Here is a 57,671-nt window from a genome sequence, read left to right on the forward strand (position 1 = left end):
CTGCTCCGGGACGCCTTCCGCGCAGTTTCTGGCTGGTCTGCTTCAGGCTCCCCGCCCAACGGCGGCCCGTATTTCTGGCGTTCGAATTCGGCGGTCAACGCGGCCGCTGCCTGGTGGGCGGCCTCGTCCATTCCGCCCGGTTCGCCCAGCAGTTGGGAGCCGCGCAGCCTGGCCGAGTACGCCCGGGGAGTCTCGCTCGGCTGGGGCGGCAGGCCGTAGTCGGTCCCCAGGTCCACCATTTCGCTCCACGCCAACGGCACGGCAGCGGCGGGATCGGCTGTCCTGAGCCGCCGTGCCCGGATGCCTGCCCGGATCAGCCGGGGGCTTGCGGCAAGCAGCGCAGCCCCCAACAGCGCTCCGATACCTGTCAGCCACGGAAGGAGTTGGCTTCCGGTGTTCGTGATGACACCCGACTCCGGGCCGGGCAGCGGAGCGGCGCTCGGCGCTGGTGCCGGAGCAGGTGTGGCTCCCGGGACTAAATCGTCACCATTGTCCAACGCGTTGGGGGCCGAAGAGGCGGAGGTCTCGGTGGCGTAGTCCGGCACCACGCCGCGGGACGGTGTGGGCTCGAACGGGACCCAGCCCAGCCCCTGGAAGTAGAGCTCCGGCCACGCGTGGGCATCCCTGGCGTCCACCTCGTATTCAGGCAGTGCACCCTGGCCGGCCACGGATACGGTGGCGCCCGTCAGCCTGCCCGGCGCGTAGCCCACTGCGATCCGGCTGGGGATTCCCTCGAGCCTGGCCATCACCGCCATGGCGGACGCGTAGTGGATGCAGTAGCCGCTCTTCTGGTTCAGGAAGTCCGCAAGGACCGAGAGCCCGTTTCCGTCATAGCCGCCCTGCACGGGGGACTGCAGCGAGTAGGTGAACTCCGCGGACCGCAGGTACTTCTGGATGGCCATCGCTTTGTCATAAGGCGTGGAACCGGAACCGGCGACCGTGTCCGCCGTGCTACGGACGATGTCCGGAATGTTTCCCGGAATCCGGGTGAAGTCATCCGCTATGCCCTGCACAGGTGCCGAAGACCTGGCCAGCAGCCCCGCTGTCACCTTCGGAACGGTGGACGTGACCAGGTACTCCTGCCGGCGTGAGGTGGTGTCGGTCCCCCTGATGCTCAAGGTGGCAGGATCCCAGGTCCACCGTCCTTCCAGGCCCCGCACGGATTCCGGTGCGTAGGGGACGGGCAGATAGGGGCTGGTGAATGTCCCGGCATCGATGGCCGTGACCAGCTGCTGCATGTCGGGCACCGCATACCCGGGGTCGATCTGGTTGCCCAGCGGGCGGCGGGAAGCGTTGCGGTCATCGGGGCCCCAGGAGTCGCCGTCGAAATTGTCCACGGTGACAGAGCGCAGGTACAGCGGGGCAGGGGAGTTGGTGGCATAGGTGATGCGGCCGCTCCCGGCAGGTGTCCGCAGGCTGTTGCCCAGCGTGATCATAGGATTCAGGCCGGTGGACTGCCCCCATGGATTAATCCGCGAGCCTTGGGGGAAGGTGCCCTGGTCGAATCCCGGAATGGCCAGCGGCAGAACCAGGGTGGCGGCCACCGCCACCGCCCCGGTCAGGACTGCCCGCCGGACCTGGCCGGGACTGCGCGCGGAATCGGCCGGTGTCCGCGCGTCCGGGACGTACCACTGGCTGCAGGCCAGGATCATCAGATACCCGGCCACAACGGCTGCAAATGCCCAGAAGCCAACGCTTTGGGGCTTGATCATTGCCGGCACCACCAGGATGGCCAGCAGCCCCACTCCGGTGGCGGCGGGCATGCCGAGTGGTACGGCCAGCGCGTCCACCAGGATGACGGCCAGGCCCAGGACCACGCAGATGACCATCACGATGCCCACGTTGGGTGCCACGGGGGCCGTTTCGGAGAGAACGGTTTCGCTGGCGCGGCGGATCAGCCGGTCAAGCTCGGACAGGCTGGCTCCGGTGGGAAGGATGCCGGCGAAACTGGAGCTGCGGAAGAACGTCAGCGTCAGGATGGCGGCCAGGGAAAGGAATCCGCCGGCGGTCACCAGCAGCGGTTGCGCCCTGAGCGAACGCAAGACCGCGAGCGTGAGGCTGACCACCAGCACGGTGGTGAGAACCGGCCAGTACCAGGCCCAGCCCCGCAGCACTCCGTTCAGCGACACAGCCGCGCCTGCCACCGCGAACGCAATGGACCCCGCCATCACCCACGGATAAGCGCCTACCCGGGGGCGTCCCGGCGTTCCTGCCGGCGCCGGTTCTTGCCGGTCAGTCCCGGGCTTCCTTGCAGGTGCAATGGTCATCGGGCCACCCCCGCTCCACGCCGGACCTCCGCCGCCGGTGGTTCCGGCACGGCAGGATCCTGGTCGAACTGGTTCCAGGCCGCCGCCACGGATACGCTGGGCGCCACGGCCGCCGCCCGCCAGCCTCCCTGCCGGAGCTTTTCAAGGGCATCCTCGAACTCCGCCGGCCGCTCCGCCACCAGGATGGCAAAGGCGTTGGTGCCGTAGCCTGCGGCGGGCGCAAGGGACAGCGCCTCCAGTGCCGAGATCCTGCCCAGGACGGCAATCACCGGGCCCCGCATGCGGTGGGCGGAGAGCTTGTCCATGAGGTTGTCATCAAAAGGCGGGGGGCCTGCCTCCTGGCCGTGGGATTCCCTGGCGCCAAAGAAGTCCCCGCGGCCAGCCCCGCCGTGCAGGTGGTGGGGTCCGGTGAGCTGGATTGCGGCGAGGCTCTCGGCGATGGACTGGAGCCCGGAGGCTCCGGTGTACTCCTCCAGCTCGGGTTCCGGAGCGGAGGGCGAACGCAGGAAAGCCGGTTCCCCGCGCGCATCCAGAAGCCGCAGTGCGTAATTGCGTTCGGAAAGGTGGGCACTGATGGACATCGCGGCTACCACCGCCCACTCGAAGGTATCGCTGCTGATCATGGTGTGGCCGTCCTGGGCCGCGTTTCCTGCCGGGGCGGCGCCGGAGCTGCCGGAGAACGCCCCGAACCGGTGATCCAGGATGATGGTGGCCTCAGGCGTGGTGACGGATTCCTCCTGCCGCACCATCAGCTCGCCGTGGCGCGCGGTGGCAGCCCAGTGGACACGGCGCATCGGATCCCCGTGCCGGTATTCGCGGGTCATCACGTCGTCATCGCTGGGGTTGGCCCGGATCCTCGTGGCAGTAACGCCGTCGTTGCCCCGTGCCCCGGCCAACCCGGTCAACGGAAGGACGACGGCGGCAGGCGTCACGGTGAGGGTGTCGCCGTCGTCAATGGCCTGCCTGTGCAGCGACAAGCCGAACGGATCGGTGAACTCCGCTGTGACTGGCCCGATCAGGAACTGGCCGCGCTGGGCGGAGCGCAGGTGGTACTCATACCTGCTGGTGCCGCCGGTGGCGGAACGCGAAGGGAAGCGGAAGGCCGGTGACTCGCCGAACCTGGCCGGCAGCCGTTCCTCCATGGTGGCGCGGCCGCTGGCCGACCCCGTCCGGGCCACCGCCAGCCTGACCGTGGTGGGTGAAGACGTCTCTACGGGCGAGGGGTTGAACTCGCGGTACACCTGGAACCGTGGTTTCACGAGCCGGATCCCGGCGAGGGAAACCAGCGGGAGGACAAAGAGGAGTACAGCAAGGCTTAACAGGTCCCTGCGGCCCATGACCTGGGCCGCGGCAAGCGCTGCTGCCCCCGCAGCCAGCATTCCCCAGCCGCGTTGCGTGAAGAGGTGTCGGGGCAGTCGGTCCAGCAGCGCCATGGAAATCCGCCTAGTGGTTCCTGCTTAAACCTGCCACCGGAGCGTTCCGGCCGGCGGGCGCGGAAGCCCTTGCCCCGGTATCCGCCGGCTTCTGCGCCACCGGCAGCCGGGACAGGATGCCGCGCAGGACGCTGTGCGCGGTTTCCCCGGCACCCGCCGCTTTCCGGTCCAGGATGATCCGGTGTGCCAGGACAGCCTCGGCGACGTCCACAACGTCATCCGGCAGGACAAAGTCGCGGCCGTCCAGAGCCGCAGTGGCCTTCGCCGCGCGCAGCAGCTGCAACATGGACCGGGGGCTGGCCCCGAGGCGAAGCAGCGGGCTTTCCCGGGTGGCGCGGCCCACGGACACCGTATATTCCTTGACAGCCTGCGAGACGTAGACCTGCTGGACCGTGGCGATCATGGCGGCCACCTCGGCGGTGGTCACCACCGGGGACACCTTGGCCAGCGGTGACGCCGACTGGTGGGTCTCCAGCATCTCGATCTCGGATTCCTTGTCCGGGTATCCCATGGAGATCCGGGCCATGAAGCGGTCCCGCTGTGCCTCCGGCAAGGGATAGGTGCCCTCCATTTCGATGGGATTCTGCGTTGCCACCACCATGAACGGCTCGTCCAGGCGGTAGGACTTGCCGTCCACCGTCACCTGGTGCTCCTCCATGCACTCCAGCAGGGCGGACTGGGTCTTCGCTGACGCCCGGTTGATCTCGTCGCCGATGACAATGTTGGCGAAGACCGCCCCGGGCCGGAATTCGAAAAGCCGGGAGGACTGGTTGTAGATGGACACACCCGTAACGTCGGAGGGAAGCAGGTCCGGGGTGAACTGGATCCGGTTCACCGTGCAGTCGATGGTCCGGGCGAGCGTTTTTGCCAGGAGCGTCTTGCCCACCCCGGGTACATCCTCCAGCAGCAGGTGGCCCTGGGCGAGCAGCACCGTCAATGCGAGCTTCGCGGCATCCGATTTCCCGTCGATGACCGTATTGACGGTGGTCAGGATCCGGTGGCTTGCCTCGTGGAAGGACGTGGCATCCATGGCAGCTGACCGGTGGCCGTTCAGGTGGCTTACGGGCTCTGCGATTCCTGCGAGATTGCGGTTCGCAGCGCTCACATCGTTGGCAGTGCGTCGGTGGGATTCCATCGGCAACCTTTCAGCCCGGGGTTCACCTGGACGGGACAGCTGGCCCTGCCTTCGCCCGTCGGTGGGCGTCCGCATGTGTTCGTACCAGACTACTAACACAACTGCCACCACAGACAGAGAGTTCCAACAAATATGGGGCTGCACTGTCGGTTTAGGCTTGATGGATGTGCAATCCCCTGATCCCCGCCGCGTACCGTGCTCCAGCTGCCGGTGATGCGCCGGAATCCGAACGCTCCAGGCAGCGGGAGTTTCCTCCGGCTCCTGAGCCCTTGCCGGTGCCCGTTATGGACAACCACACCCACCTCGACTTCCCGGACGGAGAGGCGCCGGTGGGGATCAAGGAAGCCCTTGACGCTGCTGCGGCGGTAGGCGTCCAGGGTGCCGTGCAGGTGGGCTGCGACCTGGAATCATCCCGGTTCACGGTGCAGGCGGTTGACCTGGATGAACGGCTGCTGGGGGCAGTGGCGCTCCACCCCAACGATGCGCCGCGTTATGCCGCGCGGGGCCAGCTGGAAGAGGCGCTGGCAGAGATCGAGCAACTGGCTGCCCACCCCCGGATCCGTGCCATCGGCGAAACCGGCCTTGATTTCTTCCGGACCGAGGGAGGGGGCCTGGCCCACCAGCGCTACTCCTTCCGCCGCCACATCGACATCGCCAAGCGGCTGGACCTGACACTGCAGATCCATGACCGCGACGCCCACAGCGACGTGGTGCAGGTGCTCAAGGAAGAAGGCGCCCCCGAACGGGTGGTTTTCCATTGCTTCTCAGGCGACGAGGAACTGGCCGCGATCTGCAACCGTGAAGGCTGGTGGATGTCCTTCGCCGGGACGCTAACGTTCAAGAACGCGGCGAACCTCCGGGCCGCGCTCGCCGCAGCCGACCCGGCACTCCTGCTGGTGGAAACGGATGCTCCTTTCCTGACCCCGCATCCCCACCGGGGGAGGCCCAACGCCAGCTACATGGTCCCCTATACCGTGCGGGCCATGGCGGAATTGACAAGCCGGGACCTCGCCGGGCTGTGTGCCGGCATCAGCGAAAACACCGTGCGCGCCTACGGAAAATGGGATTAAGAACACGTTCCCTGGCCTGCAGCAGGCAAATACCTGGTATGCAAATTTCTTGGCGGCTTTATAACGCTACGGTTACAGTGGAAAACTATTAGCCGGGGTCGGGGAAGGCCACCGGATAAGTTCACTTCTTCCGCAGCGGATATGCCAGGGCTTGACCCGGCTTGCCCGCAGGCAGGAGTGTGGCGGCGCGACGGTGCCCGGACTACCCCTCCTCGAGGTGGTGCCCGGGCATTTTATTGCGCTCTCCCCGTGCCCGGACGGAGCTAAAGTTACGGGCAATCGTGGTCAAGTTCTTCACAACGGACGGCAAGTTCAGCTTTTTCAAGGTTGGAACCCAGCTGCTGGTGCTGTGCGCACTGGTGGTGGGACTCGTAGCCTTCGTGGGCAATAACAAAACCATCACGCTCAACGTTGATGGCAAGGTAACTTCCGTTCAAACCTTCGGTGGAACAGTGGGGCAGGTCGTTAAGAGCGCCAACCTCGAACTGAAGCCGGCGGACCGGGTTTCCCCGGCCATCGACGCCACCGTCCAGAACGGCACGGTCATCAACGTGAACCAGGCCAAGGAAGTTAAAGTCAGCCTGGACGGCTCCGAAAAAACGGTGAACACCACCGCCCAGGATGTTGAAGGACTGGTCACCGAACTTGGAGTCGCAAGCGCGTCGTCCGTCTCGGTTCCCAAGGACGCACAGCTTTCAGTCGCTGGATCGTTCGTTTCCATCTCCACCCCCAAGTCCGTGAGCATCGTCGCCGACGGCAAGGTCCACGCAGCCACCACCACTGCCGCCACCGTGGGCAAGGTCCTGGAGGATGCCGGCCTGACCCTTGGGGCCAACGACCGCTCCTCCCAGCCCGCCAACGCCCACGTGGTCAACAACATGGTGGTCAAGGTCTCCCGAGTGGACGTTGGACAGACCGCAGTGACCACTGAGGACGTCCCCTTCAAGACCGAAACGGTGGAAAGTGCCGAGCTTTTGAAGGGCGAAAAGGAAGTCACCCAGGCCGGTGCCGCCGGCAAGCTGGAGAAGACCTTCAAGCTGGTGCTCGTTGATGGCCGCGAGGCATCCCGCACCCTGGTGACTGAGTCGGTCACCGCGCAGCCCGTCACCGAGAAGATCACCGTGGGTACCAAGGCCAAGCCTGTGGCCCAGGCCGCCCCGGCACCCGCAGCCAGTGCCAGTGCCGGTGCCAACACCGGTGCAGCCGCTCCCGCCATGATGAACGAAGCCATGTGGGACAAGATCGCCCAGTGTGAATCAGGCGGCAACTGGTCCATCAACAGCGGCAACGGCTACTATGGCGGCCTTCAGTTCGACATCCGGACCTGGATCGGCTCGGGCGGCGGCGCGTACGCCCCCAACGCCAGCCTCGCCAGCAAGGCACAGCAGATCGACATCGCCAACCGGGTCTACGCGCAGCGCGGCCTCCAGCCCTGGGGCTGCGGCTGGGCGGCAAGCCGCTGACGCGCGGCACAACTGAAGCCCCACCGCATCGCGTCCGGGCCCGGATCTTCCGGGCCCGGCCGCGGCATTTATCCGCGGCTTTCTCCGGCAGGGTGGTCCCGGCACGCGGGATAGGATACCTAGGTGACTGAACCCATCCCCGCCGCGCCCGCACCGCTGTTTGGTGCCTCCGATATACGCCGGCTGGCGGAAGAGATCGGCATCCGCCCCACCAAGACCCTGGGCCAGAACTTCGTCATTGACGGCAACACCATCCGCAGGATCGTGACCGCCGCGGGCGTTGGGCCGGACGAAACAGTACTCGAAGTAGGGCCCGGCCTCGGGTCGCTGACCCTCGGCCTGCTGGACGCAGCAGCCGCCGTGGTGGCCGTGGAAATCGACCCTGTACTGGCTGCAAGGCTCCCCGAAACCGTCAAGGAATGGCGCCCTGCCGCCGTCGGAAACTTCCACCTGGTCCAGGCCGACGCCATGAAGGTCACAGAACTCCCCGTCCAGCCCACCGCGTTGGTGGCCAACCTCCCCTACAACGTGGCCGTGCCCGTTGTGCTGCACCTCCTGCAGCATTTCCCCAGCCTCCAGCACGGCCTGGTGATGGTGCAGGACGAAGTGGCTGACCGGCTGGCTGCCGTGCCGGGCTCCAAAATCTACGGAGTGCCGTCCGTGAAGGCTGCCTGGTACAGCCACATGCGCAAGGCCGGCGTGATCGGGATGAACGTGTTCTGGCCGGCCCCCAAGATCCATTCAGGACTGGTGTCCTTCACGCGGCACGAACCTCCGGCCACCAGCGCCACCCGGGAACAGGTCTTCGCGGTGATTGACGCCGCCTTCGCCCAGCGCCGCAAGACCCTGCGCGCCGCCCTTGCCGGTTGGGCCGGCAGTGCCCCGGAGGCTGAGCGCTGCCTTGTCGCCGCCGGCGTCGACCCCACGGCCCGTGGTGAAGTCATCGACATTTCCGCCTTCGCAAGGATCGCCGAAGCCCGTGAGGCCCGCGCGTGAACGCCCTTCCGGGACGCTTCGCGGCCAGGACCGTCAGGGCCAAGGCGCCGGGGAAGGTGAACGTCTCCCTGGGCGTCGGCCCGCTGCGGCCGGACGGCTATCATTCGGTGGCCAGCGTTTACCTCGCCGTGTCCCTGTATGAGGAAGTCGCGGCCACCAGTACCGAAACACCGGGGATCACCGTCAGCCTGAGCCCGGACAGCACACTGGACCTGGACGCCGTGGACATCCCCCTGGACGGGAACAACCTGGCCTTCAAGGCGGCGGCCATCATGGCGGACGTTTCCGAACGCCCAACGGGTGTCCACCTCGAGATCACCAAGCGCGTGCCCGTGGCAGGCGGCATGGGCGGCGGCTCAGCCGACGCCGCCGCAACCCTGCTGGCCTGCGACGCACTGTGGAACAGCGGCCTCTCGCGGGAGGAACTCGCCCATCTGGCTGCCGAGCTCGGTGCCGATGTCCCGTTCTCGCTGCTGGGCGGAACCGCCGTCGGCCTCGGGGTGGGCGACGAACTTTCCCCGGCGCTGGCCAAGGCGCAGACGGACTGGGTCCTGGTCACGGCGGATTACGGGCTCCCCACTCCAGAGGTCTACAGGACGCTGGACCGGCTGCGGGCGGCAGAGGGCATCGAAGGCGCCGAGCCCACCGGCGTTGACCCGCAGATCCTCACCGCCCTCCGCAGCGGGGACGCAGAAGCCCTCAGCCGCGTCCTGGTCAACGACCTCCAGCGGGCCGCGATCGAGTTGGCGCCCTCATTGCGCGATACGCTGGGAATCGGCGAATCACATGGTGCCGTGGCCGGGATCGTCTCCGGCTCGGGCCCCACCGTGGCGCTGTTGGCCGATGACCCCGTTGCCGCAGAGGGCCTGGCGGAGAACCTGCGGCGCTACGGCCTGACGGCCCTCGCCGTCCACGGCCCCGTTCCCGGCGCGCGCATCATCTCCGACACCGTCCTGTAGACCTACAGTTTCCAGCAGCAGAAAGCAGTTCCCTTTGGCACACCTTCTTGGCGGCGAGAACCTCACCGTCTCCTACGCCACCCGCACCGTCCTGGACGGCATCACCCTCGGGCTTGAAGAGGGTGACCGCATTGGCATGGTGGGACGGAACGGCGACGGAAAGTCCACCCTGATGCGCCTGCTGGCGCTGCGGTCCACCCCTGATTCCGGCCGCGTCACCAAACGCGGGGACGTCAACGTGGGGTACCTGGACCAAAGCGACGTGCTCGACGGCGACCTGACAGTCGGTGCCGCGATCGTGGGGGACCAGGCGGATTACGAATGGGCGCGGAACTCGCAGATCCGCGAGATCATGGGCGGGCTGGTGTCCGACGTCGACTGGCACGCCAACGTCCACGCCCTGTCCGGCGGTCAGAAGCGCCGTGTTGCACTGGCCAAGCTCCTGATTGAGGACCACGACGTCATCATGCTGGACGAGCCCACCAACCACCTGGACGTGGAAGGAGTTGCCTGGCTGTCCCGGCACCTGAAGACGCGCTGGCGGGCGAACCAAGGCGCTTTCCTGGTGGTTACCCACGACCGCTGGTTCCTGGACGAGGTCTGCAACAAAACCTGGGAAGTCCACGACGGCATCGTGGATCCCTTCGAGGGCGGCTACGCGGCGTACGTCCTGGCCCGCGCCGAGCGGGACCGCGCCGCTTCCGTGATGGAAAGCAAGCGCCAGCAGCTGGTCAAGAAGGAACTCGCGTGGCTGCGCCGGGGTGCCCCGGCACGGACCGCCAAGCCGAAGTTCCGGATTGAAGCGGCGAATGCCCTGATCGCCGATGTCCCGGAGCCCAGGGACTCCACCGCACTGAGCAAGATGGCCACCGCCCGCCTCGGCAAGGACGTGCTGGACCTGGAGAACGTCTCGCTGGACTTCCTCGGCGGCAACGAAGGGCAAAAACTCTTTGACAACATCACGCTGCGCCTCGCGCCCGGCGAGCGGCTGGGGCTGGTGGGTGTCAATGGTGCCGGCAAGACCACACTGCTGAAACTGCTCAACGGCCAGATCGAGCCGACGTCCGGCAAACTCAAGCGCGGCAAGACCGTGGTCACCGCCGTGCTGACCCAGGAGGTCAAGGAGCTCGACGACGTCTCCGACCTGCGGGTCATAGAAGTGATCGAGCGGGAGAAGCGATCCTTCAACGTGGGCGGCAAGGAGTTTTCGGCGGGCCAGCTCGTGGAGCAGCTTGGCTTCACCAACGAGAAGCAGTGGACCCCGGTCAAGGACCTCTCCGGCGGCGAGCGGCGGCGCCTCCAGCTGCTGCGGCTGCTGGTGGGGGAGCCCAACGTGCTGATGCTCGACGAGCCCACCAACGACCTTGACACGGACACCCTCGCAGCAGTGGAGGACGTCCTTGACGGATGGCCGGGAACACTTGTTGTGGTGAGCCACGACCGGTACCTCCTGGAGCGCGTCACCGACCACCAGATGGCCCTGCTTGGCGACGGCAAGATCCGCGCCCTGCCGCGCGGCGTGGACCAGTACCTGGAACTCCGGGAAGCCACCCTGGCTGGTTCCACCATCACCGGCGGCGGCAACCCCGTCACCGGCGCGAGCTCCGGTGCGGCGGCTGCAGCCCCCGCCGGGCCTTCCGAAGCACAAAAACGCGACGCCCGGAAAGCGCTGAACAGGATCGAGCGCCAGCTCAAGAAGCTGGAACAGCAGGAAAAGAAGCTCCACGACCAGATGGTGAAGAGCACGGAGCAGTCCGATTTCGACGCCCTCGCCGAACAAAACAAGGAGCTCAAGGACCTCGCCGACGAAAAGGACGCCCTCGAGCTCGAATGGCTTGAAGCCTCCGAAGTCCTGGGCCAATAGGCTGCTCAGCCCGGCATCACGGTCCACTCCGGAAGCCGCCAGTCGCCGCCGCCTGGCGACCGTTGTGGCCCCTATGGTCCGTGCCGGGCGGCCCCGTGTCGCGCGGCGGCCCGAACCCGTGGCAAAATAGGGACTTGTGCCCGGGGCTTGCGCCTTCGGCACGGTCCGCTCTGGTGTAACGGCAGCACCCCGGCCTTTGGAGCCGTGGAGTATAGGTTCGAATCCTATGGGCGGAACTGCTGTGCCAGAAGCGTTCAGTCAGCACGACAAATCGGTTGCCCCGCCGGCTGGAAGCCGGGCGGGCGCCGCAAGCGCCAGCATAACCAAGCAAGGAGAGCCCGTACGTGATCCCCGAGAACACCGGCCCGGCCGCAGTCATCGTCCTGGCGGCAGGCGCCGGTACCCGGATGAAATCGCGTACCCCCAAGATCCTGCATGAAATCGGCGGCAGGTCCATGGTGGGGCATGCGCTCCTGGCAGCACGGAGCATCAACCCCCGCCAGCTGGCCGTGGTGGTCCGCCACGAGCGCGACCTCGTGGCACGCCACCTCTCCGACGCTGATCCGGCCGCGCTGATCGTGGACCAGGACGATGTCCCCGGAACCGGCCGCGCTGTGGAGGTCGCCCTGCAGGCCCTCGACGCCGAGCAGAGCCTCACGGGAACTGTCGTGGTGACCTACGGCGATGTGCCGCTTCTTTCCGGCGACCTGCTGGCCGAGCTGGTGGCCACGCACGAACGCGAGGCCAACGCGGTCACGGTCCTCACCGCTGTCCTGGACGACGCCACCGGATATGGCCGGATCCTGCGCGCCGAAGACGGCACCGTCACCGGCATCCGCGAACACAAGGATGCCTCCGATGCCGAGCGCCTCATCCGCGAAGTCAACTCCGGCATCTACGCCTTCGACGCCGCCGTCCTCCGCAACGCGCTGGCCCACGTCACCACCGACAACTCGCAGGGCGAAAAGTACCTCACCGACGTGCTCGCACTGGCCCGTCAGGCAGGTGGCCGTGTGGCCGCCGTCGTCACCGCAGACCGGTGGCAGGTGGAAGGCGCGAACGACCGCGTCCAGCTCGCTGCCCTCGGCGCTGAACTGAACCGCCGCGTCGTGGAAGCCTGGATGCGGGCGGGCGTCACCGTGGTGGACCCGTCCACCACCTGGATCGATTCCTCCGTGACCCTCGAAGAGGACGTCCGGCTCCTGCCCAACACCCAGCTGCACGGTGCTACCAGCGTGGCACGGGACGCCGTCGTTGGCCCTGACACCACCCTGACCGACGTCACTGTCGGCGAAGGCGCGAAAGTGGTCCGCACCCATGGTTCCGGCGCGGTCATCGGCCCGGACGCCGCCGTCGGCCCCTTTACCTACCTGCGTCCCGGCACTGTCCTGGGCGAAAGCGGCAAGATCGGCGCGTTCTATGAGACCAAGAACGTCACCATCGGCCGCGGCTCCAAGCTGTCTCACCTTGGCTACGCCGGCGACGCCGAGATCGGCGAGGATACGAACATCGGCTGCGGCAATATCACTGCCAATTACGACGGCGAGAAGAAGCACCGCACGGTCATCGGCTCAGGCGTCCGGACCGGCTCCAATACTGTCTTTGTTGCCCCGGTCACCGTGGGGGACGGCGCCTACAGCGGCGCCGGCGCGGTGATCCGCAAGGACGTTCCGGCGGGCGCGCTGGCCCTGACGGTTGCTGCTCAGCGCAACACCGAGGGCTGGGTGCAGGCCAACCGGCCCGGCACCCGCTCCGCCGAACTGGCCCAGGCAGCCACCTCACATTCCTCAAGTACCCCGGCATCTACAGAAGAGGGCAAGTAATAATGAGCGAAATCACGGCGCGCGGCGAAAAGAAGCTGGTGCTGGCTACCGGCCGTGCCCACCCCGAGCTGGCCCGGGAGATCGCCAAGGAACTGGGCACTGAACTGCTGCCGGTGGATGCCTACGACTTCGCCAATGGTGAGATCTACGTGCGCGCAGGCGAGAGCGTCCGCGGAACCGACGCCTTCGTCATCCAGGCGCACCCCGCCCCGCTGAACAACTGGCTGATGGAACAGCTGATCATGATCGACTCGCTGAAGCGGGCCTCCGCCAAGCGCATCACTGTTGTTTCACCCTTCTACCCGTATGCGCGGCAGGACAAAAAGGGCCGCGGCCGCGAGCCCATCTCGGCCCGCCTGGTGGCAGACCTGTACAAGACCGCCGGTGCGGACCGCATCATGAGCGTTGACCTGCACACCTCGCAGATCCAGGGATTCTTCGACGGCCCCGTGGACCACCTGATGGCCATCCCGCTGCTTGCTGATTACATCCGGACCCGGGTGAACGCGGAGAACATCACGGTGGTCTCGCCGGACACCGGGCGTGTGCGCGTCGCGGAGCAGTGGGCGGAACGGCTGGGCGGCGCCCCGCTGGCCTTCGTGCACAAGAGCCGGGACCTGACCGTTCCCAACCAGGCCGTTTCCAAGACCGTGGTGGGCCAGATCGAAGGCCGCACCTGCGTGCTGATCGACGACATGATCGACACCGGCGGAACCATCTCCGGCGCAGTCAATGTGCTGAAGAACGCCGGAGCCAAGGACGTCATCATCGCGGCCACGCACGCAGTCTTCTCCGAGCCGGCCGCGCAGCGCCTCTCGGAGTCCGGTGCCCGTGAGGTAGTGGTCACCAACACCCTGCCGCTTGCCGCATCGCAGCGCTTCCCGCAGCTGACGGTGCTCTCGATCGCGCCGCTGATCGCCCGCGCCGTCCGTGAAGTGTTCGACGACGGCTCCGTCACCAGCCTCTTCGACGGCAAGGCCTGACCGGATTGCCGGTGGTTGAGCTTGCTCGAAACCCTGGTTTCGCAAGCCCAACCACCGGCGCCGGCCCGGACCCGATTCGGCCATCCGGTCCGGCGCTGGTAGACTCTTCAGCGATACCTTGGCGAGGGAGAACGCCGGTTGCCGCAGCCGCGGGAACCGGACTGCAGTCTCCGTTATCGACTGGGTCTGAATCTCCCTTCGAAGTGGGCCGCCTCCGGGCCGCCTGGCGTTGAAGGTCGCAACAGACCTCCGCCCTTGCTGAACACCGTTTAGTTTTCAAGGAGATCTCCATGTCTGAGCAGAAGCTCGCAGCAGAAGTACGCACCGAATTCGGCAAGGGCTACGCCCGCCGCGCCCGGATGAACAACCAGATCCCCGCCGTCATCTACGGCCACGGCGCAGAGCCCATCCACATCACCCTCCCGGCCAAGGCCACCACCCTGGCTGTCCGCACGGCCAACGCCCTGCTGTCCCTGGACATCAACGGTGAAGGCCACCTGGCCCTCGTGAAGGATGTCCAGCGCGACCCGATCAAGCAGATCATCGAGCACATCGACCTGCTGACCGTCCGCCAGGGCGAAAAGGTCACCGTTGACATCCCCGTCCACGTTGTTGGCGAAGTTGCCCCCGGCAACGCCTACAACCAGGAACTGACCGTCATCTCGCTCGAGGCTGAGGCAACCCACCTGCCCACCGCCGTCGAGGTTGACATCGAAGGCCGCACCGCCGGACAGCACATCCACGCTTCCGACCTGGTCCTGCCCAAGGGCGCCGTCCTGCTGGCCGACGCCGATGCACTCGTTGTGAACATCTCCGAGGCCACCGAGTCCGCCGAGGAAGGCGCCGAGGAATCTGCTGAAGGCGCTTCCGCGGCAGCAGCCGAGTAATTCCGCTGATGTGCAGTGGCCGGACCCCAAGGGTCCGGCCACTGTCGTCTCTGCCCACTTGCCGCGCGTCCCAATACTCCACTTTAGGATTGACCCATGACTGACACCTGGCTGATCGTCGGCCTCGGAAACCCCGGAGCCCAGTATCTAGGCAACAGGCATAACGTGGGCCAGATGGTGCTGGACGAACTCGCAGGCCGGGTGGGGGCAGGTTTCAAGACCCACAAGGCGCGGGCACAGGTGGTGGAGGGGCGGCTTGGAATCGGCGGCCCCCGCGTGGTGCTGGCCAAACCCATGAGCTACATGAACGTTTCAGGCGGCCCTGTCTCGGCGCTGGCCAATTTCTACGGCATCGACCCGGATCACGTGGTGGCAGTGCACGACGAAATCGACATCCCCTTCAACGCGGTCAAGCTCAAGATTGGCGGGGGAGAAGGCGGCCACAACGGGCTGCGCGACATCTCCAAAGCGCTCGGCACCAAGGACTACTACCGTGTGCGCGTGGGAGTGGGCCGGCCGCCCGGCCGGATGGACACTGCCGACTTCGTGCTGCGGGATTTCGGCACTGCCGAGCTCAAAGAGCTGCCCTTCCTGCTGGATGAGGCGGCCGATGCAGCGGAGTTGCTGGTGCGTGACGGACTGCTGGCGGCGCAGCAGAAGTTCCATCCTGCAAAGTCTGAGCGATAGCGACATAAAAACTTAAAGTCGCATGAACCTGTTTCCTTGTCTGCACGACGATGTACTCTAACTCCAAGGCGGGGGAGCAATGGGGCTACATCCCGCCACCAGGGGACGTAGGGGATAAGTTCATGTCAATCGAGCCACTCAGCTGGGGACGTGGGTCAACACCTCAGGGCGCTGGGCTGCAGACCGAAACCTCCGGAACACCAGGGGGGCAACAGTGGTCTGCCCCTGCCCGCAGCGCAAACCTTGAATCCATCCGGGCAGCGCTGACCACTGACGATTCCCTCGGCGTCGTTATCACCGGCGGCAGAGGCGTGGGAAAGTCGTCCCTTGCCCGGGCCGCAGTGGCCGACCTTGGCCCTGATACCTGGTCGCTCCAACTCCGCAGCGGCCCTTCCGGCGCCAACACCCCCTATGGCTGCCTTTCCTTCCTCCTCGCCCGCCTGCCCCAGGCGTACATGGGCTCGCCCACCGCCATCCTGCGCGGCATCACCTCCTTGATCCGGAGCGATGCCGCCGGGCGGCCCTGCGTCATCACCCTTGATACGTCCGGAAGCATTGACGACATGAGCGCCGGGGTGCTCCTGAACGTACTCCTGACCGGCACCGCAAAAATCATCGCCGTCGCACCGAAGATCAGCGACCTTCCCCCGGACTTCCACTGGTTGCTCACGGACCGGCGCCTGACCGAGGTCCGGCTCAGCAACCTGAATGAACTGCAAACGCGCCAGGTGCTGCTGTCCCTGCTGGGCCACCGGGTCTCCGCTTCTCTGGTTGCCACCTACCACCACACGGTGGGCGGCAACCCGCTGCTGCTGAAGGCCCTGGTCACCGAACAAAAACTTTCCGGGAACCTGGTCCTTTCCGACTCCGTCTGGACGCTTCGCGACAAAGTGGTGCTCGACGGCGCCGCCAGCCTTGATGACATCGTCCGCTCCCGCTGGTCCAGGGAGACGCCGGAAACCCGCGAAGTCATCGAAATGCTTTCCTGCGCCCGGCGTGTGGAACTCGGAAGGCTCACTGCCCTCTACAGTGCCGACGTCGTGGCAGACATGGAGGACGCGGGCCTGCTGGAGATCGACGACTCCGACCACCGCTGGGTCTCGTTGCGTGAGAAATACATCGGCGAAGTAGTGCGCTCCTGGTTGAGCATTGCCCGGCGGCGGGAGCTACGGAGCGGGCTCCTGGGCGGGACGGAACCCGATCCGGCGGAGATGGCAGTCGATGAGCTGATGGCCTTCGCCGCCTGGACCCATGAATGCGAAGCCGAACTCAGCCCGGCACTGGCCCTTGCCGCCGCTGAAGCCGCCGTTCAACTCTTTGATCCCCATTTCGCCCTGTCCTACGCGGACATGCTCAAGAGGACGGACCGGGAGTGGGTGCCGGCCCAGCGGCACAAGGCCGCCGCCTACCTTCAGCTGAACCTGCCCGTTCAGGCCCTTTCAGCCTTGGATGACATCTCGCAGCCCGAACTGGACAGCGTGGGAGTGGAAGAGTACGCCCACGTTGTGGCGGCGAAGGCCCAGGTGATGCTGTGGCTTCCGGAGCAGGCAGGCAAGATTCCGGCCCTCCTTGCCGCGGCAAAGGAAAGGCTGGATGCCGCCACAGGCCACGCCACGTGGCCGCACCGGGCCGTTGCCGCCGCACACCGGGTGGCATTAAGCGGGTTCGAGTACCGCGCGTTCGCCGGTGATTACGCTGACATGATTCCGGAGCTTGAGGCAGCAGCGGATCCGGCCCTCAACCCGGACACGTCCTACCGGATGCAGGCTTCCGTCATCCTGATGAGCGCACTGTCCATGACGGGGCGGGAAATGGACGCGTTGAGCCTGATGCGGAGGATTGGCGGGCAAATCTCGGATGCGTCCCACGTGGTGGGCCTGCGCGAGCAGTTCACCAGGGAGGCCTTCGTGGTGCTGCTGACCGCCGGGCAATGGCGCCGCTGCATCGACCTTGTCGGACAGCGGATCGACGGCGAACCGGACCGTATGCCTTACCGGAGCGCCGCGTCCGAACTTGCGGCCGGCCTGGCCTATGTTTTTTCGGGGCGTGGCGGCGCGGCCCTGGACCCGTTGATTTCGGCGGTGGCCCAGCTGGAGCTCCAGCCGGCCCAAAGCGCCCTCCGCTCGGCCTACGCCGCAACGGCCCTCGCATATGCCCAGACCGGCAACGGCACCCAGGCGCGGAAGTATCTGGGCAAACTCCAAAGGACTCCCGGCAAAGCCAGTTTTTCCGCCGAGAAAATCATTGAGTTCTGCGCCCTGGTTGCCGGCCGCTGGCTGGGCGACGCCGAAGCCGTGGCCGGACTGAAGCAGTCGGCCGAGCGGCACATGAGGGCAGGGATCTACACCATGGCAGGAATCAGCCTGCTGGCTGCCACGGTCAATGGCAGCGACGCCGACTTCCGCCTCCTGGAAGATATCGCCGGGCATCGGCAGGGTCCTTTGGCAGAGGTCTCCCGGCTCATTGCGCTGGGCAGCCGGACCAAGGACGCCAAAACCCTCCTCGCAGCCGGTGAACTGGCGGCCACGCTGGAACTGGACGCGGTGGAGGCCCGCTGCATGGCGCTGGCCGTGGACTTCGCCCGGCAGGACGGGGACGCTGTCTCCGCCCGCACCGCCCAGGCCAGGCTGGACATCCTGGCGGCCACGGTGGCAAATCTTCCCATCATGCCCAGCAGCGGCAGCCCGCTGCTCACCGCGCGGGAGCGCCAGATCGCGCGGCTCGCCGGCCGGGGAGCCTCTAACCGTGACATCGCCCTGGAAATGGGTGTGTCAGTCCGAACCGTTGAAGGCCATTTGTACCAGGTCTTCACTAAGCTCGGCGTAACTTCCAGGGGTGATCTGACTGGACTCGTCTAACGGCCACAAACCGCAAACAGCCCACCGCGCCCTCACCGGGAGGCGGGAGCCGCTGGAACGGATCTGCAATATTGTCCGGAACGGCAGCAGCCATGCGGTTTTCCTCATGGCAGGACCAGGCATCGGCAAAACGTCCGTAACCGAGGCGATTGCCGAACGTCTCGCCGGGCAGCTGAACATCCTGCAGATCCACGGCAGCTCCGCCCTCGCGGCCGTGCCCTTCGGCGTCCTCACCCCCTATACGGGCGACCTGAGCGCTGAAGAGTCCGTCTCGCCGGTAGCGGTCCTGCGGTCAATGTGGACCTACTTCGAAAAACTCAAGGCAGGCCGCGGTGCCCCCGTCCTGCTGGTGGTGGATGATGCCCACCACCTGGACGACGCCTCCGCCGGCGTACTGGCAGACCTCATCTCTGCCGGCTGGGCTACGGTGGTGGCTGCTGCCAGGCCCCGGCCCGGCCTTCCGCAGCCGTTGGACCAGCTCTGGTACGACGGCCTTGCCGAGCGGGTGGACCTGCGGCCCCTGAACCGGGACCAGATCGAAGAGGTATTGGCCCATGTCCTCGACGGAACCGTTCCGCCGGCCACTGTTGATGCTGTCTGGCATGGCTCCGGCGGGAACCCGCGCATCCTGGACGCACTGCTGCACGATGCCGCGGAAACGGGCGTCCTGGCCAAACGGAACGGCATCTGGATACTGTTGGGAGCCCTGCCTTCTGACGGCCCCCAGCTCACGGCTGTAGTGACGAAAGACCACCTCCGGCGGGCGCCGGAGGAACAGGAAGCCCTGAAGCTCATAGCCCTCGCCGGACCGGTAGGCCGGAAAGTGATCGAGGACATCAGCGGGGCCGCCGTGGTCCGGTCCCTCATTGACCAGCAGATGGTTTCCGAGAGTTCCGGGATTCCCTCCGAACTCTCCATGTGGAACGCCCTGTTCGCCAAAGCCATCAGGAACACCTTGTCAGTGTCCCGGAGCCTGCAACTGCTGGAACGGATCCGGGCCCATCAGGACGGCACCGCCCTGCGCGGCGAGGGCATGCTCCGCTCCGTCGAGTGGGCATTCGAGGTTGGCCTGCGGATTCCTGATCCCGAAATGCTGCAGGCCGCCCGCGAAGCCTTGAGGCGGTTCCGCAACGACAGTGCCCGCACCTTAGCCGCCAAAATCAGGGATCCTGCACTGGTGCCCCTGGCTAAGGCCATCCAGGCCCGGGCGCTCTATAACGAGGGCATGTACGGGCCGGCTGCCGACCTCCTGGACGCCTGCTGGCGTCAGTTGTCCGGTACGGCGGAAGGTCCCGCCGTCGTACTGCTCCGGGCCGCCGCGCACCAGGCGAATGGCGCCCCGCTCAACGCCCTCGCAGAGGACATGCGCGGGCACGTCCAACAGCGGGAGGACGGCGACAGCCCCGCACCGGATCAGCTCCTGCGCGTCGTGCGGCTCCTGGAGCTGGGCGGGGACGTGGACGCCGAAGCGCTGGCCGCGGAGGTCAGGGACATCAGGAACAGCACGTCCACGGACACCGGAGGCGAACCGCTCAGGGCGTTGGGGGAGGCACTCCTGGCGCACGCCCTCGCTGCCACCGGCCGCGCCTCCGAGGGCCTGGATTCGGCGCTGCTGGCCGCATCCGAGCTGCCTCCGCTGGAAGACAGCCTGTTCTTCTACACCGAGTTTGTGCTGGGCCGGCTGGTGACCGACTACCTTGCGATGGGGGAGTGGGAATCGGCCGAGCGGGAGCTCGACAACTACGCCGCAAGCCATGGGCCGGGGTCCGCCACCTTCAGCGGCAGCCTCCAGGTGCTGCGGGGCTACTCCCTGCTGCGGCAGGGCCGGATGGAGCGTGCATACCAGGTGCTGCTGCCGGCCGTGGAGGCACTCCGGCTGAACGATCCGCTGCAGCTGTTCCGCTTCGCTTCAGCCCTGGGCTTTTATGTTGCCGCGAGACTGGGCGACTCGGCCCAGGCGCAGCGACTGGAACAGGACTACAGCGATGCGGGCGCAGGCGGGCCTGCCCACGAGCTCCTTGCCGCTGCCTACAGCGCCGCTGCCGCCGAATACCTGTCCCGGGACGGCAAGGGCCTCGCCGCGCTGCACACGCTGGCCACCACGCCGGATGCCACAGCGAGGGCCGGAACCCTGCTTGAGCTCCTTGCGGTCTGCTGGGATCTGGGCGACCCCTCGGTCATCCCGATGGTGCAGGCGGTTGCCCAGGGCGTGGAGGGCCGGTGGGCCCAGGCAATGCTTGCCCTGGCCGCCCGGTGGGAAGAAGCGGACGGGGACGCGTTAATGGAGACGGCCTCCGCACTGGAGGAAGCGGGCTTCGTGAACCTGGCACGGGAGGCCTACGCCCGTGCCAGCACCCTGCTGGAACAGGCGGGCGAACGCCGGCGGTCCAGGCAGGCTGTGGCGCTGCGGGAGAAATGCGACCACGAACTCGGCGAAAGATTCCGGGAAGGCCGCTTTATCGCCGCGGCACCGGCCGTCCACCTTACCCGGCGTGAACAGGACATTGTGGGACTGGCCGTCCAAGGCCTCACAGACCGTGAAATCGCCCAGCGGCTGATGGTGTCGGTGCGCACCGTGGAGGGCCACCTGTACCGCACGTACGTCAAGCTTGGCGTGCGGAGCCGGGATGAGCTGGAGTCCGCACTGCCCAAGTAGCTCTCCCGCCAGAGCCCCCGGTTGTGCTTCCCTGGAGGCACCGGCCGGGCACTTCCATGCCCTCTGTCCACCATCCCCGCGGCACTCCCGGGCGCTTTCCGGTGCCCTGCGGGTATCCGCCGACCCTAGGTAGTCCCAGGTGGCGGAATTCGAGTACACCCTACTCGTGTGCAGGGTGGCCCCGGAGTATTTACTTATGGAACCAAAGCAAGCGGCACGAAAGAAGCCGCAGCGGCGGGAACATAACCAGGCCTTGTATCCGACAAACTTCCGGTCCACTGGGACCGGGCTGGACGGGGCCGGCGACGTCAGAGTCTTCTGAGACCGAGACTCTCCCCCCAGCCGTCGCCGGCCCTCCATTCCGCGGGCTGAAGCCCGGAGCGACTGTGGCGGCTGCCCCCACCGGGCGGCCGCCACAGCCGTGTGTGGGACAATTGAGTGTCATCCGTTGGCATTTCAAGGAGTTTGTTTTGGCCGTAGTTTCAACGCCAGCCACACTGGAACGTGCCGTACCGGTGATGGACAACGCCGAAGTGCAGCGCATCCGCAACGACTTCCCGGTCCTGGACCAACTGGTCAACGGCCGCCCGCTGATCTACCTGGACTCCGGCGCCACATCCCAGAATCCGCTCAGCGTCATCGAGGCCGAGCAGGAATTCTACGAGCAGCGCAACGCCGCCGTGCACCGCGGCGCCCACCATCTCGCGGTCGAGGCCACCGAGGCGTTCGAGGACGCCCGGCAGACGGTGGCCGACTTTGTGGGCGCCGACTACTCCGAGGTCATCTGGACGTCCAACGCCACCGAGGGCCTCAACCTCCTCAGCTACGCCCTGTCCAATGCGGGCTTGTGGGCAGCACAGGGCCGGGGCGACGCGCGGCTCAAGGAGCTTGCCCTGAACCCGGGCGACGAAATCGTGGTCACCGAGATGGAGCACCACGCCAACCTCATTCCCTGGCAGGAACTCGCCTTCCGCACCGGGGCCACCCTGCGGTACATTCCCGTGGACGACGCCGGCAGCCTCCGTATGGACGCGGCCAGGGAGATCGTGAACGGCCGGACAAAGCTCCTGGCCTTCACCCACGCCTCCAACGTCCTGGGCACCATCAACCCCGTCACTGAACTCGCAGCCCTGGGCCGGCAGGCCGGAGCCCTGGTGGTGCTGGACGCCTGCCAGTCCGCCCCGCACATGCCGCTGGACGTCAAAGAGCTGGATGTGGACTTTGCGGTGTTCTCCGGGCACAAAATGCTCGCACCCACGGGAATCGGCGTGTTCTACGGGAAGCAGGACATCCTGGACGTGCTGCCGCCGTTCCTGACGGGCGGCTCCATGATCACCACGGTCACCATGGAGCGGGCCGAGTACCTGCCGGCGCCCCAGCGCTTCGAAGCCGGCACCCAGCGCATCTCCCAGGCGGTGGCGTTGGCCGCGGCCGTGAACTACCTGACCGAAACAGGGCTGGACCGGATCCACCGGTGGGAGGCCGAGCTCGGCCAGCGGATGGTCACCGGCCTCGAATCCATCCCGGGCGTCCGCGTCCTCGGGCCTGCAGCCGGGCAGGACCGCATCGGGCTCGCCGCCTTCGACGTCGACGGTGTCCACGCCCATGACGTGGGCCAATTCCTGGACTCGCGGGGCATCGCGGTGCGGGTGGGCCACCACTGTGCCCAGCCGCTGCACCGACGGCTGGGTCTGACCGCCACCACCAGGGCGAGCGCCTACCTTTACAACACCACGGACGACGTCGACCAGTTCCTGGATGCCGTCGCGGGCGTGCGTGCCTACTTCCGCGCCTAAGACCCCACACACCCCGAAGGTAAACCCATGAGCCTCGACCAGCTGTACCAGCAGATCATCCTGGACCATTCCAAAGCCCGGCATGGCAGCGGGCTGGCCGGTACCGACGCGCCCAACGGCGCCACCACCGGCCAGTCCCACCAGCTCAACCCGGTCTGCGGCGACGAAGTAACACTGCGCCTGGCCGTCAGCGAAGGGAAAGTGGCACAGGTTGCCTGGGACGGCGCGGGCTGCTCCATCTCCATGGCCTCGGCCTCGGTGCTGACCGACTTGGCGGAGGGCATGACCGTGGCGGAACTTCACGAGGTGATCGACAGCTTCCGCGAGGTCCTGCGATCCCGGGGAAAGATCCATGCGGATCCGGACTTGCTGGGAGACGCAGCAGCGTTTGAGGGCGTGGCCCGGTACGCGGCACGGGTCAAGTGCGCCATGATTTCCTGGGTTGCCGCCGAGGACGCGCTCAACCAGGCCGCCTGAGACGCAAAAACCAGGACAGCAAAACGTCCGGCCCTCCTCCCCAACGGGATGAGGGCCGGACGGTTTTAATGCCTGCGGCCTGGTTTGATGCCTGGCGGGCCTTGTTGATGCCGGGCGGGGCCTAGCTGAACAGCCCCAGAATTCCAATCAGGGCCGTGGCCGCACCCAGCACCATCGAGATGGCTACCAGCACCACGTGGACGGTGAGGAACTTGGTGGCCTTGCCGGCGGCGTCGCGGGCGCGCGGATCCTTCATGACCCGGCGCAGGAACTGCGGCCAGACCACCAGCGACCAGATGCCGGCAACGATCAGGACGAGCGCGGCAAAGACGGGCAGCTCCACGCGCCTAGTGGCTTTCCAGCCAGGCCTGTGCCTGCTGGGCCTGCAGGTTCAGTGCCTTGGCAACCATCGGTTCGGCAGCGTCGGCAATCTTGCCGCCCAGGAACGGCACCGAGGATTTAACGGCACCTTCGAGCTCCACGCGGGTGCCGCCGTCGGCCGCTACCAGCCGCTGGACGGCGGTGACGTCCACGGGGGCGCCGGCGATCTTCAGGGAAATGTTGCTCTGCCGGGAACCGTCCGCGGCGGGAGCATCCCAGTTCTCCACCTGGGTCACCTTCAGGTGTTCACCCACGAACTTACGGGCGATCTCCGGCAGCCGCGTGGTGGGCAGGGTCCGGACGGACGTGGCGCTGAACGCGCCGGCAAGATCGCCGTCAACAGTGAAGGATTCCAGGGTGCCGCCCACCAGCTGGCTGACGTGGCGCTGGAAATCCTCGTTCACCAGGACAGCTGCAACGCTGGGGACGGAGTGCGGAAGGGTGGTGGTTGCGCTCAAGGCCATGGGTCCTCCTGGGACGTGGGGGTCGGATTAGGCTCCAAACATCCTACGGGGTCCGGACGCCTGCCTCCGCATCCGCCAGTTTCCGCGCCGCGCCGGTGATATTCCTTGCCATGGCGGGGAAGATCAGGCTGTGGAACGGCAGGACAGCGAGCCAGTACAGCCTCCCGCTCAGCCCCTTGGGGAAGAAAATGGCCCGCTGCCGGTAGCGGCTGCCGTTCCCGTCCGGTTCCACGGACAGCTCCAGCCAGGCACGCCCCGGCGCCCGCATTTCGGCCCGGAGCCGGAGCAGTTTCCCGCGCTCGATCCGTTCCACCCGCCACCAGTCCACCACTTCACCCGTGGCCAGGGTGTGCGGGTGCCGGCGGCCGCGCAGCAGCCCGGCGCCGCCGGTCAGTTTGTCCAGCCAGCCGCGCACCTGCCAGGCGAGCGGCAGGGAGTACCAGCCGTTCCTACCCCCGATGCCCTCGATGACCGTCCACACGTGGGCGGGATCGACGTCGCCATGGAAGGTCCGTTCGTCGGTGTACACCTTGTGCCCGGCCCAGTCGGGGTCACTCGGCAGGGGATCTGCATCGACGCCGGCGTTGGCCCACGTGGTCTCCACCTGGCCGTCGCGTTCCTTGCCCAAGGCCAGGGCCACGGCGGTGCGGTAGGCGGTCAGGCCGACGTCGGGCTGCGGAATGTACTGGTCGATGCCGTGCTCATTGGCGACGGCATCGTGCTGCAGCGACTGGACCAGGGGCACGGCCATGGACAGCGGGATGGGGGTGGTCAGGGCCACCCACATGCCGGCCAGCTTGGGCGCCGGAACCGGCAGGGCCAGCACCGGCCGGTAGGGCAGGCCGGCTTCCGCAGCGTACTCCTGCATCATGCCGGCGTACGTGAGCACCTGGCGGCAGCCGACGTCGAACGTGCGGTTGAGCGGGCCCTCCAGTGACGCCGCGGAGACGAGGTAGTAGAGGACATCGCGCACGGCGATCGCCTCGATCCGGTTCCGGACCCAGCTGGGCGCCGGCATCAGCGGCAGGGTTTCGGCGAGGTGCCGGATCATCTCGAACGACGCCGACCCCGAGCCGATCACCACCCCGGCCTGGAAAACAATGGCGTCCACCGGGCTGTCCAGGAACACCTGGCCCACAGCCTCCCGGGAGCGCATATGGGTGGACAGCTCAACTCCCGTGGGGTGGAGTCCGCCCAGGTAGACAATCCTGTCCACGCCGGCGTCGGCTGCGGCACGGGCAGCAGTCCGTGCCATCGCCTGTTCCTTCGCTTCAAAGCCGGCACCGGCCGCCATGGAGTGCACCAGGTAGTAGAAGACGTCGACGCCGGCCAGGGCCGCCCGCAACGCCCCGCCGTCGTCCAGGCTGCTTTCCACCACCTCCACCTGGTCCCGCCACGGGACGCCGGCGATCTTGCCGGGGGAGCGCACCAGGACTTTGACCGTGTGCCCCTCGTCCAGGAGCCTGGGCACCAGGCGGCCGCCGATGTAGCCGGTGGCGCCGGTGACCAGGACAGTTTTGGCTGGATGCTTGCCGGTTCCGCTCATGCTGTGCCCTCTCGTCCTGTTTCCTTGCCTGTCCCTGTTCAGGGGTTCGGAGCCGCGGCGGCCGTGGACGGCTGCCATGTCACCGGCTGGGGGTAGGCTGGAACTACCCGGGATTCGCAGCGAATTTCGGGTTTTCGCGCTGCCTGCTTTTTCGCAACACCACAGGAGCTTCTGCCATGAGCCTTCCCGGCCCGTCCACTGCCGGCACATCCATCGCTGGAAAGTCCGGCACCGGTAAATCCAGCACCGGCAAGTCCAGCGTAGGCCCTTCGCTGGAGGGGCTGCGCCGCGCCCTCGCCGCGGACCAGACCTTCGCCCGGGTCCGTGCGGAGGCTGCCCGCGGCTTCGCTGTCCGCGGCCAGGATTACCAGATCAGTGCCCCGGCCGGGCTGCGGCCTGTGCTGCTCGCCGAGATGGCCGACGGCGTGGCTGCCGCTGCCGGGGGAGCGGACGGTGCGGGGCCGGGCGTGGTCCTGGCGGTCACCGCCACGGGGCGGGAGGCGGAGGACCTTACCGCCGCCCTGCGCGCATACCTGCCTGCCGATGCCGTGGCCGAATTCCCCAGCTGGGAGACGCTCCCGCACGAGCGGCTCTCACCGCGCTCGGACACCGTGGGGCGGCGGCTGTCCGTGCTGCGCCGCCTCGCGCACCCGGAAACGTCGACGGCGGGGCCGCTCCGGGTGGTGGTGGCGCCTGTCCGCGCCGTGGTCCAGCCCGTTGTGGCCGGCCTGGGCGAGCTGGTCCCCGTCACCCTGAAGGTGGGCCAGGAGAGGCCGTTCACCGACGTGGTGCGGAGCCTGGCCGACGCCGCGTATGCCCGGGTGGACATGGTGACCCACCGCGGCGAGTTTGCCGTCCGCGGCGGCATCATCGACGTGTTTCCGCCCACCGAGGACCATCCCATCCGGGTGGAATTCTTCGGCGACGAAGTGGACCAGATGCGCTGGTTTGCCGTGGCCGACCAGCGCTCGCTGTCTTCGCCCGGACTGCACCACCCCACTGAACTGCATGCACCGCCGTGCCGCGAAATCCTCATTACCCCGTCGGTGATGTCCCGCGCCGCCACGCTCAAGGCCCAGCTTCCGGCCGCAGCTGACATGCTGGAAAAGATCGCCGGCGGCATTGCCGTGGAGGGCATGGAGTCCCTGGCGCCGGTGCTGGTGGATGCGATGGTCCCGTTCGTTGACCAGTTGCCCGCCGAATCCATCGCCGTGGTGATCGAACCGGAGAAGGTCCGCACCCGCGCCCACGACCTCGCCGCCACCAACGAGGAATTCCTCGAAGCGGCCTGGTCCACCGCGTCCGACGGCGGGACCGCGCCGCTGGACCTCAGCTCGCAGGCAAGCGCTGCCCTCCATTCCGCCAGCTTCCGGTCACTGACGGACACCCGCTCCTCCTCCCTGGAGCACGGGGTTTCATGGTGGTCCATCACATCGCTGGCCCAGGACGAGGAACTGCTGCCCGAGATCGACGTCCTGAACCTGCACGCCCGCGAACCGCGCGGCTACCAGGGTGATGTGGCCGAAATGATGGAGTTCATCGGATCCCATGTGCGCGACCAGTGGCGGATCGTGGTGGCCACCGAGGGCCCCGGCCCCGCCCAGCGGCTGGCCGAACTATTCCATGACGCGGACATACCGTGTGCCCGGGTGGACAGCCTGGACCACGAACCCCAGGCGGGCATCATCGAGGTGACCACTGCCGCCGTCGGACGCGGTTTTGTCCTGGACGGGCTGAAGCTCGGCCTGCTCACCGAAGCCGACCTGCTGGGCCGCACCTCCGCCGGCTCCACCAAGGACATGCGCCGCATGCCCTCGAAGCGCCGCAACGCGGTGGACCCGCTGCAGCTTGTTGCGGGCGACCACGTGGTGCACGAGCAGCACGGCATCGGCAGGTTCGTGGAGCTGATCCAGCGCAAGGTTGCCGGCGGTGGTGACGGCGTTCGTGAGTACCTTGTCCTGGAATACGCGCCCTCCAAGCGCGGTGCGCCGGGGGACCGGCTGTTTGTCCCCACGGACCAGCTGGACCAGGTGACCCGCTACGTCGGCGGCGACACCCCGGTCCTGAGCAAGATGGGCGGCGCGGACTGGGCCAGCACCAAGTCCAAGGCCCGGAAAGCCGTCAAGGAGATCGCGGGCGAGCTGATCCGGCTGTATTCGGCCCGCATGGCCTCCCGCGGCCACGCCTTCGCCCCGGACACTCCCTGGCAACGCGAGCTCGAGGAAGCCTTTCCCTACGTGGAGACTCCCGATCAGCTGACCACCATCAACGAGGTCAAGGCGGACATGGAACGCGAGATCCCCATGGACCGGCTGGTCTCCGGCGATGTGGGCTACGGCAAGACGGAAATCGCCGTGCGTGCTGCGTTCAAGGCCGTGCAGGACGGCAAGCAGGTGGCCGTGCTGGTCCCCACCACCCTGCTGGCCCAGCAGCACTACGAGACATTCACGGAGCGGTTCTCCGGGTTCCCGCTGCGGGTCAAGGCTCTGTCCCGCTTCCAGGGGACCAAGGAAACCAAGGAGACGGTGGAAGGCGTCAAGAGCGGATCTGTTGACGTGGTGATCGGCACGCACCGGCTGCTGTCCAAGGACTTCGAGTTCAAGGACCTGGGCCTGGTGATCGTGGATGAGGAGCAGCGCTTCGGCGTCGAGCACAAGGAAGCGTTGAAGAAAATGCGCACCAACGTGGACGTGCTGGCCATGAGTGCCACACCGATTCCGCGCACGCTGGAAATGTCCCTGACCGGCATCCGGGAAACGTCCACCCTGGCCACCCCGCCGGAGGAACGCCACCCCGTCCTGACCTACGTGGGGCCCTATACGGACAAGCAGATCTCCGCCGCCATCCGGCGTGAGCTGATGCGCGAAGGCCAGGTGTTCCTGGTCCACAACCGGGTGTCCACCATTGAGCGGACCGCCGCCAAGATCCGCGAGCTCGTCCCGGAAGCACGGGTGGAGGTGGCCCACGGGCAGATGTCCGAAAGCCGCCTGGAGCAGATCATCGTCGACTTCTGGGAAAAACGGTTCGACGTGCTGGTGTGCACCACCATCATCGAAACCGGCCTGGACATCTCCAACGCCAACACCCTGATTGTGGACGGCGCGGACAAGTACGGCCTGTCCCAGCTGCACCAGCTCCGCGGGCGCGTGGGCCGCGGCCGCGAGCGTGCGTACGCCTACTTCCTCTACCCGTCGGAGAAGCCGCTGGGCGAGGTGGCACTCGAACGGCTCAAAGCGGTGGCCACGCACAACGAATTGGGTGCCGGTATGCAGCTGGCCATGAAGGACCTCGAAATCCGTGGGGCCGGCAACCTGCTGGGCGGCGAACAGTCCGGCCACATCCAGGGCGTGGGCTTCGACCTCTACATCCGCCTGGTGGGGGAGGCCGTGGCAGACTTCCGCGGCGAGGCCGAGGAGAAGGCCGCCGAGATGAAGATCGAACTGCCGGTCAACGCCCACCTCCCGCACGACTACGTGCCGGGGGAGCGGCTCCGGCTGGAGGCGTACCGCAAGCTCGCGGCAGCCCTCACCAACGAGGCCATCGACGAAGTCCTGGCTGAGCTGGTGGACCGGTATGGCGAGCCGCCGCTGCCCGCCCAGAACCTGGTGGCCGTGGCCCGCTTCCGGGTGGGAGCCCGGGAAGCCGGCCTGTCCGACGTCGCACTCCAGGGCAACTTCATCAAGTTCTCGCCGGCCACCCTGCCGGAGTCCAAGGTGATGCGCCTGAACCGGATGTACCCGGGGTCCCAGTCCAAGCCGGCCCTCGACGCCGTGCTGATCCCCAAGCCGAAAACGGCAAAGATCGGCGGGCGGGACCTGCAGGACGCGGAAATCCTGGAATGGGCCAACGGGGTCATCCGCAACATCTTCTCCGACCAGCCGCTGGCGGTGGGATAGGACTTGATGGGAGGACATCACGCCGCGTCGGGAGCCGCGGCGTGGGTAGCTATTGCCTCAACGGGGCCGTATACCCTTGGCTGGTATCCGCTGGACGCCACCGGGATCCTGATCGGCGGGATGGCGACGGCGGGCACCGCACTGGTGTGCGACTGGGACCACCGGCATAGCACGGTAGCGAATGCCCTGCCGCCGCTGTCGAATCTGATCGCCGTTGGAATTGAAAATGCCAGCGGCGGGCACCGGCAGGGGACACACTCCGTCCTCGGAGCCGCCTTCTTTGTGCTGCTGGCCACCTTGGCCGGTCAGTTCCAGCTGCAGACCCAGTGGGGCCTGCTGTCCGTGGGCGCCGGACTGCTGTGCATGTTTATGATCAATATCGCGGCCAAGGCGCTGAAGCTGTTCCCGAAGGCCGGTTTCATCAGCAACTGGATCTTCGCGCTGACCATGGCCGGGCTTGTCACTTGGTTCGCACCGGACCAGTGGACCTGGCTGCCCGTCTCGATGCTCACGGGCGTGGTTGTGCATATTGTGGGGGACCTCATCACCACCAACGGGGTGCCCCTTCTGTGGCCGCTGGTGATCCGGCCGCCCAAGGTGCTGCGCCGGCTGCCGCTGCTGCGCCAGGTGTGGCGGCCCAACGGCGCACTGTCCCTGCCATTGCTCGGCCGGGCGGGGTCCAAGCGCGAATGGCTGCTGCTCATTCCCGTGAGCGCGTACGCAATGGTGGGGTTGTGCGTGGCCGGCTGGGCGATAGCCCGGACCCACTGGACCAGCGTGGCGGCGGCAGCCGAAGCCTGGACCCGCATCTGGTTCTAATGTCGTTTTCAGAAGCCGACTGCACATGATCGCGCTTAATTCCGGGGTTTGCGCAGACGGGTTTTGAGGGCAAACGCCTACTTGTCTGGGACCGCGATGCCTCTCGAAACCTTGGGGATTCGGGGCGCTGAGGTTATGAGACATCCAGATGGGGAACGGATTACTGCCGTTTTCCTCAGCCGGAACCCCTCCAACGACCACGACGGATTGCCCTGAAATGCACATCCGAAATGCTCAAAGTCGCCTGCCCCGACGCTCTAAATATGCCGGCCGCACGGGCGGGCGTGGCGAAATCCCCGGTGTAAGACAGAGGGGCCCATGCGCCATGTTAAGGAATGGCGACGCCATTGTCAGTTTCCGAAGTCGACTGCACAGAATGTCCGAAGTCATCTGCACAGCCCGTCAAAGGAATGAAAGGTCTATTGGGTATATAAGAAACAGTCCCGCATACGGCTGGCAGCAGGGACGGCCGCTACTGCGGCTCACGGTTTATCCACTAGGCTCGCTTTTGGTCCATTCTGGGCCTTGACTCGGCTACGCCGGACTTATGGGGGCATATCCATGGTGGGAACTGGCAATACATCAAAGACGACGACTGGCCTGCCCGCGGTTCGGCCAGCGCTGCTTGTTGTGCTGTCGCTGGGACTGGCAGGGTGCACTTTTGCGGATGCTCCAACCCAGGCGGAACCGGCCGCCCAGACCACCCCCGCTGCAGTTGCGTCGTCCGCTGCGAAGCCTGCCCTGAGTGGAGAAACCGTGCGGGACTCGTTTGGCAACGCGGACTTCTACACCACCGTTCCAGGAGACACCCTCCCGGCCGTGGCGGCGGCGTACAAGCTATCCGAGGCGAAAGTCGCCGCGTTCAACGGACTCCAGCCAGGAACTCCCCTCACTCCGGACACACGGCTCCGGCTGATTCCGACCGGTCCCATGTCGGGTGCCAAGGGGGCTGCAATGGTTGACGCAAACGGCATTCCAACGGGTTACACAATAGAGCCCGAAGACAGCCTGGCCGGCATCACCTACCGGTTCAACCTGACCTCTGAGCAGTTGGCGGAAGCGAACAAGGTCCCGTTCACCTACGAAAAGGGAAACGTATTCTTCATCCAGGCCGGCAAGGTCATCCAGCTGCAGAAGAAGCCGGTAGACAGCAGGTCCGGCTCGGGTGCCTCGGTCAACAACTCATTCGGCCAGACGGTCTTCTACACCACGGTGGACGGTGACTCGTTCGACAGCCTTGGCTACAAGTTCCGCTCAACCACGGCACAGATCCTGATGTACAACCCCTCGCTGTCGGCGGATCAGCCCATCCATGCCGGCACGAAGGTTCGACTGATACCCGGCGAACTGAAAATCGAGGGCGCCCATGGAACGTTCACCACCGATGCCCAAGGTATTCCCCTGACCTATACCACCGCCCCAGGGGACACCGAGCGGCAAGTTTCGTTTCGATTCGGCGTGACTGACCTGCGCTCGGCCAACCGTCCGAGCACGGGCACGGCCGGGTCTTGGTATGAATACACAGACCTGCCCATCGGCGAACTTGCGCCGGGGCAGACCATCAGCGTGGCGCTGGACAAGCCCATCAATAAACCCGGGAGCTGACATCCGCCCCCGCGGACTCCAGCAGGCATACGAATTGTCGTCATGGCGTAATCCTGTCACTACTCCAGGGCCGTCCGACTAACGTGCACCAACAGTGCGGTGATCGACCGGCTAGCGGACGCTGGCGGAGCCACCTAATAGCGCCTGCCAGTCCGGTGGTTCTAGGTGCTCAGATTGAGACCTGGCAAGCCTGATATTTTGTTGCCCCGTGTGTAGGGTCGGTTCATGGACGCAAGTGCAGCGTATCGATCACCGCGGTTGTGGCCTTGGGCGATGGCGATCCTGGGCGTAATCGTCTTAAACGCCTTCTTCATCGGATCAGGGGGAGGTGAGTGCTTTGACTACGTTGTTGAGTCGGGCGCCACCGGTACCTGCACTAGTGGTCCGATGCTCGGGATCGAAGGGACGTGGATCTTGGGCGTCGTAAGCGCGGCGGCCGTCGTTTATTTCGCTCGTCGCGTCGTGCGCATAATTAGCGCCCTAGGAACTACGGAAGAACATCTCTAGCAATCACAGGTGGGACGTCGTTCAGCGAGGCGGCTGTTGGCGGCACAAACGGACCCCATGCGCATCTGTCCTCGTATTCCCGGTAAGGATCCTCTACCGGCACAAACCGCCTATCCAGCGAAAACGGAAGCCAGTTATTGAAGGTCTTAGCCCCAGATGCGCCAAGGGCTTTGACGCGGGCTAATTGGCGAGTGCCCGGACTGCGGCGAGATCCCACGGCGCGCTAAACAGTGGCTGGTGGACCCAGCGCCCCCAGCCCCTTACATTCCAGGCAATACGTATACGGGGGAGGACTTCCGCGATCCTTGTAGCGAAATGGGGCCGCGATTAGTACCAGTACCGTCTTCCGGCAAGAGGTCGTCCGATTGCACCGAGCAAGAAAAGCACGAGGCCGACAACAACCAGAATCCACCCAATCGTTATCAGTATTCCAATGTTGAAAATATAACCGAGGATTAGTAGAACAACTCCGAGTGAAAGCACCTTAGTCCTTACCTTCCCAAATATTCGGACCAACCCTAGGCTGCAAGACGGTTGCTTGCGGTCGTCCCATTCGTACCACACCGGGTTGTCCAGGGGAACAGGAACCTTTTACAGGTGTGCCACGCCCTTTGAGTGCAGGAAATGCCGGCTACATCGACAGAGCTGCGATGCCTACGGCAGAAGCCGTCCCCCCGCCCGTAAGCCGGCTCCCAGTCGCCCGCCACAGATTTCCGGCAGCACTCATCCGGCCCCACCACCCTGATGCTGGCCATAGTCCCTGCCATTCCTATATGCGGATATGCGAGCTCCAGCGTTCTCGCAAACGACTGGCGCTGGGGCAAGCTCGGCGAGAACACCAGGCCGATTGCCGCTAGGGGGTGCATACCGAAAGTCTAGGACCGTGCCGCACTGGGTTTCAGGCGCAGCAAAATGAGGGCACGAAAAAGGTGCGCCCCGTTCGCTGAGCGCACCCTTTTGGTAAAATCATTCAGTCTTTGAAGGCGTCTTTGACCTTTTCGCCAGCCTGCTTCACGTCGCCTTTGGCCTGGTCCGTCTGGCCTTCAGCCTTCAGGCTGTCATCGCCTGTGGCGTTACCGGCCGCTTCCTTGCCCTTGCCGCCAGCCTTCTCGGCAGCGTTCTCAATCTTGTCGCCTAGTCCCATGGTGTTTCCTCCTCTGGTTGGGAGCCGTTCGCATTCGGCTGCACCTATACTAAGCATGCTTAGGGTTCACCGCGCAAGTCGGACGAGCCGACTTGCATCCGTCAGTTGATGTGCACAGCCGCAGCGCGAGACGCTCGGTCAGGTGTCGCTGGGCCGTCGACGGGTCGTTATCGGAGACCAGGCAGATGCCTTTTCCAAGTTAATCGGTTGAGATCCTTCAGGCAGCGGCAGGACATCCCTGGGGGCGAACTCTGTCCATGCCGGGTTTGCCGTGCTGGGATCAACGGTGGCAAGGAGTGCTCGGACTTCTTCTCCGCCGGTTGAGTCGGGGCAATGGCCGGCTTCCAGGGAGCTGATTTCCGCGATCTTCTCACCGGCTTCCCGGAAGAGCGTACCGCGGACGAATCGTCCATTTTCAGATTCAAGGATCAGATAGGTGGCGTCCTCATAGGCAGCCAGAACAAGACGGGCGAGCAGCGAGACCTTGGACATCCCCAGTGGCGCGGACCCTTGGTCACGCATCTGTCCGTAGCAGTGATGGCCTGCCTGACTTCGGCATTGTTGAGCCGGCCAGGAATCATCTGCAACTCGGGGAAGCCGTGATCGCGCGTCCATTCCCACGCCGCGTCCTCGATACCCGCCCAGTCGTACCCGCGGGAGTTCTTCAGCTTCATGATCGGCCATCCGCGCCCGTAGAGATTTGTCTCTGCCCAGAATTGAATTGCCTTCACGGTTGCCCAAGGAAGGCTGTAGGCCCATTCCGGGTGATCCTCGCCGGTCTGGTAGTTGTAGCATCTCGCCGCTAAATAGATCTGCACCAAATGCCTGGGCTCGGGCGCCCCGGTCAGGATCTCATCCACTGGGGTGAACGTGTACTCCGGCTCGGCACGTTCTTCCTGATAGTGGTCGGAGACCGCCACGATGTTGAAGTGGGCCAGTGCTTCCCCGATCGATTGTGCTGTGGCAGTGTCCTCGTAGTCGAAGAAAAGGTCCGGCATTCTGCCGTTTCGGATCCTTCGCGCGGCGGTCGCCAAGAGGTCAATCAGATCGGTGCCGACAACAAATGAGCTCAAAGCGGTCCCCCTGTCTTGCGAGCCGCGGCCGGCCCGGTTTCCGCCGCATATCCACGGCACATTAGTCCTGCATAGGTTGGGGCGGCTTGGAGAATTATCGTTCACTGGCCGCCGGTAGGCCGATCCCTTGCGGGCCAGGAAAAATTGTGCCGACGACTTCTGACATTCCGTGCGGACGACTTCGGAAAACGACACTTCTCCCACGCCTAATGACACCTTTGCAGAGGACTCCTGACATTCTGTGCGGTCAGCTTCTGAAAATGACGTCTAATCCGCAAACATTCGGTGCCAGCCTGCCAGCGCGTGCGCCAAATGCAAGAGACCCCCTGGACATCGTCCAGGGGGTCTCTTGTCTGCTGTGGGATTAGTGCTCGCCGGCGGAGTCCGAGCGGCCCAGGATGGTCTGCGGGATCCAGTACGCCAGGGCGAACAGCGCCAGACAAACAGCCATGGGCCACGGGTTGCCGAGCGTCAGGAAGGACAGGGAATAGATGGCGCCGAGGAACAGGGCCATGCAGACCACAAAGAGGATGATGCTGCTGCCGAGCTTGTTCTCGTTCTGAGGGGTCCGGAGTTCCCCTTCGTGAGACGCCGTGCCCTGGCTGGAAGCCGTGATCTTGCTGGACATTCATTCCTCCTTGGCCGCGGGGGCCTCAATCTGTGGCGGCTCCGGTTGCCGTCAGTAGGAGGATGAACCCTGTTCACCCTTGACGATGGCGATGCCGGAGCTGGCACCAATACGTGTTGCACCTGCTGCAATCATAGCCTGCGCGTCCTCGAGGGAACGCACGCCGCCGGAGGCCTTGACGCCGAGGCCGGGACCTACCGTGCGGCGCATCAGGGCGATGTCCTCGGCGGTGGCGCCTCCGCCGTTGAAGCCGGTGGAGGTTTTGACGAAATCGGCGCCGGCTTCCACGGCGGCCTCACACGCGAGAACCTTCTGGCTGTCTGTGAGCAGCGCCGTTTCGATGATGACCTTCAGGATGGCACCGCTGGCGTGGACAGCCTCCGCCACCGAGGTGATGTCCTCAACCAGCGCGCCCTTGTCCCCGGCCCGGGCGGCTGCGATGTTGATGACCATATCCACTTCGTCGGCACCGTCCAGCACCGCCCCGCGGGCCTCGAACGTCTTGACGTCCGTGGGCGTGGCGCCCAGCGGGAAACCCACCACGGAGCAAGTGAGGACGCCGGAACCCTTCAGGGCCTTCTTCACGGTCTTGACCCAGATGGGGTTCACACACACGGACTTGAAGTGGTATTCAGCGGCTTCGGCACACACTTTGAGGACGTCGGCCTCACCAGCTTCCGGCTTCAGCAGGGTGTGGTCGATGAATGACGCCATGCTGCCGGAGTCCGGGGCGCCGGATGCGGCTGTTTGAACGGAAGGGGTGGCTTCGTTGCTCATGATGGTCCTCTCCAAGGGGCCGATGGGCCAGGGCGTTGTGACGCCCTGCCTCGTTTCGGAACCATCTTGCCACAGAGCAACGCGGGGTCACTTCCGGCCCAATGCGGACGGATTATCGGGCCGTAAGTGACCGCGCGTTGCTGCTCAGGCGGCGGCCGGCAGTGCGGAGGGTGCGGACGGCACGGACGGCGCGGACGCGGCAGTAAGCAGCTGCGTGGCGCAGGCGCCCGCTGCGGAAGCCGCGGCGACCAGCAGGCCCAGCCGGACGCCGTCGAACGCTGCCGCGTCACCGAGAGCCCAGATTCCGGGGACGGACGTCCGGAAGTCCTTGCTGATGACAATCCCGCCGGTGGCCGCTGTCTGCAGTCCTGCGCTGGCAGCCAGCCCGTCCCGGGACACCCGTTCCTCCGCCAGGACCACCAGGTCGCCGTTCATGCTGCTGCCATCTTCGAAAACAACGCCCGAGGCCGCGAGCCCGGCTGAGGTGCCCGGAACGACGGCGGCCGGCCGGGCGGTGGTGCGGATGGGCCGCACACCCCTGGCACGAAGGACCGCTTCAGCCTGGCCGGCGGCCGCACCCGTGCCCACCAGGATCCCCAGCGGACGGCGACCCAGCTCCCGGCTGACCGCGCTGACAGCCTCGCCGATGCGGGCGGCGTCGTCGATGGTGGAGTAGCTCAGGCAGCGGTTGGCGCCCTCCACAGGGCTGGCCACCGGTGCTGACCCGGTGGCGATGACCAGCTGGTCGTAGCTGAATTCCATGCCGTCCGCCGTTGCAACCGTCCGGTTCTCCGGGTCAATGTGGCTGGCCGGCTGGCCGAACCGCACCGAGACCTGGGGGAGCAGCGCCAGCTCCAGCAGCTCCTCCGGAGTGTCGTCCCGGTTGCTCAGAACCGTGATGGTGCCCGTGAACCGTGCACGGTTGAGCTGGCTGACCAGTGCCTGGGCAGCAGGTCCTGCCCCCGCAATGACGATGCGGGTGGCGGGAACAGTGGAGGTGGAGGGTGCCGGAGCGGACATGTGCTGGCCCTTTCGCTGGCGGCCGGTGAACGGCCGGAACTTCGTGATGGACCCAGCGTAGGACCCTGCTTTTTCCGGGGTGTTTCCCCTCAGTTGCCGTTTAGCGGGTCCGTGTTCGCCAGTTTTTACCGGCCGGTAACAGAACCCGTGACGTGCCTCTCATCCAGGCAGAAACGGATACATTCGACGTGCGCCCCGCGATGTACAAAGTGCCCGGGGCCAATGCCCGGGCACTTTGAGGGTGCATTGGAGGCACTAGACGCGGATGCGATAGCCGCGCTTCACCACGGTCTCCACGAGGCGGCCGTCGGGCAGCGAAGAACGGAGCCGGCTCACGGTCATGTCCAGCGCGTGGACCGAACCTCGGAGTTCCAACAGGTCGGACAGGGATTCGCGGGACAGGACCGCGCCGCCGGCACCCAGCAGCGCCCGGAGGAGCAGCAGCGGAGCGGGCGCCAGCTCCACCGGCTGGCCATCGATGCGCAGGCTCCGGCCGCGCAGCTCGATCTTGCCGGACCTGGTGTCCAGCCGCCGGACATGGTTCAGTGCGAGGTGCTCGCACACCAGCCTGATCAAGGCGCCCATCCGGAAGCGTTCCGGGATCAGGGGTGTGATGCCGGCGTCCAGCAGCGGCTGCGCGGTCACTGGGCCCACCACGGCCGTGGTCACGTTCGTCTTCAGGCTCTCGATCAGCTGCTTGTAGACGCCCATCTCATGGGCAGTGCTCCACAGGGCGTCGACAGCAGGCGCGCTGGTGAAGGTCAGGACGTCCAGGTTTCCACTGCACACCGCCTCGATGAGGCGGGGAAGCTTGTCCTCGCCGTCGGGCTTCACCCAGCGGTATGGGGTGACCGTCAGGACGGTGGCGCCGGACATGCGCAGGCGCTCCAGCTGCCGGACATCCGTGTACCCGTGCAGCTGCACAGCCACGGTCTTTCCGCGGACGCCCTCGGTCAGCAGCATGTCCACCAGTGTTGCGGTGGTTTCGTCGCTGCTGATTCCGACGTCGGCAAGGCCGGCCGCGCGCACAGCACCGCGGGCTTTGGGTCCCCGGACGAACATCCGGCACGCACCGAGGGTTTCCAGCAGCTCGTCGCCGATGCCGAAGGAATCCGCGGCTTCGCACCAGCGGCGCATGCCGTAGGCGGTGGTGGCGATGCACAGGTCCGGCTTGGCCGCGATGATGGCGCGGGTGTCGTCGATGAGGCGCATGTCCTCCTGCACCGGGGCGATCTTCAGGGCGGGGGCGTGTAGTACTTCAGCGCCGCGGCGTTCGAGGGCCTCGATCAGGTCCTGGGACCGCCGGTCGGAGGTGACACCGATGCGGAAACCCTCCAACGGTGCTTCGGCTGCCTCGGGCGTCTCGTCGACCTGCGGTGCTTCGGCCGGTGCAAGTGCATTCATGGAGGTCAATCCTTTCACGAGCCCAGCAGCGAGGCCGCCAGCCTGTCCAGGTCGGCGGCGGCCTCAGCATGCCCGCGGTTGGCTTCCGCCACCCGCACCACCTCGCCGATGACCAGCACAGCCGGGTTGCTGCAGCCGGCGGCCGCAGTGGTGATGGTGCCGAGGTCCGCGATGGTGGTTCGCTGTCCGGGCCGGTAGCCACGTTCAACAACGGCCATGGGCATGTCCGTGCGCATTCCTGCCCGGCGGAGGCCTGCGGCAAGCTGGTGCAGGGTGCCGATGCCCATCAGTACAACGATGGTTCCGCCCAGTCCGGCCAGGTGCTGGTGCTCCTTTTCGGTCAGCGGGGCGTGTCCGGAGACCACGGTGAACATGTGGCTCACTTCGCGGTGGGTGACCGGGATTCCGGCCGCCGCGGGGACGGAGATGGCGCTCGTGACGCCCGAAATGACGCGGACCGGGACGCCGGCTGCCACACAGGAGGCAACCTCCTCGCCGCCGCGGCCAAAGACGTACGGATCGCCGCCTTTGAGACGGACCACATTGTTACCCGCGAGGGCGCTTTCCACCATGAGCTTTTCGATGTCGGCCTGGCTGACCTTGTGGTGCCCGGGCTTCTTGCCCACGTCCACGAGTTCGGCGGAGGTCAGAGCCGGCAGGTCCTGGCAGGGGGCCAGCCGGTCATAAAAGACGACGTCGGCATCACGCAGCGCCTTGACGGCGCCCACAGTGAGCAGTTCGGTGGTTCCGGGTCCGCCGCCCACGAGGGTGACGTGGCCGACGGGTCCGGCAGCAGGTTCCACGGCCACGGGGATGCCGGCTGCACGGCACCGGTCCAGCAGCGGCTCCCAGCCCGGCTGGCCGTCGTCGACCGCTGCCACCAGGAAGGGGCGCTCGGGCAGGGGGCCGTCATGGCCTGCGCCCTGCGGGGTGCTGAGGCGGTAGACCACGGCGCCGGCGGCCTGATAGCGGCGCACCGCCTGCCGGGCTGCGTGGTCCGAGCCGGCCACCAGGACGTCGCGGCCGGTGAGGTCGATGGTGAGCTGCATGGTTATGCCTCGTTCCTGATGGGTTCCGGCGAGCCGGGACGGACCGGGATGGATGCCCCGATCAGGACTTTGCCCTTCTCCTCCGGGGTGGCGGGGCGCATCTGGCCGCGCTCGTCCGGAACGAAGGTGATGGAGTCATCCTTCTGGTCGGGGGCGTTGACGAAGGAGCGGAACCGGCGCAGGCGCTCGGGGTCCTTGAGGGTGTCTGCCCATTCGTCGATGTAAGTGTCAACGTGCTTGGCCATGGCCGCCTCGAGGTCCGCGGCGATGCCCAGGGTGTCCTTGACCACCACGTCCTCGACGTGCTTGATGCCGCCGTCGAGCTCCTCCTGCCAGCGCGCCGTGCGCTGGAGACGGTCCGCGGTGCGGATGTAGTACATGAAGTAGCGGTCGATGTACTTGATCAGTGTTTCGTCGTCGAGGTCCTTGGCAAGGAGCTGGGCGTGGGCCGGGGTGGCGCCGCCGTTGCCGCCGACGTAGAGGTTCCAGCCGTCGGCGGTGGCGATCACGCCCACGTCCTTGCCGCGGGCCTCGGCGCATTCACGGGCACAGCCGGAAACACCCATCTTGAGCTTGTGCGGGCTGCGCAGGCCCCGGTAGCGGAGCTCCAGCTGGATGGCCATGGCCACCGAATCCTGCACGCCGAACCGGCACCAGGTGGAACCGACGCAGGACTTCACCGTGCGGAGGCTCTTGCCGTAGGCCTGGCCGGACTCGAAGCCGGCATCCACCAGTTCCTTCCAGATTTCCGGGAGCTGTTCCAGGCGGGCGCCGAACATGTCGATCCGCTGGCCGCCGGTGATCTTGGTGTAGAGGTTGTACTTTTCGGCCACTGCCGCGATGACGCCCAGTTTCTTGGGGGTGATCTCGCCGCCGGCGATGCGGGGGACCACAGAGTAGGTGCCGTCCTTCTGCATGTTGGCCAGGGCGCGGTCGTTGGTGTCCTGCAGTGTGCCGCGGCCGGCGTCCAGGACGTAGGCGCTGTTCTGGCTGGCCAGGATGTTGGCGATGGTGGGCTTGCAGATGTCGCAGCCGGCGCCCGTGCCGTACTTGGCCATGATCTCTTCGAAGGAGGTCAGTTCCAGGACACGGATGGCGTCGAACAGCTCCTGGCGGGACAGTTCGATGTGCTCGCAGAGGGCCTTGGAAACCTCGACGCCGGACTTGGTCAGTTCGGTCTCGAGCAGCTTCTTCAGCATGGGAACGCAGGAACCGCACTGGGTGCCGGCACGGGTGCAGCCCTTCAGCTCACCAAGTTCCTGGACGGGAGCGTTGCCTTCGCAGGCGCCGCAGCCGTTGATGGCGTCGCGGATGGTTCCGGCAGTGACGTTGTTGCAGGAGCAGAGGGTTGCGTCGTCCGGCAGTTCGGTCTCGGGAGCTTCGCCGCCACCGGCGGCGCTGAGGAATGCGCCGGGCTCGGCCGGAAGTTCGCGGCCCAGGAGCGGACGCAGGCTCATGTACGGTGAGGCGTCTCCGACGAAAATGCCGCCGAGCAGGGTCTTGGCATCATCAGTGGTGACAATCTTCTGGTAGACGCCGCGTGCGGGGTCCGCGTAGACGATTTCCAGGGCGTGTTCGGTCTTGGCGAAGGCGTCGCCGAAGCTGGCAACATCAACTCCGGACAGCTTGAGCTTGGTGGCGGTGTCGAAACCGGGGAAGGTGGCGTCTCCGCCGTGGAGGCGGTCGGCGACGATTTCGGCCATGGTGTTGGCCGGGGCGACGAGGCCAAGGCACATGCCGCCGTAGTTGGCCACTTCGCCGATGGCCCAGATGCCGTCCACCTCGGTGGCGCAGTAGTCGTTAATGACCACACCGCCGCGCTGGCCCAGGCTGAATACCTGCTCCTCGCCCTCGGCGGCGCGGAACAGTTCATCGCGGGGCCGCACGCCAATGGCGACAATCACGATGTCCGCATCGATGACCCGCCCGTCGGCCATCAGGACCCCGGTGACCTGGCCGTCGTCGTCGGACAGTACTTCCGAGGGGAAGACGCCGCCGTGGACCTCGAAGCCTTTGCCCTTGATGAGCCGGCCCATGGCCTGGCCGGCGCCCTCATCAAGCTGCGTGGCCATCAGCCACTGCGAACCGTCGATAACAATGGGGTTGGCGCCAAGTTGTTCGGTGCCGGCCGCGGACTCGAGCCCGAGGAGGCCACCACCGATGGTCACAGCGTTGACCTTGCGGCCCAGCTTCTGCCTGAGGCCGGTGATTGCCTCGTTGATGGCCCACACGTCCTCGAGGGTGCGGTAGACGTGGGTGTGCTCGGCACCGGGGATGGGCAGGCGCGCTGCGTTCGACCCGGTGGCCACTACCAGCTCGTCGTATTCGACAACGTTGCCGGCAGCGGTTTCCACCGTCTTGGCTTCGGCGTTGATCTTGACTACCCGCTCACCGGTCTTCAGCTCCAGGGAAGGGTGGTCCCACATTGAGGCGGTGCCCAAGGTGAGGTCCACGTCCTTTTCGGTGAGGGCCTTGGACAGCGCCACCCGGTCGTAGGGGAGGTGGGCTTCTTCGGTGAGGACCGTGACATGCCAGCCATCGAGGCCGCGGGCATGCATGGCGTCCGCAAAACGGTGGGCCGCTGGGCCGCCGCCGGCGACGACGATGCGGCGCGGAGTCTCTGTGCTTGAAGTCTGTTCGGTCACTGTGGGCCTTTCGCATGGGCCGCAGTGTTTCCTGCAGCCTTCTGGTGACGAGTGTCCATTCAGACTAGGGAGACGCAGTTTCGCTTCAGTTTCCCAATTGTTTCGTCAACTTAACTTCTGCATCACGAACGCATTTCCCGCCGCGTGAGGTGTCTTTTACGCATTGGACACATTCACTGCACCCCTCTGAAACACCCGCGGCCTAGCGTGGAACACGGCCGCAGAGGCAGCCAAAGGCAAGGAAAAACGCACAGGAAGAGGAGCCGACATGACGGCAACACTGGAACTTGGGGCACTCGCAGCAGCCACCGGCGAGGCCGCACCGGGCATCACCGCCGGTTGGCACCGCGTCTGCCTGGTGGATGACCTGGAGCCCGCCTGGGGTGAAGCCGCCCTCGTGGCCGGACGCCAGATTGCCCTTTTCCGCACCGGGCCGGCCGAGGTTTTCGCGGTGGCCCATGAGGACCCGGCCACCGGAGCACACGTGATGGCCCGGGGAATCCTGGGGTCACGCGGGGCGCGTCCCTCCATCGCTTCGCCGCTGCACAAAGAGGTTTACGACCTGGAAACCGGCGAATGCTTCAGCACCCCGGGCCTGAGCATCGCAGCGTTCAGCACCCGCGTGGTGGACGGCTTCGTCGAAGTCGAGCTGTAGAAACACTGCCGGAAACTACATTCAGGAAAAAGGGCGCCCGGCAGGGCGCCCTTTTCGCGGTTCGGGGATCCTGCTACAGACCCAGCGCCTCGCTGACGTCCCGGAGTACTTCATCCAGTTTGGCGCGGGCGGCCTGCCGGGCCTCCGGCAGTTCGGCCGCGGACCCTACGTGGTGGATCACCTCGAGGTAGCACTTGAGCTTGGGCTCGGTGCCGCTGGGCCTGATGATCACGCGGGTGAGGTCGCGGGTGAGGTAGAGGAGGCCGTCCGTGGGCGGAAGCTGCCCGCTGCCCTCGGCCAGGTCCGTGAAGACCTCGACGGCGGATGACCCGAACGATTCCGGCGGGCTGACCCGGAGCCGGTTCATCATCGCGTCCAGCAGGCCCAGGTCCGCCACCCTGATGCTGAGCTGGTCGCTGGCGTGCAGGCCGTGCTGGAGGTAGAGCTCATCCAGGGTGTCAAAGACGGTCTTCCCGTCAGCCTTCGCGGCGGCGGCGAGTTCGGCGATCAGCACTGCTGCCGAAATCCCGTCCTTATCCTTCACCAGGTCCGGGGCAACGCAGTAGCCCAGCGCCTCTTCGTAGCCGTACAGCAGCCCCGGCACCCGGGAAATCCATTTGAACCCGGTCAGCGTTTCCTCATGTGCGTAACCGGCAGCCGCCGCAATCCGGGCCAGCAGCCGCGAGGACACGATCGAGTTCGCGAACACGCCCTCGCTGCCGGCGGCACTCCCGCCTGCACTTTCGCCGGCCGCGGCCAACCGCGCCGCCACATGGGCGCCCAGCAGCGCGCCCACTTCGTCCCCGCGGAGCATGCGCCAGGCGCCGGTGTCCGGATCCTTGGCGGCAACTGCTGCCCGGTCGGCGTCGGGATCATTGGCGACAACAATGTCCGCGTCCAGCCGCCCGGCCGTCTCCAGGGCCAGGTCCAGCGCCCCTGGCTCCTCCGGGTTCGGGAAACTGACGGTGGGAAAGTCCGGGTCCGGCTGGGCCTGTTCGGCCACCAGAGTGACGTCATTGAAACCGGCGGCGTTCAGCACGGCCAGCGCAGTCTCGCCGCCGACGCCATGCATCGGCGTGAGGACGATGCGCAGGTCCCGGGCAGGGAAATATTCGGGCAGGGCCAGCGCGGCCGCAGCCTGCTGGTAACCGGCGGCCACGGACCCGTTCAGGACTGTCCAGCCGCCGGGGGCAAGGGCAATGGTGTCGAGCGGGCCTACGGCGTTGATCCTCGCCGCGATTTCACTGTCGTAAGGCGCCACGATCTGGGCACCGTTACCGCTGTCCGCCACGGCATGGCGGCCCAGGTAAACCTTGTAGCCGTTGTCCTGCGGCGGGTTGTGGCTTGCCGTGACCATCACGCCGCCGTCGCATTCCAGCGCCCGGACGGCGTATGCCAGCAGGGGAGTGGGCAGCGCGGCCGGCATCAGGAACGTCTCGATGCCGGCGGCCGTAAAGATAGCCGCGGTTTCCGCCGCAAAGATGTCCGAGTTGTACCGGGCGTCATAGCCGACGACGGCGCGCGGCCGGGTTCCCGGGGATGCCTCGCCTGCCGCGCGGACCAGGAAGTCCGCCAGTCCGGCAGCAGCGCGCCTCACCACCACGCGGTTCATCCGGTTCGGCCCGGGCCCCAGGGCCGCGCGGAGTCCCGCCGTGCCGAACTGCAGCGTTCCACGGAAGCTGTCCTCGAGTTCCTGGCGGGCTGCCGGGGAGCCGTCTTCCACCAGCCGGACCAGCTCAAGCAGGGACGCGGACGTTTCGGGATCCGGGTCTTGGGCAGCCCATTCACGGGCCTCGGTGAGCAGGCGGAAATCGGCATCGGAAGACGTCATGGGCACAAACCTATCGTCATTGCTCCCTTACTTCCCGCAACGCGGGGTCGGATGCGGCCCAAAGAACGCGACGGATGGGGCCTGAAGTGTCCCCACCCGCACCCTGGCCTCGCAAGCTCGGTCAGGGAACCCGGCGGGCGTGGCCCCACGCTGCTTTAGAGTTTGGCGATGATTTCGGCGAGCAGTTTGGAGATCCGCGGCCCTGCTGCCTGCCCTGACTCAATGACTTCCTGGTGGCTGAGCGGCTGCGGGCTGATGCCTGCGGCTAGGTTGGTGACCAGCGAGATGCCAAACACCTCCATGCCTGCGTGCCGCCCCGCAATGGCCTCCAGGGCCGTGGACATTCCCACCAGGTCGGCGCCGATGCGTTTGGCGTACTGCACCTCGGCCGGGGTTTCGTAGTGCGGGCCGGGGAACTGGGCGTAGACACCTTCGTCCAGGGTTGCGTCCACGTCGCGGGCGATTTTGCGGATCCGGGCAGAGTAGAGATCTGTCAGGTCAACGAAGGTGGCGCCCTCCAGCGGCGAGGCCGCGGTGAGGTTTATGTGATCGCTGATCAGCACCGGAGTGCCCGGCGCCCAATTTTCGTTCAGGCCGCCGCAGCCGTTGGTAAGGACCAGCGTGTTGCAGCCGGCCGCCGCCGCGGCCCGGATTCCGTGGACTACGGCGCGGACGCCCTTGCCTTCGTAATAGTGGGTGCGGGCGCCGAGCACCAGGGCCCGTTTGCCCTCTTTGGTCAGCACAGAGCGGATGGTGCCCACATGCCCTTCCACTGCCGGAGCGTGGAAACCGGGGACTTCCTCGGCGGACAGGGTAGCTGTGGTCTCGCCGATGAGGCTGGCGGCGTCTGCCCAGCCGGAGCCGAGCACCAGGGCCACGTCGTGGCGGTCCACGCCGGTTTCCTCGGCAATGTAGTCGGCGGCGGCGCGGGCGGCAGCGAAGGGATCCGTGTTCAGGAAGTCTGTTGTACTCACTGGTACAAGTTATCCTGCCGCTCCTGCAGGGCCCAGCCTTTGGCGGTTTTCCCCAGAGAACGGTTTCTTTGGCGGTCCGGCAGGGGATGCGGGAGAATGATTGTTTGTGACTACGCATCCAGATTTCAGTTCACCCCGGATCGCAATCCTGGGAGGTGGTCCGGGCGGATATGAGGCCGCCATGGTGGCCGCCTCGCTTGGAGCGCAGGTCACCATCATCGAGCGTGCCGGGCTCGGCGGCTCCGCCGTGCTGACCGACGTCGTCCCGTCCAAGACCCTGATCGCCACCGCGGACCTGATGACCCGCGTCGCCGAGGCGGGGGAGCTGGGAGTGAAGTTCGACGTCGACGGCGGAGACTTTGTGCCGGTGATGCGCGCTGATCTCAAACACATCAACGACCGCCTCCTGAACCTCGCGCGCAGCCAGTCCAAGGACATCTCCGACGGTTTGGCGCAGCAGGGCGTGCGCATTCTGGCCGGATCCGGGCGGCTCCTGGATGACCACACCATCGAGGTCCTCACGGCGGAGGGCACCGAGACCGTGGAGGCGGACACCATCCTGCTGGCGCTCGGCGCCCATCCCCGCGAGCTGCCCACGGCCCGCCCTGACGGTGAGCGGATCCTGAACTGGACCCAGATCTACAACCTGGACGAACTTCCCGAAGACCTGATCGTGGTGGGCTCCGGCGTGACCGGGGCCGAGTTCGCGTCCGCCTACAACGGCCTCGGCTCGAAGGTCACCCTGATTTCCAGCCGTGACCGGGTGCTGCCTGGTTCTGACGTTGACGCTGCCGTGGTTCTCGAGGAGGTGTTTGAACGCCGCGGCGTGCGGGTCCTGTCGCGGTCCCGCGCGGAGCAGGTGGAGCGCACGGACGACGGCGTGGTGGTCACCTTGAGCGACGGGTCCAAAGTAACCGGCAGCCACTGCCTGCTCTGCCTGGGCTCCATCCCGAACACCGCCGGCATTGGGCTGGAAGAAGCGGGCGTTGCGGTCAGCGAAAGTGGCCACATCAAAGTGGACGGCGTCTCCCGCACCACCGCCCCCAATATTTACGCCGCCGGTGACTGCACCGGGGTCCTGCCGCTGGCCTCCGTCGCGGCCATGCAGGGCCGGATTGCCGTTGCCCACTTCATGGGTGACGCCGTTACCCCGCTCAAGCTGCACCAGGTGGCATCCAACATTTTCACCTCACCCGAAATTGCCAATGTGGGCGTGTCCGAGGCCGATATCGACTCCGGCAAGTACCAGGGCGACGTGGTGAAGCTCTCGCTCCGCAGCAATGCACGGGCCAAGATGCGCAACACCAAGGACGGTTTTGTAAAGATTTTCGCCCGGAAGGGCTCCGGAACGGTCATCGGCGGTGTGGTGGTGGGTCCCAACGCCTCCGAGCTGATCTTCCCCATCTCCATCGCCGTCAAGCAGAAGCTGCATGTGGATGACGTCGCCAGCACCTTTACCGTGTACCCGTCACTCACGGGCTCGATCTCGGAGGCTGCGCGCCGGCTGCACGTGCACATGTAGGACCTGCGCTTGCAGGGAAGCGGCGCCGCCGGGAGTCTGACCCCCGGTGCGCCCTGCATAGACGCCTCTGAGGACCGGCCGGGAATTTCATCAGGATTTTCCCGGCCGTCCCTGCATCAGCCATCGACTCAAGGAGGAGTGGCAGCCATGGCAACAGACCTTGTTCGACCGCGCAGCGGCAAAATCATCGGCGGCGTCTGCGCTGCCCTGGCGGCCCGGTTCGGGCTTCCGAAGTTCCTGGTCCGGCTGGGCTTCGTCATTTTCGGATTGGTGGGGATCGGCGAGCTGGTCTACATCGCTCTCTGGATCCTGATCCCCAAGGCACCGGTGTAAACAGCCCAAGTTTCGACAGGCTCAACCACCGAGGGCTTGCCCCTAGGGCCACGGCCGCCGGGTTCCCTGACCGAGCTTGCGAGGTTAGGGGGCGACTGGGGAGAAGTGTTTTTCGATGAGCCCCTTGATGTCCTCGTGGCAGCCGCCGCAGCCGGTACCCGCCCGGGTGGCTTTGGAAACCTCGGCCACGGTGGAGCAGCCTTCTTCCACGGCCCCCTGGATGGTTGCCCCGCTGACGCCTGCGCAGCGGCACACGGTGCCCTGCGGATCGGCCGCCGCACCGGGCAGCTGGTCCGGCCCGTCAAGGCGCAGCAGCAGCGACCTGTCCGCGGGCAGCTCGGCGCCTCGCTCGAAAAGCCCCACCAGTTCGGCCGCCGTGCGCGGCATGCCCACGGCCACCAGCCCCTCCAGGACGCCGCCCCGGGTGGTCATTTTGACGTAGCGGCCATGCTCCGGGTCCGCCCACTGCGCAATCTGCAGCCGGGCGCGGCCGTTGCCGGCGCCGGCCGTGAGGACCTCCTCGTCCCACGGCTCGGCGGCGTTGTCCCCGGCCACAGCCATGTTCATGCCCCGGGCCTTGAGGACAACAACGCCTGCCTGCTCGGCCGGCAGCTCCGGAAGGGCTTCGGCTTCTGCCGAAGCCCCTGACGCCAGCAGGGTCAGGTATTCGGCCAGCCATTCGGCCTGCCGCCAGCCCGGCCCCACCAGGCCGGACGGGCCCTTGGCATTCCGGCAGCGGGCGCAGTCCGGTTCAGGGCACCGCACCTCCGCGCAGTCGCCAATGGCAAAGATGTGCGGTTCGTGGTGCGCCCGCAGCCGGTGGTCCACCAGGATCCCGCTGGCGGTGGAAAGCCCGCAGCCCTCGGCCAGTTCGGTGCGGGGGCGGACACCGCACGAAATGACCAGGAGGTCGCCGTCGATCGCCGACCCGTCGTCGAGCAGCAATGCCGAGAACCCGCCGTCGGCCGCGTTGTGCTCCACGCCGGTGGAGCGCGCGTTGCCGGCCATCCGGACTCCGCAGCGGCGCAGGCTGGCGGCAAGGACGGCGCCGCCGCCGCGGTCGATGTTGCGTCCCAGCGGGTGCGGTCCGTTGTGGACCACCGTGACCGTGGCGCCTTCTTCAGCCGCTGCCAGCGCCGTCTCCAGGCCCAGGACGCCGCCGCCGAGGACCACCACGCGCTTACCGCCGTCCACCGCCTGCCGCAGCACTTCAGCGTCGCGCAGGTCGCGAAGGGCTGTCACGCCGGCCGGCAGGACCGGCGAGGTGGGATCCGGGTTGATGCCGGTCAGGTTGGGGATCACCGGGCGGGATCCGGTGGCGAATACCAGCCGGTCGTAGTGCGCCACGGAGCCGTCGGTCAGCAGGACCTGCTGCCGGGCGCGGTCCACGCGGCGGACGCGGATGCCCAGCCGGACATCCACGCCGTCGGCGGCCAGGGCATCGGCGTCGGAAAGCGCCAAGGCTTCAGCCGTGGTTCGGCCCACGCCCAGATCGGCCACCAGCACGCGGTTGTAGGCTGCTTCAGCTTCCGCGCCCACCACCGTGAGATGCACATGGCCGTCCCGGACGGCGGGCAGGAGCTCATCAACCAGCCGGGCGGCCACCGGGCCGAATCCCACAATGACAATCTGCTCGCTCATGAGGCCTCCGTCGTTTGCAGCACGTTGGTTGACAGGGGGGTGGCGGCAGGCCGCACCCACACTTTGTTGAACTTGAACTCGGGCATTCCGGACGTGGGATCCGTCGCCGCCTCCGTGAGGCGGTTGGCGCTCTCGAGTTCAGGAAAATGGAAGGGCAGGAACACTGTGTCCGTACGGATCGCCGTGCTCAGCTCGGCCCGGCACAGCACCTCGCCGCGCTCATTCGCCACCGAAACGAGGGACCCTTCGGTGATGCCCATGGCCGCCGCGGCGGCCGGGTGGACCTGCAGCTTCGCCTCCGGCCGGGTTTCCAGCAGCTCGGCCACCCGGCGGGTCTGGGCGCCGGACTGATAGTGCTCCAGGAGGCGGCCGGTGATAAGCGTCATGGTCGTGGCGGCCGGGTCAGGATTTGCGGCGGGCGTCCGACGGCGGCGGGGCGCCACCGGGACCATCACGGCTTTGCCGTCGGCGTGCGCAAAGGAGTCCCGGAACAGCCGCGGGCTTCCGGTGCTGCCTTGCGGGTACGGCCAGTAGGCAGCTTCGCCGCGGTCCAGCATGGCATAGTCGATGCCGGAGTAGTCTGCCAGCCCGCCGGCAGAGGCCAGCCGGAGTTCCTCGAAGACCGTCTCCGGGTCCTCGCTGTAGGTGGACGGCGCATCGAGGGCCTCGGCCAGCCGTGCCATGATCCACAGTTCACTGCGGGCGCCTGCAGGCGGCGTGAGGGCCCGGCGGCGGCGCAGGACCCGGCCTTCAAGGTTGGTGAGCGTGCCTTCCTCCTCCGCCCACTGGAGTACTGGAAGGATGAGGTCTGCCTCGGCCGCGGTCTCGGACATAAAGAAGTCGCAGACCACCAGGAAGTCCAGGCTGCGCAGTCCTTGAATCACGGCGTTGGCGTCGGGGGAGGCCACGGCGATGTTGGAAGCGTGGACGAAAAGGCAACGGACGCCGTCGGGCTGTCCCAACGACTTGAGCAGCTGGACGGCCGGCAGCCCCGGCCCGGGGATCAGCTGCTCCGGGACACCCCACACCTTGGCCACGTGCTCACGGGCGGCGGGATCGGTGATTTTGCGGTAGCCCGGGAGCTGGTCGGCTTTCTGGCCGTGTTCGCGGCCACCCTGGCCGTTGCCTTGGCCCGTGAGGGTGCCGTAGCCGCTGCGGGCCGAACCCGGCAGGCCCAGCAGGAGGCTGAGGTTGATGGCAGCGGTGGCGGTATCGGTGCCGTCCACGTGCTGCTCCACGCCGCGGCCGGTAAGGATGTAGCTGCCTCCGGCCCGTGCGCCGGAGGCAAGCCGGCGGGCTGTCTCGCGGATGAGCTCGGCAGGTACTCCTGTGATGGACTGGACACGTTCGGGCCAGAAGGAGTTCACGCTGCGGACCACGGCGCTGTAGCCCGATGTGCGTTCCTCGACGTACGCGGTGTCCACCAGGTCCTCGTGGATTACCACGTGCGAAATTCCCAGGAGCAGGGCGAGATCGGTGCCCGGCAGGGGCTGGAGGTGCAGGCCGCCGCCGTCGGCCGTAAAAGCCGCCGTGGCGGAACGGCGCGGATCCACCACAATCAGCCCGCCGGCGTCGCGCGTTCCCTTGAGGTGCTGGACGAAGGGAGGCATGGTTTCGGCAACATTGGAGCCCAGCATCAGGATGGTGCTGGCGGTGTCCAGGGCTTCGAGCGGGAACGGCAGGCCGCGGTCCACCCCGAAGGCGCGCATTCCGGCCGCCGCGGCGGAGGACATGCAGAAGCGTCCGTTGTAGTCGATGCGGGAGGTTCCCAGGGCGAGCCGGGCGAACTTGCCCAGCATGTAGGCCTTTTCGTTGGTGAGGCCGCCGCCGCCGAAAACGCCCACGGCGTCGCGTCCGTAGCGGGCCTGTGCGTCTTTCACTGCGCCGGCCGCGAGGTCCAGGGCCTGCTCCCAGCCGATGGGGCGGTGGACGCCGTCGGGGCCCTTCAGCAGGGGCTCGGTGATCCGGCCCGGGTGGTTCAACAGGGTGGCCGAAGTCCAGCCCTTGCGGCACAGGCCGCCGCGGTTGGTGGGGAAGTCGCGTCCGCTGACCTCAAGGGGTGCCGTGAGGGAAGGCCGTTCCCCGACGGCCGGTGCGGACACGGGGACTGACCCCGGCTGGACGGCCGGGGTCAGTTCCGCTGGAGACGTGAGCGTCATGGCGCACTGCAAAGCGCAGTAAGGGCAGTGCGTGTCGGCGCTTTTGGTCATGTTAGACGTGTCCCATCGCATTTCGGTTGGCGTTGCGGATATAGCAGAACCAGCAGACGGCCAGCATCAGGACGTACGCTCCGACGAAGCCGTAGAAGGCCGGGGTGTAGGAGCCGCTGGCGGTGTTGGAGGCGTTCAGTACCTGCGGGATCACGAACCCGCCGTAGGCGCCGATGGCGGAGATCAGGCCGAGGGCCGAGGACGCGAGGCGCTGGGTGGCCACCGAGCTTGCCCCCTTGCGGGCGGCACGGCTGGAGGTGGCGAAGATGACCGGGATCATCCGGTAGGTGGCGCCGTTTCCGAAGCCGCTCGCGGTGAAGAGCATCAGGAAGAGGATCAGGAACAGCCAGAAGTTCTTCAGCGGCAGGGTCCAGATCATGGTGAGGGTGATGACTGCCATGGAGGCGAACGCGGTCACGGTCATCCGGGCGCCGCCCATGCGGTCCGCCATCCGTCCGCCGTACGGCCGGGCCAGCGAGCCCACCAGCGGGCCGAGGAAGGCCAGTGACAGGGCCACGGTACCCACTCCGATGGAGGAGAAAGCGGGGAAGTAGTCCTTGATCAGCTTTGGGAACACACCGGCGAAGCCGATGAACGAACCGAAGGTGCCGATGTACAGCAGCGCCATGACCCACAGGTGCGGTTCCTTCAGCGCTGCCACGGATCCGGCGATGTCACCCTTGGCGCTGGTGAGGTTGTCCATGTACTTGAAGGCGCCAAAGGCTGCCACCAGGATCAACGGCACCCACATCCAGCCGGCCAGCGGCAGGTTGACAGTGCCCGCGGCGAGCAGGGTGATGGCAATGGGCACGGCGAGCTGCGCGACGGCGGCCCCCATGTTTCCGCCGGCGGCGTTAAGGCCCAGGGCCCAGCCCTTTTCACGGGCGGGGTAGAAGAAGGTGATGTTGGCCATGGAGCTGGCGAAGTTGCCTCCGCCGAAGCCGGCGAGGGCTGCCACCAGGAGCATCACGCCGAACGGCGTTTCCGGGTTGGAGACACACAGCGCCAGGCCGGTGGTGGGGATCAGGAGCAGCAGCGCGGACACGATGGTCCAGTTCCGGCCGCCGAAGCGGGGAACCATAAAGGTGTAGGGGATGCGCAGCGTGGCACCCACCAGGCTGGGCATGGAGATCAGCCAGAAGATTTCCGAGGTGGAGAGCGTAAAGCCTGCGGCGGGCAGCTGGACCACCACGATGGACCAGAGCTGCCACACAACGAAACCGAGGAATTCGGCGAAGATTGACCAATTGAGGTTGCGGCGGGCGATGGTGCGGCCGCCGGATTCCCACTGTTCCTTATTCTCTGCATCCCAGTTGGCGATCCAGCGGCCGGGGCGGAAATCAAGGGCGGGGGCAACGGTAGTGCGGGTAGAGCCGGGCTGTGCGCTGGCGGATGCGTCTTTCGACCTTGCGGTCTCGTCAAGATCAAGGGAATTGCCGGGGCCGGCATCAGCGGTGCGGTCAACAGTCACGGGGTACCTCCTTCGGGGGGATGTTGTTCCTCCAAGGTAGGTAAGGCGCGTTTCACAGACCGACGCCGTGTGTTAACGGGCTGTGACATTTGCCTATCGGAGCCTTTGGGGGACCGTTAGGCTTGGTGGAGCGCGCAAAAATGAGACACACAGCACAGGTCCGAATAGTGGACCTTTCGTCCATTGACTGGACGACCGGAACTAATATTGAACTCTAACTATTTCGAGCCGGAGGCAATGCCAGCGTCCGGCCGGTTCAAGCGAAAGCGTTTACCCTATGTCATCCACCGATACGTCCACGGTGCCCGGTTCGCAGCCGGTGAACTCACGCGGCCGAGTCATCGTTGCCAGCCTGATCGGCACCACGGTCGAGTTTTACGACTTTTACGTCTACGCGACTGCTGCAGTACTGGTGTTTCCGCAGCTGTTCTTCCCCAGCCAGAATGAAACAACCCAGCTGCTGAGCTCCTTCGCAGTCTTCGGTGTGGCCTTCGTGGCCCGCCCGCTGGGATCCATCATCTTCGGCCACTTCGGCGACAAGTTCGGCCGCAAGGGCACCCTGGTGGCCTCGCTGCTGACCATGGGCATCGCCACCTTCCTGATCGGATGCCTGCCCACGGCGCTGGTGCCCGGCTGGGAATTCCTGGCTCCGGCCCTGCTCGTGGTGATGCGCTTCGCCCAGGGCCTCGCCCTCGGTGGCGAATGGAGCGGCGCCGCGCTGCTGGCCACCGAAAACGCACCGGCCAACAAGCGCGCAATCTACGGCACCTTCCCGCAACTGGGCGCACCCATCGGCTTCATCATCGCCAACGTCATCTTCCTGGTCTTCAACTACGCCCTGAGCCCGGCTGACTTCCAGGCCTGGGGCTGGCGTGTGCCGTTCCTGCTCAGCGCAGTCATGGTGATCATCGGCCTCTACGTCCGCCTCAAGCTGATCGAGACCCCTGCCTTCACCAAGGTCCTCGAGTCCAACGAGGTGGCCAAGCTGCCCCTGGGCCGGGTGTTCAAGACCAGCTGGCGCCAGCTGATCCTGGGCACGTTCATCATGCTGGCCACGTACGTGCTCTTCTACCTGATGACCACGTTCACCCTGACGTTCGGCACCCGTCCCTCAAGCCTCGAGGCCGCCAGGGCCGCGGCGGAAAAGGCCGGCAAACCGATGTCCGACGCGGCAGCCGCCGCGTTCGTTCCCGGCCTGGGCTACACCCGCAACGACTTCCTCTGGATGCTGATTGCCGGCGTCGTCTTCTTCGGCATCTTCACACTGGTGTCCGGACCACTGGCCGAGAAGTACGGCCGCCGCAAGATGCTCATCGCCGTCACAGCCGGCATCTTCGTTTTCGGCCTGCTGTTCGTCCCCCTTTTCAGCGGCGGGTTCATCGGCACCATGGCGCTGCTCATCATCGGGTTCTCCCTCATGGGCCTTACCTTCGGTCCGATGGGCGCCCTGCTGCCTGAGCTGTTCCCCACGAACGTCCGCTACACCGGCTCTGCCGTGAGCTACAACTTCTCCAGCATCCTCGGTGCCGCGGTGGCGCCGTTCATCGCCGTGGCCCTGTGGGAACTCGCAGACGGCAGCCCGGTGCTCGTGGGTGTGTACCTGACCGCCATGGCCGTGCTGACCCTTATCGCGCTGTTCGTCAGCAAGGAAACCCGCGACCTGGACTACGAGAACAACGTGGCCTAAGTCCGCGGGCCGTTCCTTCCAGCCCGGTTGGTAACAGAGGTGCCCGGCACAATTCCCGTCACTGCGGGGATTGTGCCGGGCACTTTTCTGCCTCTGCGGGAGTAACCGGGCGGGAACGCACGACGGCGGGCTGCCGCGGCTAGTGTGCGTAGCGGGCCACGAAGTTCTTGAGGATGTTCATGGGCTCCGTGACTGTGAACCGCCGTGCGCTTGCCATCAGGTCTTCGGCGGACTCCGGCGGGAAGTAGCCCGCGTGCCGGTAGATGTCGATGCGGGTGCAAAGGCCTTCGGCATCGAGCTCAGGGTGGAACTGGGTGGCGTACAGGTTCTGCCGGATGCGGAACATCTGCACGGGGCAGGCCGCCGATCTCGCCAGGAGCACGGCGTGCCGGGGCAGGACGGTGCAGGCTTCCTTATGGCCGGTGAAGGCGGTGAACCGGCGCGGCATGCCGCTAAGCACGGGATCCTCCAGTCCGGCGTCCGTGAGTTCGATCTCCGCCGCGCCGAGCGGCTCGCCGTAGGTCCTGTCGATCACGGCGCCCTGGTGCGTACCCAGCGTCCCCACCCCGTAGCAGGCGCCCAGGAACGGGAAGTCGCCGGCCACCAGCTCGTCCAGGAGCCCGGCCAGCTCATGCTCCACCCGGTGCTGCGTGGGCGTCTTGTGCTCCGGCGGGTCGCTCGAAGTGAACGGACTGCCGCCCACGATCACCCCCGAATAGGCGGACAGATCCAACTCGGGCAGGGGAGCAGCTTCCAGCCTGATGCGCCGCAGCTCCGAGGGCTCCAGGCCGCCGTACCGCAGATAGGCGGCATACTCGTCCTCGGCGGCGGCGTCCTCGGCGCGTGATGCCAGGAGCAGGAAAGGCAACATGTGCTAAGTGTGCCTTCTTCGCTCCGGCCTGTCAGCCTCCCGGCCAAGCCGCGGAGACCAGACTCCCGGCACAACCTCACGGCCCGGTGCTGCCGCCTTTCAGCTGGCGGCGGGCTGGCTCAGCGACCGGCGGGACTGGGGACGGGCAGCGGGGTCGGCGTGCCGGTGCACCAGTTTCCAGTACCCTTCCTCGCGCCGGAAGACGCTGGTGACCCGGAGTGCGAATTCCTCGGCGACGGCGGCGCCGTCCAGGCGGGCGCGGAAATGTTCCGTTTCCACCAGGAAGGCGGTGTCACGGGCGGTGTAGGAAGTGACAGTGTCAAACCCCAGCATCTCGCCGTCCTGGAACTGCCGTGCGGCCTGGTCCAGCCGGGCTTCCACCTGCGCCCACCCGCGGGCGATGCCGCCGAACGGGTTGGCGAGGGTCACGTCGTCGAGCCGGGAATACAGCTCCTTGACGGGCTCCGGGTTGCCCTGGGTGATTTCCGGGACGGCGAGGTGGTAGCGGTCCACTTCTTCTTCAAAACTGGGTGCGAGCACGAGGGGCCTCCGGCGCTAGTCTTCGATGGTGGCGATGACGGCGCCTGCCGACACCGTTTCGCCGGCGGCTGCGGTGAGCCCGGTGACGGTTCCGGAGCGGTGCGCAGTCAGCGGCTGTTCCATCTTCATTGCTTCCAGGACCACCACCAGGTCACCCTCGGCCACTACGTCACCGTTGGCAACGGCCACCTTGACGATGGTGCCCTGCATGGGTGAGGTCAGGGCGTTGCCTGTGGCCGCAGCGGTGCCGCCGGCACGCAAGCGCTTCTTCGACTTGCCTGGCTTGGCAGTGGCGCCTGCGGTGCCGGCGGTCACGGAACCGAGCGAGGCCGGGAGGACCACCTCGAGCCGCTTGCCGCCCACCTCAACCACCACGCGCTGCCGGTCTTCGGCCGGGGTTTCGGTGCTGCCGCCATCGGAGGTCCAGGCGGGCAGGTTGTTGACGAACTCAGTCTCAATCCAGCGGGTGTGGACCCGGAACGGGCCCTCGGCCGGTGCGAAGGCGGGGTCGGAAACCACTGCGAGGTCGAACGGGATCACCGTGGGAATGCCTTCGACCACCATTTCCTCGAGGGCGCGGCGGGCTCGCTGCAGCGCCTGCGGGCGGCTGGCGCCTGTGACGATGAGCTTGGAGAGCATGGAATCGAAGTTGCCGCTGATGACATCGCCCTGCTCCACGCCGGAGTCGATGCGCACGCCGGGGCCGGTGGGGTTTTTCAGGACCCGGAGGGTGCCGGGGGCGGGCAGGAAGTTCCGGCCCGGGTCTTCGCCGGTGATCCGGAATTCGAAAGAGTGCCCGCGTACTTCCGGATCGCTGTAGCCGAGCTCCTCGCCGCGGGCCAGCCGGAACTGTTCGCGCACCAGGTCGATGCCGGTGACTTCCTCGGAAACGCAGTGCTCCACCTGCAGGCGGGTATTGACCTCGAGGAAGGAGATGGTGCCGTCCTGCCCCACGAGGAATTCGCACGTGCCGGCGCCAAGGTAGCCGGCCTCTTTCAGGATGGCCTTCGAGGATTCGTAGAGGCGGCGGTTCTGGTCTTCCGTGAGGAAGGGGGCCGGGGCTTCTTCCACCAGTTTCTGGTTGCGGCGCTGCAGCGAGCAGTCGCGGGTGGAGACCACCACAACGTTCCCGTACGCATCCGCCAGGCACTGGGTCTCCACGTGGCGGGGCGCGTCCAGGAACCGTTCAATGAAGCATTCGCCGCGGCCAAAGGCTGCGGTGGCTTCGCGGACGGCGGATTCGTACAGTTCGGGAATCTCGTCCCGGGTGCGGGCCACCTTGATGCCGCGGCCGCCGCCGCCAAACGCTGCCTTGATGGCTACGGGCAGCCCGTGCCGGTCCACGAAGTCCAGGATTTCCTCGGCTGATTCCACGGGATCGGCGGTGCCGGGAACGAGGGGCGCACCGACTTTTTCGGCGATGTGCCGCGCCTGGACCTTGTCCCCAAGGGCCGAAATGGCTTCGGGCGAGGGGCCGATCCAGGTGATGCCGGCCTCAATGACGCGGGCCGCGAACTGCGCGTTCTCGGCCAGGAAGCCATAACCGGGGTGGATGGCGTCGGCCCCGGACTGCCGGGCGGCGTCGATGATTTTGTCCATCACCAGGTAGGACTCCGCGGCGGTG

At 66.4% G+C, this 57,671-nt stretch carries 42 protein-coding genes and 1 tRNA gene (2 of these 43 cut by a window edge); 21 read left to right on the top strand and 22 right to left on the bottom strand.

What is annotated here, in order from left to right:
* The 3 genes in view from QRN11_RS06725 to QRN11_RS06735 are tightly spaced (at most 10 nt apart) and all read right to left on the bottom strand, a layout consistent with a single transcriptional unit that may run on beyond the window.
* Window positions 1-2,267, bottom strand: partial view of a transglutaminase TgpA family protein gene (locus QRN11_RS06725; RefSeq protein ID WP_285250348.1) — the 5' portion only. Its footprint begins 217 nt before the window's first position; 2,267 of the gene's 2,484 nt are visible here — the first part of the coding sequence; it begins with the start codon at window positions 2,265-2,267; its stop codon lies beyond the left edge, outside the window.
* Window positions 2,264-3,700 carry a DUF58 domain-containing protein gene (locus tag QRN11_RS06730; protein ID WP_285250349.1) on the bottom strand — a complete coding sequence of 479 codons (1,437 nt, stop codon included), beginning with the start codon at window positions 3,698-3,700 and terminating at the stop codon, window positions 2,264-2,266. The genes QRN11_RS06725 and QRN11_RS06730 overlap by 4 nt, the downstream gene beginning before the upstream one ends.
* 10 nt (window positions 3,701-3,710) lie before the next feature.
* A complete protein-coding gene (locus QRN11_RS06735; protein WP_091418418.1) occupies window positions 3,711-4,835 on the bottom strand; it encodes an AAA family ATPase in 1,125 nt (374 codons plus the stop codon).
* Between the two features lie 164 nt (window positions 4,836-4,999).
* Here QRN11_RS06735 and QRN11_RS06740 point away from each other — a divergent pair, with 164 nt between their 5' ends.
* The 14 genes from QRN11_RS06740 to sufU all read left to right on the top strand — a co-directional run bounded on the left by QRN11_RS06740 (window position 5,000) and on the right by sufU (window position 23,354).
* On the top strand, window positions 5,000-5,905 hold the full coding sequence (locus tag QRN11_RS06740; protein WP_285250350.1) for a TatD family hydrolase: 906 nt from the start codon (window positions 5,000-5,002) through the stop codon (window positions 5,903-5,905).
* 281 nt (window positions 5,906-6,186) lie between these two features.
* Entirely contained in the window at window positions 6,187-7,368 is a 1,182-nt protein-coding gene (locus QRN11_RS06745; RefSeq protein WP_285250351.1) for a resuscitation-promoting factor, read from the top strand.
* Between the two features lie 123 nt (window positions 7,369-7,491).
* Complete coding sequence (gene rsmA, locus QRN11_RS06750) at window positions 7,492-8,364, top strand: 16S rRNA (adenine(1518)-N(6)/adenine(1519)-N(6))-dimethyltransferase RsmA (protein WP_285250352.1); 873 nt, start codon at window positions 7,492-7,494, stop codon at window positions 8,362-8,364.
* Window positions 8,361-9,323 (top strand): 4-(cytidine 5'-diphospho)-2-C-methyl-D-erythritol kinase, encoded by a 963-nt coding sequence (locus QRN11_RS06755; RefSeq protein WP_142061831.1) that lies wholly within the window; start codon window positions 8,361-8,363, stop codon window positions 9,321-9,323. Before rsmA ends, QRN11_RS06755 begins: the two co-directional genes overlap by 4 nt.
* Window positions 9,324-9,357: 34 nt before the next feature.
* Window positions 9,358-11,187 (top strand): ABC-F family ATP-binding cassette domain-containing protein, encoded by a 1,830-nt coding sequence (locus tag QRN11_RS06760; protein WP_285250353.1) that lies wholly within the window; start codon window positions 9,358-9,360, stop codon window positions 11,185-11,187.
* Window positions 11,188-11,351: 164 nt separating this feature from the next.
* Window positions 11,352-11,423: transfer RNA gene (locus tag QRN11_RS06765), tRNA-Gln, on the top strand.
* Window positions 11,424-11,531: 108 nt separating this feature from the next.
* Window positions 11,532-13,010, top strand: coding sequence for a bifunctional UDP-N-acetylglucosamine diphosphorylase/glucosamine-1-phosphate N-acetyltransferase GlmU (gene glmU, locus QRN11_RS06770; protein ID WP_285250354.1), 1,479 nt, complete (start codon window positions 11,532-11,534; stop codon window positions 13,008-13,010).
* A gap of 2 nt (window positions 13,011-13,012) precedes the next feature.
* Window positions 13,013-13,993: a ribose-phosphate diphosphokinase gene (locus tag QRN11_RS06775; RefSeq protein ID WP_285250355.1), complete on the top strand. Its 981-nt coding sequence runs from the start codon at window positions 13,013-13,015 to the stop codon at window positions 13,991-13,993.
* Between the two features lie 290 nt (window positions 13,994-14,283).
* On the top strand, window positions 14,284-14,880 hold the full coding sequence (locus QRN11_RS06780; protein ID WP_285250356.1) for a 50S ribosomal protein L25/general stress protein Ctc: 597 nt from the start codon (window positions 14,284-14,286) through the stop codon (window positions 14,878-14,880).
* 96 nt (window positions 14,881-14,976) lie between these two features.
* Window positions 14,977-15,567, top strand: a complete 591-nt coding sequence (pth, locus tag QRN11_RS06785; protein WP_285250357.1) for an aminoacyl-tRNA hydrolase — start codon at window positions 14,977-14,979, stop codon at window positions 15,565-15,567.
* Window positions 15,568-15,689: 122 nt separating this feature from the next.
* Window positions 15,690-18,425: a helix-turn-helix transcriptional regulator gene (locus QRN11_RS06790; RefSeq protein WP_285250358.1), complete on the top strand. Its 2,736-nt coding sequence runs from the start codon at window positions 15,690-15,692 to the stop codon at window positions 18,423-18,425.
* Between the two features lie 52 nt (window positions 18,426-18,477).
* Window positions 18,478-21,081 (top strand): helix-turn-helix transcriptional regulator, encoded by a 2,604-nt coding sequence (locus QRN11_RS06795; protein WP_502935016.1) that lies wholly within the window; start codon window positions 18,478-18,480, stop codon window positions 21,079-21,081.
* A 470-nt stretch (window positions 21,082-21,551) separates the two neighbouring features.
* Window positions 21,552-22,877 (top strand): cysteine desulfurase, encoded by a 1,326-nt coding sequence (locus QRN11_RS06800; RefSeq protein ID WP_091418398.1) that lies wholly within the window; start codon window positions 21,552-21,554, stop codon window positions 22,875-22,877.
* A 27-nt stretch (window positions 22,878-22,904) separates the two neighbouring features.
* The gene (sufU, locus tag QRN11_RS06805; protein WP_091418397.1) at window positions 22,905-23,354 is read left to right on the top strand and encodes a Fe-S cluster assembly sulfur transfer protein SufU; all 450 of its coding nucleotides are present in this window, start codon (window positions 22,905-22,907) and stop codon (window positions 23,352-23,354) included.
* 121 nt (window positions 23,355-23,475) lie between these two features.
* Here sufU and QRN11_RS06810 read toward each other — a convergent pair whose 3' ends face one another.
* From QRN11_RS06810 to QRN11_RS06820, 3 genes are read right to left on the bottom strand one after another with little or no spacing between them, the layout of a single operon-like run.
* A complete protein-coding gene (locus tag QRN11_RS06810) occupies window positions 23,476-23,697 on the bottom strand; it encodes an SCO4848 family membrane protein (RefSeq protein WP_091418395.1) in 222 nt (73 codons plus the stop codon).
* A 4-nt stretch (window positions 23,698-23,701) separates the two neighbouring features.
* Window positions 23,702-24,199, bottom strand: coding sequence for a DUF2505 domain-containing protein (locus QRN11_RS06815; RefSeq protein ID WP_091418393.1), 498 nt, complete (start codon window positions 24,197-24,199; stop codon window positions 23,702-23,704).
* Window positions 24,200-24,242: 43 nt separating this feature from the next.
* Window positions 24,243-25,745 carry an SDR family oxidoreductase gene (locus QRN11_RS06820; RefSeq protein WP_285250360.1) on the bottom strand — a complete coding sequence of 501 codons (1,503 nt, stop codon included), beginning with the start codon at window positions 25,743-25,745 and terminating at the stop codon, window positions 24,243-24,245.
* A 176-nt stretch (window positions 25,746-25,921) separates the two neighbouring features.
* Here QRN11_RS06820 and mfd point away from each other — a divergent pair, with 176 nt between their 5' ends.
* The 3 genes from mfd (at window position 25,922) to QRN11_RS06835 (ending at window position 32,065) form a co-directional block, all read left to right on the top strand.
* Window positions 25,922-29,641, top strand: a complete 3,720-nt coding sequence (gene mfd / locus QRN11_RS06825; protein WP_285250361.1) for a transcription-repair coupling factor — start codon at window positions 25,922-25,924, stop codon at window positions 29,639-29,641.
* Window positions 29,642-29,647: 6 nt separating this feature from the next.
* Window positions 29,648-30,460 carry a metal-dependent hydrolase gene (locus tag QRN11_RS06830; RefSeq protein ID WP_285250362.1) on the top strand — a complete coding sequence of 271 codons (813 nt, stop codon included), beginning with the start codon at window positions 29,648-29,650 and terminating at the stop codon, window positions 30,458-30,460.
* 756 nt (window positions 30,461-31,216) lie between these two features.
* Window positions 31,217-32,065, top strand: a complete 849-nt coding sequence (locus QRN11_RS06835) for a LysM peptidoglycan-binding domain-containing protein (protein ID WP_285250363.1) — start codon at window positions 31,217-31,219, stop codon at window positions 32,063-32,065.
* A gap of 1,477 nt (window positions 32,066-33,542) precedes the next feature.
* On the opposite strand, the gene QRN11_RS06840 is transcribed toward QRN11_RS06835, so the two are convergent.
* The 8 genes from QRN11_RS06840 to nirB form a co-directional block, all read right to left on the bottom strand.
* Complete coding sequence (locus QRN11_RS06840; protein WP_091418386.1) at window positions 33,543-33,716, bottom strand: CsbD family protein; 174 nt, start codon at window positions 33,714-33,716, stop codon at window positions 33,543-33,545.
* A 428-nt stretch (window positions 33,717-34,144) separates the two neighbouring features.
* Window positions 34,145-34,789 (bottom strand): hypothetical protein, encoded by a 645-nt coding sequence (locus tag QRN11_RS06845; protein ID WP_285250364.1) that lies wholly within the window; start codon window positions 34,787-34,789, stop codon window positions 34,145-34,147.
* 364 nt (window positions 34,790-35,153) lie between these two features.
* On the bottom strand, window positions 35,154-35,417 hold the full coding sequence (locus QRN11_RS06850; protein ID WP_142061858.1) for a hypothetical protein: 264 nt from the start codon (window positions 35,415-35,417) through the stop codon (window positions 35,154-35,156).
* 51 nt (window positions 35,418-35,468) lie between these two features.
* Window positions 35,469-36,194, bottom strand: a complete 726-nt coding sequence (gene deoC, locus QRN11_RS06855) for a deoxyribose-phosphate aldolase (RefSeq protein ID WP_142061861.1) — start codon at window positions 36,192-36,194, stop codon at window positions 35,469-35,471.
* A 144-nt stretch (window positions 36,195-36,338) separates the two neighbouring features.
* Window positions 36,339-37,214 (bottom strand): FAD-dependent oxidoreductase, encoded by an 876-nt coding sequence (locus QRN11_RS06860; protein ID WP_285250365.1) that lies wholly within the window; start codon window positions 37,212-37,214, stop codon window positions 36,339-36,341.
* A 255-nt stretch (window positions 37,215-37,469) separates the two neighbouring features.
* On the bottom strand, window positions 37,470-38,618 hold the full coding sequence (locus QRN11_RS06865; RefSeq protein ID WP_285250366.1) for a uroporphyrinogen-III synthase: 1,149 nt from the start codon (window positions 38,616-38,618) through the stop codon (window positions 37,470-37,472).
* A gap of 14 nt (window positions 38,619-38,632) precedes the next feature.
* Window positions 38,633-39,667: a uroporphyrinogen-III C-methyltransferase gene (gene cobA / locus QRN11_RS06870; protein WP_285250367.1), complete on the bottom strand. Its 1,035-nt coding sequence runs from the start codon at window positions 39,665-39,667 to the stop codon at window positions 38,633-38,635.
* A gap of 2 nt (window positions 39,668-39,669) precedes the next feature.
* Window positions 39,670-42,312, bottom strand: a complete 2,643-nt coding sequence (gene nirB, locus QRN11_RS06875; RefSeq protein WP_285250368.1) for a nitrite reductase large subunit NirB — start codon at window positions 42,310-42,312, stop codon at window positions 39,670-39,672.
* A 268-nt stretch (window positions 42,313-42,580) separates the two neighbouring features.
* Between nirB and nirD the strand changes: the two genes are divergently transcribed.
* Window positions 42,581-42,967 (top strand): nitrite reductase small subunit NirD, encoded by a 387-nt coding sequence (gene nirD, locus QRN11_RS06880; RefSeq protein ID WP_285250369.1) that lies wholly within the window; start codon window positions 42,581-42,583, stop codon window positions 42,965-42,967.
* Between the two features lie 73 nt (window positions 42,968-43,040).
* Here nirD and QRN11_RS06885 read toward each other — a convergent pair whose 3' ends face one another.
* A complete protein-coding gene (locus QRN11_RS06885; RefSeq protein ID WP_285250370.1) occupies window positions 43,041-44,798 on the bottom strand; it encodes a phospho-sugar mutase in 1,758 nt (585 codons plus the stop codon).
* 155 nt (window positions 44,799-44,953) lie between these two features.
* The gene (locus QRN11_RS06890) at window positions 44,954-45,772 is read right to left on the bottom strand and encodes a purine-nucleoside phosphorylase (protein WP_091418368.1); all 819 of its coding nucleotides are present in this window, start codon (window positions 45,770-45,772) and stop codon (window positions 44,954-44,956) included.
* Between the two features lie 106 nt (window positions 45,773-45,878).
* Between QRN11_RS06890 and QRN11_RS06895 the strand changes: the two genes are divergently transcribed.
* A complete protein-coding gene (locus QRN11_RS06895) occupies window positions 45,879-47,294 on the top strand; it encodes an NAD(P)H-quinone dehydrogenase (protein WP_091418528.1) in 1,416 nt (471 codons plus the stop codon).
* Window positions 47,295-47,441: 147 nt separating this feature from the next.
* On the top strand, window positions 47,442-47,627 hold the full coding sequence (locus tag QRN11_RS06900; RefSeq protein ID WP_285250371.1) for a PspC domain-containing protein: 186 nt from the start codon (window positions 47,442-47,444) through the stop codon (window positions 47,625-47,627).
* 84 nt (window positions 47,628-47,711) lie between these two features.
* Here the strand turns inward: QRN11_RS06900 and QRN11_RS06905 are convergent, their stop codons facing one another.
* From QRN11_RS06905 to QRN11_RS06915, 3 genes are read right to left on the bottom strand one after another with little or no spacing between them, the layout of a single operon-like run.
* On the bottom strand, window positions 47,712-49,268 hold the full coding sequence (locus QRN11_RS06905; protein ID WP_285250372.1) for an FAD-dependent oxidoreductase: 1,557 nt from the start codon (window positions 49,266-49,268) through the stop codon (window positions 47,712-47,714).
* Window positions 49,265-51,478, bottom strand: coding sequence for a molybdopterin oxidoreductase family protein (locus QRN11_RS06910; protein WP_285250373.1), 2,214 nt, complete (start codon window positions 51,476-51,478; stop codon window positions 49,265-49,267). Before QRN11_RS06910 ends, QRN11_RS06905 begins: the two co-directional genes overlap by 4 nt.
* Before the next feature lies 1 nt (window position 51,479).
* The gene (locus QRN11_RS06915) at window positions 51,480-52,949 is read right to left on the bottom strand and encodes an MFS transporter (RefSeq protein ID WP_285250374.1); all 1,470 of its coding nucleotides are present in this window, start codon (window positions 52,947-52,949) and stop codon (window positions 51,480-51,482) included.
* Between the two features lie 277 nt (window positions 52,950-53,226).
* On the opposite strand from QRN11_RS06915, the gene QRN11_RS06920 reads away from it, so the two are divergent.
* The gene (locus QRN11_RS06920; protein WP_091418352.1) at window positions 53,227-54,636 is read left to right on the top strand and encodes an MFS transporter; all 1,410 of its coding nucleotides are present in this window, start codon (window positions 53,227-53,229) and stop codon (window positions 54,634-54,636) included.
* 139 nt (window positions 54,637-54,775) lie between these two features.
* Here QRN11_RS06920 and QRN11_RS06925 read toward each other — a convergent pair whose 3' ends face one another.
* The 3 genes from QRN11_RS06925 to QRN11_RS06935 all read right to left on the bottom strand — a co-directional run.
* Window positions 54,776-55,507, bottom strand: a complete 732-nt coding sequence (locus QRN11_RS06925) for a glutamine amidotransferase (RefSeq protein ID WP_285250375.1) — start codon at window positions 55,505-55,507, stop codon at window positions 54,776-54,778.
* 99 nt (window positions 55,508-55,606) lie between these two features.
* Entirely contained in the window at window positions 55,607-56,047 is a 441-nt protein-coding gene (locus tag QRN11_RS06930; protein ID WP_285250376.1) for a YybH family protein, read from the bottom strand.
* 15 nt (window positions 56,048-56,062) lie between these two features.
* Window positions 56,063-57,671, bottom strand: the 3' portion of a protein-coding gene (locus tag QRN11_RS06935) for an acetyl/propionyl/methylcrotonyl-CoA carboxylase subunit alpha (protein ID WP_285250377.1). 203 nt of this gene lie beyond the right edge of the window; only the last 1,609 of its 1,812 coding nucleotides appear in the window; its start codon lies beyond the right edge, outside the window; it ends in the stop codon at window positions 56,063-56,065.

The organism is Pseudarthrobacter sp. fls2-241-R2A-168 (genome assembly GCF_030209335.1).
Taxonomy (GTDB): domain Bacteria; phylum Actinomycetota; class Actinomycetes; order Actinomycetales; family Micrococcaceae; genus Arthrobacter.

Coding starts and splice junctions, on each gene's coding strand:
- QRN11_RS06730 (WP_285250349.1), bottom strand. CDS start 3,700: ATGGCGCTGCTGGACCGACTGCCCCGACACCTCTTCACGCAACGCGGC.
- QRN11_RS06735 (WP_091418418.1), bottom strand. CDS start 4,835: ATGGAATCCCACCGACGCACTGCCAACGATGTGAGCGCTGCGAACCGC.
- QRN11_RS06740 (WP_285250350.1), top strand. CDS start 5,000: ATGTGCAATCCCCTGATCCCCGCCGCGTACCGTGCTCCAGCTGCCGGT.
- QRN11_RS06775 (WP_285250355.1), top strand. CDS start 13,013: ATGAGCGAAATCACGGCGCGCGGCGAAAAGAAGCTGGTGCTGGCTACC.
- QRN11_RS06780 (WP_285250356.1), top strand. CDS start 14,284: ATGTCTGAGCAGAAGCTCGCAGCAGAAGTACGCACCGAATTCGGCAAG.
- pth (WP_285250357.1), top strand. CDS start 14,977: ATGACTGACACCTGGCTGATCGTCGGCCTCGGAAACCCCGGAGCCCAG.
- QRN11_RS06790 (WP_285250358.1), top strand. CDS start 15,690: ATGTCAATCGAGCCACTCAGCTGGGGACGTGGGTCAACACCTCAGGGC.
- sufU (WP_091418397.1), top strand. CDS start 22,905: ATGAGCCTCGACCAGCTGTACCAGCAGATCATCCTGGACCATTCCAAA.
- QRN11_RS06815 (WP_091418393.1), bottom strand. CDS start 24,199: ATGGCCTTGAGCGCAACCACCACCCTTCCGCACTCCGTCCCCAGCGTT.
- QRN11_RS06820 (WP_285250360.1), bottom strand. CDS start 25,745: ATGAGCGGAACCGGCAAGCATCCAGCCAAAACTGTCCTGGTCACCGGC.
- mfd (WP_285250361.1), top strand. CDS start 25,922: ATGAGCCTTCCCGGCCCGTCCACTGCCGGCACATCCATCGCTGGAAAG.
- QRN11_RS06830 (WP_285250362.1), top strand. CDS start 29,648: ATGGGAGGACATCACGCCGCGTCGGGAGCCGCGGCGTGGGTAGCTATT.
- QRN11_RS06840 (WP_091418386.1), bottom strand. CDS start 33,716: ATGGGACTAGGCGACAAGATTGAGAACGCTGCCGAGAAGGCTGGCGGC.
- QRN11_RS06850 (WP_142061858.1), bottom strand. CDS start 35,417: ATGTCCAGCAAGATCACGGCTTCCAGCCAGGGCACGGCGTCTCACGAA.
- deoC (WP_142061861.1), bottom strand. CDS start 36,194: ATGAGCAACGAAGCCACCCCTTCCGTTCAAACAGCCGCATCCGGCGCC.
- QRN11_RS06860 (WP_285250365.1), bottom strand. CDS start 37,214: ATGTCCGCTCCGGCACCCTCCACCTCCACTGTTCCCGCCACCCGCATC.
- QRN11_RS06865 (WP_285250366.1), bottom strand. CDS start 38,618: ATGAATGCACTTGCACCGGCCGAAGCACCGCAGGTCGACGAGACGCCC.
- cobA (WP_285250367.1), bottom strand. CDS start 39,667: ATGCAGCTCACCATCGACCTCACCGGCCGCGACGTCCTGGTGGCCGGC.
- nirD (WP_285250369.1), top strand. CDS start 42,581: ATGACGGCAACACTGGAACTTGGGGCACTCGCAGCAGCCACCGGCGAG.
- QRN11_RS06885 (WP_285250370.1), bottom strand. CDS start 44,798: ATGACGTCTTCCGATGCCGATTTCCGCCTGCTCACCGAGGCCCGTGAA.
- QRN11_RS06900 (WP_285250371.1), top strand. CDS start 47,442: ATGGCAACAGACCTTGTTCGACCGCGCAGCGGCAAAATCATCGGCGGC.
- QRN11_RS06905 (WP_285250372.1), bottom strand. CDS start 49,268: ATGAGCGAGCAGATTGTCATTGTGGGATTCGGCCCGGTGGCCGCCCGG.
- QRN11_RS06910 (WP_285250373.1), bottom strand. CDS start 51,478: ATGACCAAAAGCGCCGACACGCACTGCCCTTACTGCGCTTTGCAGTGC.
- QRN11_RS06920 (WP_091418352.1), top strand. CDS start 53,227: ATGTCATCCACCGATACGTCCACGGTGCCCGGTTCGCAGCCGGTGAAC.
- QRN11_RS06925 (WP_285250375.1), bottom strand. CDS start 55,507: ATGTTGCCTTTCCTGCTCCTGGCATCACGCGCCGAGGACGCCGCCGCC.